The 56,702-nt window shown below is 56.5% G+C and carries 54 protein-coding genes and 1 pseudogene (2 of these 55 cut by a window edge); 32 read left to right on the forward strand and 23 right to left on the reverse strand.

The genetic code is table 11. The features are described from left to right. From ACTG19_RS01750 to ccoN, 8 genes are all read right to left on the reverse strand, one after another. Positions 1 to 558, reverse strand: partial view of a sulfite exporter TauE/SafE family protein gene (locus ACTG19_RS01750; RefSeq protein WP_019446375.1) — the 5' portion only. The gene continues 129 nt to the left of window position 1, outside the view; only the first 558 of its 687 coding nucleotides appear in the window; it begins with the start codon at positions 556 to 558; its stop codon lies beyond the left edge, outside the window. Then, positions 542 to 730 (reverse strand): cbb3-type cytochrome oxidase assembly protein CcoS, encoded by a 189-nt coding sequence (ccoS, locus tag ACTG19_RS01755; RefSeq protein WP_005336630.1) that lies wholly within the window; start codon positions 728 to 730, stop codon positions 542 to 544. Before ccoS ends, ACTG19_RS01750 begins: the two co-directional genes overlap by 17 nt. A gap of 138 nt (positions 731 to 868) precedes the next feature. Next, positions 869 to 3,253, reverse strand: a complete 2,385-nt coding sequence (locus ACTG19_RS01760) for a heavy metal translocating P-type ATPase (RefSeq protein WP_439988644.1) — start codon at positions 3,251 to 3,253, stop codon at positions 869 to 871. A gap of 86 nt (positions 3,254 to 3,339) precedes the next feature. Then, complete coding sequence (locus ACTG19_RS01765; RefSeq protein ID WP_005345427.1) at positions 3,340 to 3,840, reverse strand: FixH family protein; 501 nt, start codon at positions 3,838 to 3,840, stop codon at positions 3,340 to 3,342. 140 nt (positions 3,841 to 3,980) lie between these two features. Further along, complete coding sequence (gene ccoP, locus ACTG19_RS01770) at positions 3,981 to 4,964, reverse strand: cytochrome-c oxidase, cbb3-type subunit III (RefSeq protein ID WP_111901090.1); 984 nt, start codon at positions 4,962 to 4,964, stop codon at positions 3,981 to 3,983. Then, positions 4,964 to 5,143, reverse strand: coding sequence for a CcoQ/FixQ family Cbb3-type cytochrome c oxidase assembly chaperone (locus tag ACTG19_RS01775; protein ID WP_005336620.1), 180 nt, complete (start codon positions 5,141 to 5,143; stop codon positions 4,964 to 4,966). Before ACTG19_RS01775 ends, ccoP begins: the two co-directional genes overlap by 1 nt. A 10-nt stretch (positions 5,144 to 5,153) precedes the next feature. Beyond that, positions 5,154 to 5,768: a cytochrome-c oxidase, cbb3-type subunit II gene (gene ccoO, locus ACTG19_RS01780; RefSeq protein WP_021230095.1), complete on the reverse strand. Its 615-nt coding sequence runs from the start codon at positions 5,766 to 5,768 to the stop codon at positions 5,154 to 5,156. A gap of 16 nt (positions 5,769 to 5,784) precedes the next feature. Beyond that, positions 5,785 to 7,209 (reverse strand): cytochrome-c oxidase, cbb3-type subunit I, encoded by a 1,425-nt coding sequence (gene ccoN / locus ACTG19_RS01785; protein ID WP_005336616.1) that lies wholly within the window; start codon positions 7,207 to 7,209, stop codon positions 5,785 to 5,787. 281 nt (positions 7,210 to 7,490) lie between these two features. On the opposite strand from ccoN, the gene ACTG19_RS01790 reads away from it, so the two are divergent. The 15 genes from ACTG19_RS01790 (at position 7,491) to rmf (ending at position 26,842) form a co-directional block, all read left to right on the forward strand. Continuing rightward, entirely contained in the window at positions 7,491 to 7,952 is a 462-nt protein-coding gene (locus ACTG19_RS01790) for a hypothetical protein (protein ID WP_076491766.1), read from the forward strand. Positions 7,953 to 8,045: 93 nt separating this feature from the next. After that, a complete protein-coding gene (locus ACTG19_RS01795) occupies positions 8,046 to 8,504 on the forward strand; it encodes a GAF domain-containing protein (protein WP_005360536.1) in 459 nt (152 codons plus the stop codon). A 102-nt stretch (positions 8,505 to 8,606) separates the two neighbouring features. Then, positions 8,607 to 9,245, forward strand: a complete 639-nt coding sequence (gene proQ, locus ACTG19_RS01800; RefSeq protein ID WP_005351923.1) for an RNA chaperone ProQ — start codon at positions 8,607 to 8,609, stop codon at positions 9,243 to 9,245. An 8-nt stretch (positions 9,246 to 9,253) separates the two neighbouring features. After that, on the forward strand, positions 9,254 to 11,269 hold the full coding sequence (gene prc, locus ACTG19_RS01805) for a carboxy terminal-processing peptidase (RefSeq protein ID WP_201989425.1): 2,016 nt from the start codon (positions 9,254 to 9,256) through the stop codon (positions 11,267 to 11,269). Between the two features lie 143 nt (positions 11,270 to 11,412). Further along, positions 11,413 to 14,037 (forward strand): aminopeptidase N, encoded by a 2,625-nt coding sequence (gene pepN, locus ACTG19_RS01810; protein WP_439988645.1) that lies wholly within the window; start codon positions 11,413 to 11,415, stop codon positions 14,035 to 14,037. A gap of 70 nt (positions 14,038 to 14,107) precedes the next feature. Further along, positions 14,108 to 14,329, forward strand: a complete 222-nt coding sequence (locus ACTG19_RS01815) for a DUF2835 family protein (RefSeq protein ID WP_005351919.1) — start codon at positions 14,108 to 14,110, stop codon at positions 14,327 to 14,329. A gap of 278 nt (positions 14,330 to 14,607) precedes the next feature. Next, positions 14,608 to 19,467 carry an NAD-glutamate dehydrogenase gene (locus ACTG19_RS01820; protein WP_439988646.1) on the forward strand — a complete coding sequence of 1,620 codons (4,860 nt, stop codon included), beginning with the start codon at positions 14,608 to 14,610 and terminating at the stop codon, positions 19,465 to 19,467. A gap of 77 nt (positions 19,468 to 19,544) precedes the next feature. Next, positions 19,545 to 20,555 (forward strand): quinone-dependent dihydroorotate dehydrogenase, encoded by a 1,011-nt coding sequence (gene pyrD / locus ACTG19_RS01825; protein ID WP_005336601.1) that lies wholly within the window; start codon positions 19,545 to 19,547, stop codon positions 20,553 to 20,555. Positions 20,556 to 20,645: 90 nt separating this feature from the next. After that, positions 20,646 to 21,182 (forward strand): cell division protein ZapC, encoded by a 537-nt coding sequence (locus ACTG19_RS01830; protein ID WP_113739532.1) that lies wholly within the window; start codon positions 20,646 to 20,648, stop codon positions 21,180 to 21,182. A 380-nt stretch (positions 21,183 to 21,562) separates the two neighbouring features. Next, on the forward strand, positions 21,563 to 21,826 hold the full coding sequence (locus ACTG19_RS01835; RefSeq protein ID WP_005345445.1) for a type B 50S ribosomal protein L31: 264 nt from the start codon (positions 21,563 to 21,565) through the stop codon (positions 21,824 to 21,826). Beyond that, complete coding sequence (gene ykgO, locus ACTG19_RS01840) at positions 21,827 to 21,952, forward strand: type B 50S ribosomal protein L36 (protein WP_374995174.1); 126 nt, start codon at positions 21,827 to 21,829, stop codon at positions 21,950 to 21,952. It begins immediately after the preceding gene. A gap of 139 nt (positions 21,953 to 22,091) precedes the next feature. Next, positions 22,092 to 24,287 (forward strand): bifunctional 23S rRNA (guanine(2069)-N(7))-methyltransferase RlmK/23S rRNA (guanine(2445)-N(2))-methyltransferase RlmL, encoded by a 2,196-nt coding sequence (gene rlmKL, locus ACTG19_RS01845; RefSeq protein ID WP_439988647.1) that lies wholly within the window; start codon positions 22,092 to 22,094, stop codon positions 24,285 to 24,287. After that, on the forward strand, positions 24,287 to 24,517 hold the full coding sequence (locus tag ACTG19_RS01850) for a glutaredoxin family protein (protein WP_127005603.1): 231 nt from the start codon (positions 24,287 to 24,289) through the stop codon (positions 24,515 to 24,517). Before rlmKL ends, ACTG19_RS01850 begins: the two co-directional genes overlap by 1 nt. Before the next feature lie 73 nt (positions 24,518 to 24,590). Further along, a complete protein-coding gene (gene uup, locus ACTG19_RS01855) occupies positions 24,591 to 26,504 on the forward strand; it encodes an ATP-binding cassette ATPase Uup (protein WP_179903896.1) in 1,914 nt (637 codons plus the stop codon). Between the two features lie 158 nt (positions 26,505 to 26,662). Continuing rightward, a complete protein-coding gene (gene rmf, locus ACTG19_RS01860) occupies positions 26,663 to 26,842 on the forward strand; it encodes a ribosome modulation factor (protein WP_005315693.1) in 180 nt (59 codons plus the stop codon). An 84-nt stretch (positions 26,843 to 26,926) separates the two neighbouring features. Here the strand turns inward: rmf and fabA are convergent, their stop codons facing one another. The 3 genes and pseudogenes from fabA to ACTG19_RS01875 form a co-directional block, all read right to left on the reverse strand. Then, positions 26,927 to 27,487 carry a 3-hydroxyacyl-[acyl-carrier-protein] dehydratase FabA gene (gene fabA, locus ACTG19_RS01865; RefSeq protein ID WP_005336586.1) on the reverse strand — a complete coding sequence of 187 codons (561 nt, stop codon included), beginning with the start codon at positions 27,485 to 27,487 and terminating at the stop codon, positions 26,927 to 26,929. A 77-nt stretch (positions 27,488 to 27,564) separates the two neighbouring features. Then, positions 27,565 to 29,540: pseudogene (locus ACTG19_RS01870) on the reverse strand (Lon protease family protein). A 49-nt stretch (positions 29,541 to 29,589) separates the two neighbouring features. After that, positions 29,590 to 29,982 carry a helix-turn-helix domain-containing protein gene (locus ACTG19_RS01875; protein ID WP_201905374.1) on the reverse strand — a complete coding sequence of 131 codons (393 nt, stop codon included), beginning with the start codon at positions 29,980 to 29,982 and terminating at the stop codon, positions 29,590 to 29,592. 124 nt (positions 29,983 to 30,106) lie between these two features. Here ACTG19_RS01875 and ACTG19_RS01880 point away from each other — a divergent pair, with 124 nt between their 5' ends. The 7 genes from ACTG19_RS01880 (at position 30,107) to ACTG19_RS01910 (ending at position 35,693) form a co-directional block, all read left to right on the forward strand. Further along, positions 30,107 to 30,358, forward strand: coding sequence for a hypothetical protein (locus tag ACTG19_RS01880; RefSeq protein ID WP_113739537.1), 252 nt, complete (start codon positions 30,107 to 30,109; stop codon positions 30,356 to 30,358). Then, on the forward strand, positions 30,345 to 31,880 hold the full coding sequence (locus tag ACTG19_RS01885) for a replication initiation factor domain-containing protein (protein WP_439988648.1): 1,536 nt from the start codon (positions 30,345 to 30,347) through the stop codon (positions 31,878 to 31,880). Before ACTG19_RS01880 ends, ACTG19_RS01885 begins: the two co-directional genes overlap by 14 nt. A gap of 34 nt (positions 31,881 to 31,914) precedes the next feature. After that, positions 31,915 to 32,235, forward strand: coding sequence for a hypothetical protein (locus ACTG19_RS01890; protein ID WP_023583768.1), 321 nt, complete (start codon positions 31,915 to 31,917; stop codon positions 32,233 to 32,235). Positions 32,236 to 32,541: 306 nt separating this feature from the next. Continuing rightward, positions 32,542 to 32,766, forward strand: coding sequence for a hypothetical protein (locus tag ACTG19_RS01895; RefSeq protein ID WP_042062383.1), 225 nt, complete (start codon positions 32,542 to 32,544; stop codon positions 32,764 to 32,766). A gap of 112 nt (positions 32,767 to 32,878) precedes the next feature. Then, entirely contained in the window at positions 32,879 to 34,171 is a 1,293-nt protein-coding gene (locus ACTG19_RS01900) for a hypothetical protein (protein WP_439988649.1), read from the forward strand. Between the two features lie 4 nt (positions 34,172 to 34,175). After that, a complete protein-coding gene (locus tag ACTG19_RS01905; protein WP_113739540.1) occupies positions 34,176 to 34,490 on the forward strand; it encodes a DUF2523 domain-containing protein in 315 nt (104 codons plus the stop codon). Next, positions 34,491 to 35,693 carry a zonular occludens toxin family protein gene (locus ACTG19_RS01910; RefSeq protein WP_439988650.1) on the forward strand — a complete coding sequence of 401 codons (1,203 nt, stop codon included), beginning with the start codon at positions 34,491 to 34,493 and terminating at the stop codon, positions 35,691 to 35,693. Between the two features lie 664 nt (positions 35,694 to 36,357). Here ACTG19_RS01910 and ACTG19_RS01915 read toward each other — a convergent pair. After that, entirely contained in the window at positions 36,358 to 36,708 is a 351-nt protein-coding gene (locus ACTG19_RS01915) for a DUF3653 domain-containing protein (protein ID WP_439988651.1), read from the reverse strand. A 115-nt stretch (positions 36,709 to 36,823) separates the two neighbouring features. Between ACTG19_RS01915 and ACTG19_RS01920 the strand changes: the two genes are divergently transcribed. Further along, positions 36,824 to 37,099, forward strand: a complete 276-nt coding sequence (locus ACTG19_RS01920) for a hypothetical protein (RefSeq protein ID WP_113739544.1) — start codon at positions 36,824 to 36,826, stop codon at positions 37,097 to 37,099. Here ACTG19_RS01920 and ACTG19_RS01925 read toward each other — a convergent pair. From ACTG19_RS01925 to ACTG19_RS01945, 5 genes are all read right to left on the reverse strand, one after another. Beyond that, on the reverse strand, positions 37,096 to 37,767 hold the full coding sequence (locus ACTG19_RS01925; protein WP_162628388.1) for a hypothetical protein: 672 nt from the start codon (positions 37,765 to 37,767) through the stop codon (positions 37,096 to 37,098). The two genes, ACTG19_RS01920 and ACTG19_RS01925, sit on opposite strands and share 4 nt — an antisense overlap. After that, a complete protein-coding gene (locus ACTG19_RS01930; RefSeq protein ID WP_111901098.1) occupies positions 37,725 to 37,991 on the reverse strand; it encodes a hypothetical protein in 267 nt (88 codons plus the stop codon). The genes ACTG19_RS01925 and ACTG19_RS01930 overlap by 43 nt, the downstream gene beginning before the upstream one ends. Before the next feature lie 324 nt (positions 37,992 to 38,315). Continuing rightward, positions 38,316 to 38,654 (reverse strand): hypothetical protein, encoded by a 339-nt coding sequence (locus ACTG19_RS01935; RefSeq protein WP_201989439.1) that lies wholly within the window; start codon positions 38,652 to 38,654, stop codon positions 38,316 to 38,318. A 373-nt stretch (positions 38,655 to 39,027) separates the two neighbouring features. Then, positions 39,028 to 40,305 carry a tyrosine-type recombinase/integrase gene (locus tag ACTG19_RS01940; RefSeq protein WP_162628392.1) on the reverse strand — a complete coding sequence of 426 codons (1,278 nt, stop codon included), beginning with the start codon at positions 40,303 to 40,305 and terminating at the stop codon, positions 39,028 to 39,030. 380 nt (positions 40,306 to 40,685) lie between these two features. Beyond that, positions 40,686 to 40,988, reverse strand: a complete 303-nt coding sequence (locus ACTG19_RS01945) for a YebG family protein (protein WP_005333111.1) — start codon at positions 40,986 to 40,988, stop codon at positions 40,686 to 40,688. Between the two features lie 170 nt (positions 40,989 to 41,158). Between ACTG19_RS01945 and ACTG19_RS01950 the strand changes: the two genes are divergently transcribed. After that, the gene (locus ACTG19_RS01950; RefSeq protein WP_113739548.1) at positions 41,159 to 42,034 is read left to right on the forward strand and encodes an esterase/lipase family protein; all 876 of its coding nucleotides are present in this window, start codon (positions 41,159 to 41,161) and stop codon (positions 42,032 to 42,034) included. A 90-nt stretch (positions 42,035 to 42,124) separates the two neighbouring features. Here the strand turns inward: ACTG19_RS01950 and ACTG19_RS01955 are convergent, their stop codons facing one another. After that, complete coding sequence (locus ACTG19_RS01955; RefSeq protein WP_113739549.1) at positions 42,125 to 44,098, reverse strand: SDR family oxidoreductase; 1,974 nt, start codon at positions 44,096 to 44,098, stop codon at positions 42,125 to 42,127. Positions 44,099 to 44,346: 248 nt separating this feature from the next. On the opposite strand from ACTG19_RS01955, the gene ACTG19_RS01960 reads away from it, so the two are divergent. From ACTG19_RS01960 to ACTG19_RS01975, 4 genes are all read left to right on the forward strand, one after another. After that, positions 44,347 to 44,919, forward strand: a complete 573-nt coding sequence (locus ACTG19_RS01960; protein ID WP_005333118.1) for a phasin family protein — start codon at positions 44,347 to 44,349, stop codon at positions 44,917 to 44,919. A 94-nt stretch (positions 44,920 to 45,013) separates the two neighbouring features. Beyond that, a complete protein-coding gene (locus tag ACTG19_RS01965; RefSeq protein ID WP_113739550.1) occupies positions 45,014 to 46,201 on the forward strand; it encodes a patatin-like phospholipase family protein in 1,188 nt (395 codons plus the stop codon). A 1-nt stretch (position 46,202) separates the two neighbouring features. Further along, the gene (locus ACTG19_RS01970; protein ID WP_021230121.1) at positions 46,203 to 46,844 is read left to right on the forward strand and encodes a TetR/AcrR family transcriptional regulator; all 642 of its coding nucleotides are present in this window, start codon (positions 46,203 to 46,205) and stop codon (positions 46,842 to 46,844) included. 25 nt (positions 46,845 to 46,869) lie between these two features. Beyond that, complete coding sequence (locus ACTG19_RS01975; RefSeq protein ID WP_439988652.1) at positions 46,870 to 47,658, forward strand: hypothetical protein; 789 nt, start codon at positions 46,870 to 46,872, stop codon at positions 47,656 to 47,658. 114 nt (positions 47,659 to 47,772) lie between these two features. Here ACTG19_RS01975 and ACTG19_RS01980 read toward each other — a convergent pair whose 3' ends face one another. After that, complete coding sequence (locus tag ACTG19_RS01980) at positions 47,773 to 49,203, reverse strand: wax ester/triacylglycerol synthase family O-acyltransferase (RefSeq protein WP_439988653.1); 1,431 nt, start codon at positions 49,201 to 49,203, stop codon at positions 47,773 to 47,775. Positions 49,204 to 49,458: 255 nt separating this feature from the next. Further along, positions 49,459 to 49,791, reverse strand: a complete 333-nt coding sequence (locus tag ACTG19_RS01985; protein WP_120414265.1) for a polyhydroxyalkanoic acid system family protein — start codon at positions 49,789 to 49,791, stop codon at positions 49,459 to 49,461. Positions 49,792 to 50,050: 259 nt separating this feature from the next. Here ACTG19_RS01985 and ACTG19_RS01990 point away from each other — a divergent pair, with 259 nt between their 5' ends. After that, positions 50,051 to 50,779, forward strand: coding sequence for an FFLEELY motif protein (locus ACTG19_RS01990; RefSeq protein WP_021230124.1), 729 nt, complete (start codon positions 50,051 to 50,053; stop codon positions 50,777 to 50,779). A 99-nt stretch (positions 50,780 to 50,878) separates the two neighbouring features. Here ACTG19_RS01990 and ACTG19_RS01995 read toward each other — a convergent pair whose 3' ends face one another. From ACTG19_RS01995 to prpB, 3 genes are read right to left on the reverse strand one after another with little or no spacing between them, the layout of a single operon-like run. After that, positions 50,879 to 52,324, reverse strand: a complete 1,446-nt coding sequence (locus ACTG19_RS01995) for a bifunctional 2-methylcitrate dehydratase/aconitate hydratase (RefSeq protein WP_439988654.1) — start codon at positions 52,322 to 52,324, stop codon at positions 50,879 to 50,881. 10 nt (positions 52,325 to 52,334) lie between these two features. Continuing rightward, positions 52,335 to 53,462 carry a bifunctional 2-methylcitrate synthase/citrate synthase gene (gene prpC, locus ACTG19_RS02000; RefSeq protein ID WP_113739555.1) on the reverse strand — a complete coding sequence of 376 codons (1,128 nt, stop codon included), beginning with the start codon at positions 53,460 to 53,462 and terminating at the stop codon, positions 52,335 to 52,337. Between the two features lie 10 nt (positions 53,463 to 53,472). Further along, positions 53,473 to 54,360 carry a methylisocitrate lyase gene (prpB, locus tag ACTG19_RS02005; protein ID WP_113739556.1) on the reverse strand — a complete coding sequence of 296 codons (888 nt, stop codon included), beginning with the start codon at positions 54,358 to 54,360 and terminating at the stop codon, positions 53,473 to 53,475. Between the two features lie 147 nt (positions 54,361 to 54,507). Between prpB and ACTG19_RS02010 the strand changes: the two genes are divergently transcribed. The 3 genes in view from ACTG19_RS02010 to ACTG19_RS02020 are tightly spaced (at most 55 nt apart) and all read left to right on the forward strand, a layout consistent with a single transcriptional unit that may run on beyond the window. Next, on the forward strand, positions 54,508 to 55,134 hold the full coding sequence (locus ACTG19_RS02010; protein WP_439988655.1) for a paraquat-inducible protein A: 627 nt from the start codon (positions 54,508 to 54,510) through the stop codon (positions 55,132 to 55,134). Then, on the forward strand, positions 55,118 to 55,720 hold the full coding sequence (locus tag ACTG19_RS02015; protein WP_439988656.1) for a paraquat-inducible protein A: 603 nt from the start codon (positions 55,118 to 55,120) through the stop codon (positions 55,718 to 55,720). Before ACTG19_RS02010 ends, ACTG19_RS02015 begins: the two co-directional genes overlap by 17 nt. A gap of 55 nt (positions 55,721 to 55,775) precedes the next feature. Continuing rightward, positions 55,776 to 56,702: the 5' portion of an MlaD family protein gene (locus ACTG19_RS02020; RefSeq protein WP_439988657.1), read on the forward strand. It continues 1,626 nt past the right edge of the window; only the first 927 of its 2,553 coding nucleotides appear in the window; its start codon is at positions 55,776 to 55,778; its stop codon lies off the right edge, out of view.

Below are 56,702 nucleotides of genomic sequence, written 5' to 3' on the forward strand. Positions count from 1 at the left end.
CAGGGTGGGCAGGGTGCCGAGACCAAAAAAGAGCATGATGAGCGCCCCACCGCTGGCCGAACCGGCCGCTGCGCTCCAGGTCAGCATGGAGTAGACCAGCCCGCAGGGGAGCCAACCCCACACCATGCCAAAGGGCAGTGCCTGCACAGGCGAGGTGAAGGGGAGAAATTTGCCCGCCAGCGGTTTGATACGGGGCCAAAGTCTGGCGCCGAGCCGCTCCAGCAGCAAGATCCCTTGCCACCAGCCCGCCAGATAAAGACCAAGCGCAATCATCAATAACGCTGCCACGAGACGCAATCCGGCGATGGCGTGTTTGCCAGCGCCCAGCTCGCTGGTGGTGGCGAGCAGGCCGCCCACCAGTGCACCTGCAATGACATAGCTCAGGATCCGGCCGAGGTTGTAGTTGAGCAGATAGGCGAGTCGCCCCCAAAAATGCTGCTTGTTGGCGGGGATCGCCATGGAGAGCGCGGCGGAGACACCCCCGCACATGCCGATACAGTGAGCAGAGCCTGCCAGTCCGACCAGCAGGGCGCCGGCCAGATCAAGGTTGTGGGTCATGGTCAGCAGGCTTTACGGGTTTGTGGGCAGGTTGCTCTTCGTCAAACAGGATGTTGGAACCCTGGCGGTCGAGATCTTCAAACTGCTCGGAGCGAATGGCCCAGAAGAAGACGACCCCGGCGATGATCACAAACAGGATGGCGATGGGGATCAGGACAAAAATTATATTCATGAGAGGTACCTTGGCGTTCATCCTTGGCAAGCGTCCCCTATGGTAACCCTGTTCGGGCAGGGGGCCAGCCGCTATCAATTAGAAATGTGGCCTGCATCGGAGGTAGGCCACATTTTCAGCTATTTTCCGCCACCGGTCTCATCGGTTGAGGCGCATGGAGTTGGTTACCACGATGAGTGAACTGAGCGACATGCCCGCCGCCGCCAGATAGGGGGGCAGCCAGCCGCAGGCTGCCAGCGGCAGCACCAGCAGGTTGTAACCGATGGACCAGGCGAAGTTCTCGATGATGATCTTGCGGGTACGCATTGCCAGCACTCTGGCCTCGAGCAGTCGACTCAGGTCATCAGCCAGCAGGATGGCATCGGCGCTGTTTTTCGCCAGATCGGTGCCACCAGCCATGGCAAACGAGGCGTGAGCTCCGGCTAGTACCGGGGCGTCGTTGATGCCATCGCCCACCATGATGCTGATATCCCCTTGGGCTTCCCGGGCCTTGAGGTAGGCCAGCTTGCCATCGGGTGAGACCCCCTTGACCAGCTCATCAACGCCCAGCTCGCGGGCAATCTCGTCTGCCTGCAAAGAGCTGTCGCCAGTCAGCACGGTAGTTTGCAGACCAGCTGCCTTGAATGCCGCGATCAGCGCCCTGGCATCGGGGCGCAGGGTATCTTCCAGATTGAAGCGGGCCAAGACCTGCTGCTCGTCGGCCAGATAGATAGCCAGACCGCGGTCGCGCTCTTGCGCCGGATCCAGCCCAAGCCAGCGGGCACTGCCGATGCGGTAGCGTACGCCATTCACCAGAGCTGTGATGCCGTGACCGATGACCGGGGTGATCTCGCGGGCGGATGGCAGTACGGCGATGCTGCCGGCGGGCAGCCGGAAGGCGCGAGCTATGGGGTGCTCGGATTGCGCCTCCATGGCCCGGGCGATGGCGAGGCAGTGAGCCTCGTCCACCTCTGCCAAGGTAGTTATGCCGGTCAGGCTGATCTCACCTGTGGTCAGGGTACCGGTCTTGTCCATCACGATCCGGTTGGCCTTGGTCAGCACGTCCAGCACATGACCACGGCGCAGCAGAATGCCGTTGCGGGTCAGATTGGCGGTGGCTGAGGTCAGGGCCGTCGGGGTGGCCAGCGAAAGGGCACAGGGGCAAGTGGCAACCAGCACGGCGAGGGTGACCCAGAACGCCTGATCCGGTTGATGGAAGTGCCAGAAGGTCCAGACCGCAGCGGCCATGATCAGCAGCACCAGAATAAAGTGGCGCGACAGCTGATCCGCCATCTGGGCGATGGCCGGTTTATCATCGAGGGCGTGATCCTGAAGCCGCATGATCTGGGCGATCCGCGACTCTTCAATACGGTGGCTGACCCGGATCTGCAGCGGCGCATCCGTGTTGATGGTGCCGGCATAGACCTGGTCACCGCGCTGTTTAAGCAGGGGCAGCTGTTCACCGGTCAGCATGGATTCGTTGAGGCTGGCTTGCCCTTCGACAATGATGCCATCCGCCGGCAAGGTGGCGCCAGCCAGCACCCGTACCCGATCGCCGACCTGCAAGGTCTTGGCCGCTACCTCATGTTCCCCTTCATCATCGAGGCGGGTCGCCATGATGGGCACCAGTCTGGCCAGGTTGGAACTCGACTCCGACGCCTTGCGCCGGGCCCGCAACTCGAGAAAGCGCCCCAGCAGCAGGAAGAAGACGAACATGGTGATGGAGTCGTAATAGACCTCACCGGTATTGAACACAGTGGCCCACATGGAGGCAACAAAGGCACCAATCAGCGCCAGCGACACCGACACATCCATCGACAAGTGACCCTGTTTCAGGCTGCGCCAGGCACCCACGTAAAAGGGTTGGGCTGAATAGATCATGATGGGGGTGGAGAGCAACAGGCTTATCCACTTGAAGTAGACCATGAACTCATCTTCAACACTGATGAAGAGGTCCATATAGAGGGCCACAGCGCACATCATCACCTGCATGGAGCCCAGCCCCGCCAGTGCCAGCCGGAACATATAGCTGCGCACCTCTTTGGCGTAGAGCGCCTCCTGTTGATGGGTCTGGAACGGGTAGGCACGATAACCGATCTGGGCGAACCCCTTGAGGATGTCACTCAGGGAGAGCTGGTCCGGATCCCACTTGATACGGGCCCGGTGGGTGGTGGTGTTGACGTTGATGTAGCGCAGGCCGCCAAGGGTCATCAGGTGGCGTTCGATCAGCCAGGCACAGGCGGCGCAGGTGAGCCCTTCTACTGTCAGCTGGATTTCGCGAAGGGTACCGTTGTCGGTGACAAACTCCTGTTGTACTTCTGCCAGATCGTAGTGGGTGAGGGCGGCCAGCTCCTCGGGTACCAGATCCCCCTTGGTACCGGGGGCGGTACGGTGATCGTAGTAACTGGCGAGGCCGCACTCCATGATGGTCTCTGCCACCGCCTGACAACCGGGGCAACACATGGGGCGAACAATCCCCTTTATCTCGAGGGAATAGCCACTATTGGCGGGTACCGGCTCGCCACAGTGAAAACAGGGAGTCATGCGTTATGCCCCCCTGAATGCAGAATGCAAGCAGCAGGGGCGGTGGCGATAACCGGCTCGCCACAGTGAGAACAGCCGGTCATGGCTTAGCGTCCTTTCGGGTCGAGTTCGACAGGGGCCAGGGTGGGCAGCTGGACGGTCTCTTGCAATCGCCACTGGTGATCGAAGGCATCGACCCGAATGTGCCACTTGCCGACCAGCGGCTTGTCGAAATGGAGGCGATAGGTGCCGCTCGCATCGGCGGTGATCATGTGTTCGCTGTCCTGACCGGCCAAGGTCGGGTGGAACAATGAGAGATAGAGAGCTTGCCCGGCAGGAATATCGCCGCTGATGGGTTTGAGGGTCAGCTCGTTGCCGTCAACTTCCAGCCCAAAGCGGATATTGAGGGCTTCGGAGCGGTCAAACTTGCTCAAGTCCTGATTGATCTCTTTCCCTTGTTTGTAATAGTCCTCGGCCACCAGATTGACCCCATCCTTGCTGGCGATGATGGCGGTGGCGATACTGCCGACCACGGCGGCAGTGGGGAGGGCGATGATAAACCAGGGCCAGAATTGGCGATACCACGGTTTGGATAGAGGTTGGGTCATGATTGCTACTGCCATGAAACGAATGATTAACGTGGAAGATGGTTTTTACGCAACACAAGATAACAAAAAGCCTCGAGGAGTCGAGGCTTTTTGCTGTGTAATCACGTGTTTATCACATGTTACAACGTTACGGGCGAACCTTATTTGGCAGACTGTTGATGAGACAGGCTGTAAACGTAGGAGGCCAGCAGGTGAACCTTGTCCTCACCCAGAATATCTTTCCAGGCTGGCATCACGCCGTGACGACCGTGGGTGATGGTTTGCACCACCACTTCGCGGGAGCCACCGTAGAGCCAGGTGTTGTTGGTCAGATCTGGCGCACCGACGGCAACACCGCCCTTGGCATCGGCCCCGTGGCAGGCAGCGCAGATGGCAAAGCGTGCTTCACCTTTCTTCGCTTCCACCAGGTCGACCTTGCGACCGGAGAGGCTAAGCACATAGGAGGCCACTTCCTGAACGCCATCTTTGCCGAGGATTTCACCCCAGGCAGCCATGATCCCCTGGCGACCGCCCATGATGGTGGTCTTGATTTGATCAGGCTGGCCGCCCCATTGCCATTCGCTGTCGGTCAGGTTCGGGAAGCCGCGGCCACCACGGGCATCGGAGCCGTGGCACTGGGAGCAGTTCTGCAGGAACAGACGCTGACCCACTTTCAGGGCTTCCGGATCCTTGGCGATCTCGGTGATGGCACGATAGGTTTTGCCATCCGCTTCGTAGGTGAGTTCACGGAACTTGGCGCCGTAGATCTCGTCAGCCTTGGCGACCTCGCGGTCATACTCCACCGCGCGACCTTCAGCCTTTGCCGATGCGGTTGCAGCCTTGGACTCGGCCAGCGAGCGCACGTCCTGGTTGGAACTTTGCCAGCCCAGCAGGCCTTTGAAGTTGCCAAGCCCCGGGAAGGCGACCAGATAGACCAGACCGGTGACGATGAAGAAGAGGAACATATAAGTCCACCACTTCGGCAGCGGGTTGTTGATCTCCTCGATGCCATCGAAGGAGTGACCCATCGATTTGCCTTCTTCAACACCCATCTTGTCCTTGCGGCACCACATCAGTAGCAAGAAGCAGCCGAGGATGGTTCCCAGACTGATGACAGTCACAAAAATGCTAAACAGAGTGCTCATTATTGTTTCGCTCCTGCGTTCTTTTTATCAGCACCGGGTTGCTCATCATCGGCAAAAACCAGATTGGCAGCCTCGTCGAAAGAGGTCTTGCGGCGTTTGCTGTAGGCCCAGACGATGATGCCAATCATGATGGCCATCAACAGCAGGGTATACAGACCGCGAAATGTGCCGTAGTCCATTTTCGCCTCCTTATTTCAGGGCATGACCCAGTGATTGCAGATAGGCCACCAGCGCATCCAGCTCGGTTTTGCCCTTGACGGCTTCGCCAGCACCCTGAATATCGGCGTCGGTATAGGGCACACCGAAGTGATCGCGGAATAGCGCCAGTTTTTTGCCGGTCATCTCACCGGTCAGCACATTGGTATCAAGCCAGGGGTAGGCGGGCATGTTGGATTCCGGTACCACATCGCGCGGGTTGATCAGGTGAACCTTGTGCCACTCGTCGGAGTAGCGGCCACCAACACGGGCCAGATCCGGACCAGTACGCTTGGAGCCCCACAGGAAGGGGTGCTCCCAGACGCTCTCGCCAGCGACCGAGTAGTGACCGTAACGCTCGGTTTCGGCACGGAACGGACGGATCATCTGGCTGTGGCAGTTGGTGCAGCCTTCGCGAATGAAGATGTCGCGTCCTTCCATCTGCAGAGCGGTGTAGGGCTTGAGGCCCTCCACCGGCTCGGTGGTTTGCTTTTGGAAGAACAGCGGAGTGATTTCAACCAGGCCCCCCAGACTGATGGCGAAGATGATGCCGACCACCAGCATGGGAACGCTTTTTTCAAATATTTCGTGACGGTTATTGTTGCTCATGGGTTGACCTCTTCAATCATGCTGGCTGGGCGACAGGTTCCAGAGAACCTTTGGGCGCAGTGATGGTGCGATAGGCGTTGTAAGCCATCAGCAACATGCCGGTGACGAAGAAGCAGCCACCCAGGAAGCGCACGAAATAGAAGGGATAGGATGCCTGCAGCGCTTCAACGAAGCTGTAGGTTAGGGTGCCGTCTTCGTTGACTGCACGCCACATCAGGCCCTGCATCACGCCGGAAATCCACATGGCAACGATGTAGAGCACGGTGCCCACGGTCGCCAGCCAGAAGTGAACGTTGATCAGCTTGACGCTGTACATCCGGCCCTGGCCGAACAAGTTCGGGATCAGGTGATAGACCGCACCGATGGAGACCATGGCAACCCAGCCCAGCGCACCGGAGTGAACGTGACCAACGGTCCAGTCGGTGTAGTGGGAGAGGGCGTTGACGGTTTTGATCGCCATCATCGGGCCTTCGAAGGTCGACATGCCGTAGAAAGAGAGGGAGACGATCAGGAAGCGCAGGATGGGGTCATAACGCAGTTTGTGCCAGGCACCGGAGAGGGTCATGATGCCGTTGATCATGCCGCCCCAGGAGGGGACGAACAGGATCAGGGACATTACCATCCCGAGGGACTGAGCCCAGTCAGGCAGTGCGGTGTAGTGCAGGTGGTGCGGACCGGCCCAGATATAGAGGGAGATCAGCGCCCAGAAGTGCACGATGGAGAGGCGATAGGAGTAAACCGGACGACCGGCCTGCTTGGGCACGAAGTAGTACATCATCCCCAGGAAGCCGGCGGTCAGCAGGAAGCCTACCGCGTTGTGGCCATACCACCACTGCACCATGGCGTCCATGGCGCCGGAGTACATGGAGTAGGACTTCATGCCGGAGAGCGGCACTTCCATGTTGTTGACAATGTGCAGCACCGCAACGGTGATGATGAAGGCGCCGAAGAACCAGTTCGCCACATAGATGTGGGAGGTGGTGCGCTTCATCAGGGTGCCGAAGAAGACGATGGCATAGGCGACCCATACCACAGTGATGGCGATATCAATCGGCCACTCCAGCTCGGCATACTCTTTGGCGGAGGTGTAACCCAGCGGCAGAGAGATGGCGGCAGAGAGGATGATTGCTTGCCAGCCCCAGAAGACGAAGGTTGCCAGCGGGCCACCAAACAGTCTGGTTTGGCAGGTGCGCTGCACCACGTAAAACGAGGTGGCCATCAGTGCACTGACGCCGAAGGCGAAGATCACTGCGTTGGTATGGAGGGGCCGCAGACGACTGTAAGTCAGCCACGGGGTCTCGAAGTTGAGGGCAGGCCAGATCAACTGGGCTGCGATCAGTACGCCAACCGACATGCCGACAATTCCCCAGACAATCGTCATGACGGTAAACTGGCGAACAACGGTGTAGTTGTACTCAGGATGGTTAGTTGTATGGCTCATCGTTATATTCCGCTTCCGATGCTGCTGTTGTTTGGTTTTGTATCCGGAGGACCGGACTGGCTTCATCAGCCACCGCCGACCAGTTGTTAACGTCTGTTAACGAAAGGAAAAGCAAAAGATGGCTAAATGAAAACTGCATGGGAATGATACTGAAGTGACAGGTAAAATAACAGTATAAACAGTGATATATTTGGCTCCGTCCGGTCTCGATATAGCAGTTTTTTACCTTGTTCGAGATCACAAAAAACTATTTTAATTGCATCTTAATCGGGCTGTTTTTGATGAAAGAGAGACTTACCGCACGTAAAGTTTTGCACCTCGTACTGGTATTGGCGCTGTTATTGGCGCTGATGGCCTATCGCACCTGGTTTTCGGCCGATCAAAGCGTCTCTGCTGACCAGAAAAAAGATCAGATTTGTGATCTTTCCCACACCCCTTGCAGCGCGCTGATTGGTGACAAGCCGCTGACGGTCGCCATCAAGGAATTACCGCTGCGCGCTGAACATGACTTTGCCATCGCTATTACCGGCGGCGATCCGGCCATCAAACCGGTGAAAGCGACACTCGAAGGCAAAGATATGTTTATGGGCACCATTCCGGTGAGCTTTGAAGAAATAGACGGACAGTGGCAGGGGGTGACCCAGGTGGGGAGTTGTACATCACCCGTCATGATCTGGTTGTTAAATATCGAGTGGAGTAATGGTCAACGCCAGCAATTGGCGCTTTCCGTTGCCCGGGAATAACCGCGCAAGGGGCGGGGAGTGGAAAAAATATTTGAAATTTCCCGGCCAGGCGTTACCTTCCCCAAACCATCAGGGAGTGAAGTTCATTTAATCATGATTGAAAAACAACCGTTTTATCGCACCCTCAACCAGCAGGCCAAGGCGCTGCTGGAGGGGGAAACCGATCTTATTGCCAATCTGGCCAACCTCTCCGCGCTGCTGAATCAGGAGCTGGCGGAGATCAATTGGGTCGGTTTTTATCTGTTGCAGGGCGAGACCCTGGTATTGGGGCCATTTCAGGGCAAACCGGCTTGCGTACGGATCCCGGTCGGCCGCGGGGTGTGTGGTACGGCAGTGGCAGAGGGGAGAACCCAGCTCATTGACGATGTCCACCAGTTCGACGGTCACATCGCTTGCGATGGCGCGAGCAACTCGGAAATCGTGATCCCGGTGCGCCGTGGTGGCGAGATCATCGGGGTGCTCGATATCGACAGTCCGATTTTTAACCGTTTCGACCAGCAAGACCGGATTGGCCTCGAAGAAACGGTGCAAATTTTGGAAAGCATGCTCTAAGTCATTGCTAGATGGTTCGCAAAAGGCCCCAAGCTCTCTATAATGGGGCCTTTGTTGTGCTCGGGACGTGCCCGTGCGTTTATATGAAAGCCAAGGTTATACATGGAAAACACTGAGAAGCTGAAGAACAGTAAAGAGATCGTTGCCTACCTGGTCGAGAAATTCCCGGCCTGCTTCGTTGCTGAAGGAGAGGCCAAGCCGCTCAAGATTGGCATCTTCCAGGATTTGGCCGAGCGTCTTGCTGACGATGCCAGAGTCTCCAAGACCATGCTGCGTTCCGCACTGCGTCAATACACCTCCAGCTGGCGCTACCTGCACGGTCTCAAAGCTGGCCAGGCTCGCGTTGATCTGGATGGCAACCCGGGCGAGCTGCTGACCGAAGAGCACATCGAGCACGCCAAGCAAGCTCTGAAAGAGAGCAAAGAGCGCGTATTCGCCAGCCGTCGTACCAATACCAAAGAGAAGGATGAGAAGGCCAAGAAGCCCCGTCGTCCTGCTGTGCGCAAAACCGAGAAAGCTGATGTAGCTGCCAAGCCGAAAGCTGCCGCCAAGGCACCGGTCGCTGACGCTCCGCTGGTTAAAGTGGATGCCGCTACGCTGAAAGTGGGCCAGGATGTGCGCGTCGTTATGGGTAAATTCCCGGTTCCGGCAACCATCAAGGAAGTAACCAAGGACGATGTACAGGTCCAACTGCAGACCGGCATGATGGTGCGGGTCAAATCAGAGCACTTGGTTCTCTAAGGAGACAAATGTTGAAGCATGGCGTAATTCGTTTTTCCCTCGTTGCCTGTAGCCTGGCGCTTGCCGGGCTTGCACAGGCCATCGAGCCGGTGCTCAAGGAGAGTGATTTGCCTGTGTTGGCTCAAGAGAGCCAACATGCTACGGCCAGCAAGCGAATTACCAATCTGTTTACCCGCTCGCATTACAAACAGTTCAAGCTGGACGATGCCTTTTCCTCCGTGATTTTCGATAAATATCTGGAGAATCTGGACTACAGCCGCAACCTGTTTTTGGCCTCTGATATCAGCCGTTTTGAAAAGTACCGTAACGGTTTTGACACCGACCTCGAAAGAGGCCGTCTGGCTCCCGCCTACGAGATGTTCAACCTGAGTCAGCAGCGGCGTTATGAGCGGTTCGAATACGCCCTCAAACTGCTTGATACTCCTTTCGATTTTACCCAGACCGACAACTATGTGTTTGATCGGGAAGGGGCGGCTTGGCCCAAAGATGAAGAAGAGCTCAACGAGCTGTGGCGTCAGCGGGTCAAGTTCGATGCCCTGAGCCTCAAGCTCAGTGGCAAGGAGTGGCCCGAGATCAAGGAGCTGCTTGGCAAGCGTTACAACAACGCCATCAAGCGGATGTCCCAGACCGAGAGCGAAGATGTCTTCCAGCTCTTCATGAACTCCTTCGCTCGCGCCATCGAACCGCACACCAGTTACCTCTCACCGCGCAGTGCCGATCGTTTCAACACCGAGATGAACCTCTCGCTGGAGGGGATTGGAGCCGTGTTGCAGGCGGAAGATGACTTTACCGTCATCCGTTCTCTGGTGCCTGGTGGCCCGGCAGCCAAATCCAACCACCTCAAACCCGATGACAAGATCACCGGGGTAGGGCAGGAAGATGGCAAGATTGTCGATGTGATCGGCTGGCGTCTTGATGACGTAGTCGAGCTCATCAAGGGGCCCAAGGGGAGCAAGGTCAAGCTGGAGATCCAGCGCGGCAAGGGTGCAACTGCCAAGACCGAGCAGATCGAGCTGACCCGCGACAAGGTGCGCCTTGAAGATCGGGCTGCCAAGTCCAAGGTGATTAACGCCGAAGGCAAGAAGATTGGCGTCATCGAGATCCCGAGTTTCTACGTCAATCTGCATGACGACGTGATCAAGGAGCTCTCCAGCCTCAACAAGAAGAAGATCGATGGTCTGATCATCGATCTGCGCGGTAACGGCGGCGGCGCCCTGACCGAAGCTTCCGCCCTGAGCGGTCTCTTCTTTGCCAGTGGTCCCGTGGTGCAAATTCGTGATCACATGGGCCGTATCACGGTCAATGGCGATGACGATGGTAACGTCTACTACGGCGGCCCGATGTCGGTGATGATCGACCGCTACAGTGCCTCGGCTTCCGAGATCTTCGCTGCCGCCATGCAGGATTATGGCCGCGCGTTGATTCTGGGTGAAAACTCGTTCGGCAAGGGGACGGTGCAGCAGCATCGCAGTCTCGCCAAGGTCTATGACTTCTACGAGCAGCCGCTCGGTCACGTGCAGTACACCATCGCCAAGTTCTACCGGATCGACGGTGGCAGCACCCAGAACAAGGGCGTTGCGCCGGATATCAGCTTCCCGACACCGGTTGCTCCGGAAGAGACGGGCGAAAGCCGTGAGTTCAATGCGTTGCCGTGGGACAAGATTGCCTCCGCCAACTACGAGAAACTCGGCAACTTCGCCAGCGTACTGCCCAAGTTGCAGGCGGCGCACGATGCCCGGATCGCCAAGGATCCCGAGTTTGCCTATGTGATGCAGGACATTGCCGACTACAAGGAGGAGAAAGACAAGAAGTCGGTCTCCCTCAACGAGGCGGAGCGTGTTGCAGAGCAGGCGAAACAGGATGAGAAAGCGCTCAAACGTACCAACGAGCGTCTGGCACGTCTTGGCAAGCCGGCGGTGAAGAGTCTGGATGAACTGCCCGCTGATTTTGAAGCGCCCGATGAGTATCTCATCGAAGCGGCCAATATCACGGCAGATCTGGCCAAGGTCAGCAAACGCAGCTGACAAGGCGACCTCCAATGCACAAGGGCGACTCGGTCGCCCTTTCTTTTTGTCTGGTGTATCTGACGTAATGCAAATTGTTTGACCCCGCCAGTTGGTTGTGACAGCCTCTTTCTCGCCTTTAACAAGCGTGGAAGCAGACAATAATGACCGATCACTCCCAGGCCATGACGGCCAAATATCGCCAGGATTATCAGGCGCCGCTCTACTGGATCGACACCATCGACCTCGATTTCCAACTGCAGGAGCCGCTGACCCAGGTCACCGCCATCACCCGCATTCGTCGCAACGGCGAGCACAATGCGCCGCTCGTCCTCGATGGTGAGCAGCTGACCCTCAAGAGCGTTGCCATCGATGGCATTCCCTGTGACCACTACGAGCAAGGCGAGAGCAGTCTGACCCTGTTCAACCTGCCTGTCGAATGTGTGCTGACCATCGTCACCCTGCTGGATCCGGCCGCCAACACCGCGCTGGAGGGGCTTTACAAGTCTGGCGATGCCTACTGCACCCAGTGTGAAGCGGAGGGCTTTCGTCGCATTACCTATTATCTGGACCGCCCCGACATTCTGGCGCGCTACAGCACCCGCATTACCGCCGACAAAGGCCAGTTCCCCTTCCTGCTCTCCAATGGCAACAAGGTCGATAGCGGTGATCTGGATGGCGGCCGTCACTTCGTGCAGTGGCAGGATCCTTTCCCCAAACCCAGCTACCTGTTTGCGCTGGTGGCCGGTGATTTCGATGTGGAGCGCAGCCACTACACCACCAAGAGCGGCCGCAAGGTGGCCCTCGAGATCTTCGTCGACAAGGGCAACCTCGATCGCGCCGGTTTTGCCATGGAGAGCCTCATCAACTCCATGCGTTGGGACGAGCAGCGTTTCGGCCTTGAGTATGATCTCGACATCTACATGATCGTCGCGGTGGACTTCTTCAACATGGGCGCCATGGAGAACAAGGGGCTTAACATCTTCAACTCCAAGTTCGTGCTGGCCAATCCGGCCACCGCTACCGATGGCGACTACCACGGTATCGAACGGGTGATCGGTCACGAATATTTCCACAACTGGACCGGCAACCGCGTCACCTGTCGTGACTGGTTCCAGCTCAGCCTGAAAGAGGGGCTGACAGTGTTCCGTGATCAGGAGTTCTCCTCCGATCTGGGCTCCCGTGGCGTCAATCGCATCAACAACGTGCGTACCGTCCGCGGCCCGCAGTTTGCGGAAGATGCCGGCCCCATGGCGCACCCGATCCGCCCGGATGTGGTGATCGAGATGAACAACTTCTACACCCTCACCGTCTATGAGAAGGGGTCGGAAGTGATCCGCATGATGCACACCCTGCTGGGGGAGGATGCCTTCCAGGCTGGTATGCGTCTCTACTTCGCGCGTCACGACGGCTCGGCCGCCACCTGCGATGATTTCGTGCAGGCGATGGAGGATGCGTCCGGTGTCGATCTCGGTCGTTTCCGCCGCTGGTACAGCCAGTCCGGCACCCCCGAGCTGACCGTGACCGACGAGTACGATGCCGCCAGCGGTATCTATCGCCTCCATGTGAGCCAGCACACCCCGCCGACTCAGGATCAACCGCAAAAGCTGCCGCTGCACATCCCCCTCGATATCGAGCTTTATGACGACCAGGGGGCCGTCATCCCGTTGCAGTATCAGGGCAAGGCCATCGGCAACGTGCTCGACGTGCTGGAAGCGGAGCAGACTTTCGAATTCGATCAAGTGCCGGTCAAGCCGGTTCCCTCCCTGCTGCGGGACTTCTCCGCGCCGGTCAAGCTGCACTATGACTACAGCGACGAAGCGCTCGCCTTCCTGATGCGCTTTGCCCGCAACGAGTTTGCCCGCTGGGATGCGGCCCAGATGCTGATCAACAAAGCGGTCATCGACGGGGTGGCGCGGGTCCAGCACGGGCAGGGGGTTGAGCTCTCCCAAACCCTGCAAGCCGCCTTCGTCGCCATTCTGGACGACAGCGATCTCGATTTGGCCCTCAAGGCGGAGATCCTGGCGCTGCCCGGTGAAGCGACCCTGGCCGAGCTGTTCGAGGTGGCCGATATCGATGCCATCCATCAGGTACGCGACGCGATCCACACCCGTCTTGCCGAGGCTTTCGGCACGCGGCTGGCGGCAACCTATCAGAGTCTGCGTCTGAATGGTTATCAGGTGATGCATGCCGACATGGCCAAACGGGCCCTCAAAGGAGTAGTGCTCGGCTATCTGGCGGTGCTGGATGCAGAGCATGCCGATGCGCTGGTGCGCGAGCAGTATGCAACTGCCGACAACATGACCGACACCCTGGCGGCGTTGCAGGTGGCCAACGGCTATCTGTTGCCATGTCGTGCCGCGCTGTTGGCCGATTTTGAAGGCAAGTGGGCCAAGGATGGACTGGTGCTGGACAACTGGCTGCGGCTGATTGGCAGCAAACCGGCTGCCGATGTGCTGAGTGAAGTGAAACAGGCGATGAATCACCCCACTTTCAGTATTCGCAATCCGAACCGGCTGCGGGCGCTGATCGGCAGCTTCGCCATGAGCAATCAGGTGCAGTTCCATGCGGTGGATGGCAGTGGTTACCGCTTCCTGACCGATCTGCTGATCGAGCTCAACGAGGTCAATCCACAGGTGGCCTCCCGCCTCATCACGCCGCTTATCCAGTTCAAGCGACTGGATGAGGCGCGCAAGGCCCTGATCCGCGCCGAGCTGACTCGTCTTGCCAACCTTGAGGGGCTGGCGCGGGATCTGTTCGAGAAGGTCAGCAAGGCGCTGCAGCAGTAACTGTCGACGGGGCAGGGGCGTGAATGCGCCTGCCTCTATTGTGTGATTTATCGTGTGATCAGGAGCAAGCGTGAAGCAGTTTACTTTTCGGCTCTCATTGAATAGCGATGAGGTGATGCTGATGTATCAGGGCCATGCCAGACGGCTGGTGGTGCGCAGCGAACAGGGATTGACCCTGGAACTTGGCATAGAAAAAATACGCCCCTTTGTCGCCATCAATGGTGTGCATGGCTATTTTCGGCTCAAAACCCAGGACGATTACCGCTTTATCAGTCTCGAACGCATAAATTAACAAAAATCGAACAGATTACCGACTGTTTATCTGCTTTGCGTCACTATCTATCCGGTAAACTGGTACAAAGGTAGTGGGAATTTCTGTATTTTTGGTTATTTGCAAAATTTCTCACAGTTTAAGCCGTGATCTGCACCTTGTTTTTAACATCTCGTTAGCACCTTTCCTCGCCTTCCCTTATCCAAGCCATTACACTTCGCAACAACTCTGCACCAGCGGGTAACCAGGGTGGTTGCCTCTGCGTCGGTGGTTAATGTCGTCCGATAAGGAATATAAAAATGGCATTGAAAGACGCCCCTACCTCAGTTCTGCTCGAAAACGTTCTCAGCCTGATCCATCAAAAGTTGCCCAAAAACAGCGCCTCTCTGGTCGAGCGCTTCGTTGCCAAGTTCTACGGCAACATGGCGAGCTCCGATCTGCACGATCGCAATGACAGCGATCTCTACGGTGCGGCCCTGAGCCTGTGGAATGCCCTCAATCAGCGCAGCGGTACCGATCCCTACATCCGGGTCTACAACCCCGAGCTGACCCGCCATGGCTGGCAGTCCCCCCACACTATCGTCGAGGTGATCCTGCAGGATTCCCCCTTCCTGGTGGACTCCATCCGGATGGCGCTCAAGCGTCTCAATATCACCGCCCACATGATGCTGCACCAACCGCTGCACCTCATTCGTGGTGCGGCTGGCAAGATTGACGCCATTCTGGAACTCGACAACACCGACGGGCAGACCTCGGTTGAAACAGCATTCCTTATCGAGATCGATCACCTCACCAGCGAGGAGCAGATGGCCGCGCTGGCTGCCGAGCTCAACTCGGTGGCCGGTGAAGTGGCGCTGGCAGTCGGCGACTGGCAGCCAATGCTGGCCAAGCTCAATGAGATCATCGACGAATTGCCCAAGCGCAAGCACCCGGTCAGCAAGGAGGAGGTGGCCTCCTGCGTTGCTTTCCTCAAATGGGTGGCTGCCCACAACTTTACCCTGATGGGGTATCGCCGTTACGACGTCAAGGCGGTGGAGGGGGATCACGAGATCCTGCCGCAGGCGAGCTCCAGTCTGGGGCTGATGAAGAACTCCATCAAGGAGGTGGGTCAGCGCCTTGGCAACATGCCGGCCAGCGCCCGTCACGCCGCTCTGAGTTCTGACCTGCTGATCCTCACCAAATCCAACAGCAAGTCCCGGGTGCACCGTCCGGCTTATGTGGATTACATCGGCATCAAGCGCTTTGACGAGCATGGCAAGGTGATCGGGGAAGATCGCTTCATCGGCCTCTACGCCTCTTCCATCTACAACACCAGCGCGACCCAGATCCCGCTCATCAGCCATCGTCTCGAACGCATCATGGCTGCCTCCGGTCACGAGAAGGGCTCCCACGCCTACAAGGCGCTGCTGAACGTATTGGAAACCTACCCGCGCGATGAGCTGATCCAGGCCCGTGAAGAGGAGCTGTTGGCCACCGGTCTTGGGGTGCTGGAGATGCAGGAGCGGGACATGCTACGGCTGTTCGTGCGCCGCGATGTCTATGGTCGCTTCTTCTCCTGCATGGTCTATGTCACCAAGGAGCGCTACAACACGGCGCTGCGGATCAAGACCCAGCAAATTTTGCAGAAGTATTTTGGCAGCAATGAAGAGGTGGAGTTCAACGTCTACTTCACCGAAGGCGTGCTGGCGCGGACCCACTACATAGTGCGGGTCAACAACAACAACGTGGATGTGGATGTGAACGAAGTACAGAACAACCTGATTGAAGCGGCCCGCAGTTGGGACGACAGACTCGACTCCGTGCTGCTTTCCCATCATGGCGAGGCCCGTGGTAATGAGCTGCGCCGCCGTTTCAGTACCGCCTTCCCCCGTGCTTACAAGGAAGATGTGCTGCCTGGCTCTGCCGTGGCCGACATCATGGCGCTCGATAACCTGAGCGAAGCCGAGCCGCTGGGCATGCTGTTCTACCGCGCGCAGGAGGAGGAGAATGACCGTCGGGTACGGCTCAAGCTGTTCCATCGCACCGAGCCCATTCACCTTTCCGATGTGCTGCCGATGCTGGAGAACATGGGACTGCGGGTGATCGGCGAAACCCCTTATCAGGTACGCACTCCGGCTGGCGATCTGTTCTGGATCCTCGACTTCTCCATGCTGCTGCATGGCGAGCAGCCCTTTGATCTGGCCCAGAGTCAGCAGCGCTTCCAGCAGGCGTTTGCCGCCATCTGGAACAAGCAGCTGGAAGATGATGGCTTCAACCGGCTGGTATTGGGGGCGGGCCTCACCGGCCGCCAGGTGTCGGTACTGCGCGCCTATGCCAAATACATGCGCCAGACTGGCGTCTCCTTCAGCCAGTCCTATATCGAAGAGACTCTGACCCGCTACCCAGATATTGCCCAACTGCTGTTCACCCTGTTCGAACAGCGCCTGGATCCTGTCGGCAAGCAAGACGCCAAGGTGCCATCGCAAGATGCCAAGGCATCCGCCAAGCTGCACGAGGAGCTTGCCGCCAAGCTGGATCAGGTGGCCAACCTGGACGACGATCGCATCATTCGCCGCTATGTGGAGATGATCGACGCTACCCTGCGCACCAACTACTACCAGCTGGACAAGGCGGGTAACATCAAGCCCTACATCTCCTTCAAACTGGCGCCGTCCAGCATCACCGACATGCCGCTGCCGCTGCCGAAATTCGAGATCTTCGTTTACTCGCCGCGGGTGGAAGGGGTGCATCTGCGCTGGGGCAAGGTTGCCCGTGGCGGCCTGCGCTGGTCTGATCGAAAAGAGGACTTCCGCACCGAAGTACTGGGTCTGGTGAAAGCCCAGCAGGTGAAGAACACCGTCATTGTGCCGGTGGGGGCCAAGGGCGGTTTCTACTGCAAACAGATGCCGGTGGGGGCTGCCCGCGCCGTCATTCAGGAGGAGGGCAAGGCCTGTTATCGCCTGTTTATTCGTGGCCTGCTCGATGTGACTGACAACATCATCGGCGGCGAGGTGATCCCGCCCAAATCCGTGGTGCGCCACGATGAGGATGACTACTACCTGGTGGTCGCCGCCGACAAGGGCACGGCGACCTTCTCCGACATCGCCAACGAAATAAGCCTCGAATACGGTCACTGGCTCGGCGATGCATTCGCCTCCGGCGGCTCGGTCGGTTACGACCACAAGAAGATGGGTATCACCGCCCGCGGTGCCTGGGAGTCGGTCAAACGGCATTTTCGTGAAATTGGCGTCAACTGCCAGACCACCGACTTCACTTGCGTGGGGATTGGGGACATGGCCGGCGACGTGTTCGGCAACGGCATGCTGCTCTCCGAGCACACCCGGCTGGTGGGCGCGTTCAACCACATGCACATCTTCGTTGACCCGACCCCGGATGCGGCCAAGAGCTTTGTCGAACGCCAGCGCCTGTTCGATCTGCCGGGTTCCAGCTGGGATGACTACAACCGCGAGCTGATATCACAAGGGGGCGGCATCTTCTTGCGTTCCGCCAAGTCCATCAAGCTGAGCCCCGAGATGCAGACCCTGCTCGGTACCGACAAGGCCAGCATGGCGCCGAACGAGCTGATCAAGGCGCTGCTTTGCCTCAATGTCGACCTGCTGTGGAACGGCGGTATTGGCACCTATGTGAAGAGTGCCCGTGAGAGCGACGCCGAGGTGGGTGATCGCAGCAACGATGCTCTGCGGGTCAATGGCCGAGATCTGCGTGCCCGTATCGTGGGTGAGGGGGGGAACCTGGGCTTTACCCAGCTCGGCCGAGTGGAGTACGCCAGTCAGGGCGGTCGCATCAACACCGATTTTACCGACAACGTGGGTGGGGTGGATTGCTCCGATAACGAGGTGAACATCAAGATCCTGCTCAACCAATTGGTGGCGGCAGGGGATCTGACCCTCAAGCAACGTAACCAGATGCTCTACGAGATGACCGACGACGTGGCGCAGATCGTGATCACTAACGCCTATCGCCAGTCCCAGTCCATCTCGGTCACCAGCTTCCGCGGCTCTGAACAACTGAAAGAGCAACAGCGCTTTATTCAGGGGCTGGAGCGGGAAGGCAAGCTCGACCGTGCGCTGGAGTTCCTGCCATCCGATGAGGAGCTTTCCGAGCGGATGGCGGCAGGGCAGGGGCTGACCCGCCCCGAACTGGCGGTGCTGGTGGCCTACGGCAAGATGGTGCTGAAAGAGCAGCTCAATTGCCCGGAAGTGACCGACGAGCCCTTCCTCGCCAACATGCTGGTCACCAGCTTCCCGGCCAAAGTACAGCAGCAGTTTGGTGCCCAGCTGGCCGATCACCCGCTACGCGGCGAGATCATCGCTACCCGGGTGGCCAACATGCTGGTTAACGACATGGGGCTCAACTTCGCCAGCCGGATGAAGGACGAGACCGGTGCCTCGGTCGCCGAAGTGGCTTGCTGCTTCGCCATGGCCCGCGAAGTGTTTGGCATGAACCAGCTGTGGCGCGATATCGAAGGGTGCGACAACCTGGTGGATGCCCAGACTCAGCTCGAGCTGATGTTCTACAGCCGCCGCATCGTGCGCCGTGCCACCCGCTGGTTCCTGCGTGCCCGCAATCGCAGCTGGAGTATCAGCGAGAACATCGCCTTCTTCCGTCCGGCGTTCGAGACCTTAGGGAAGCACCTTTACGAGGTGATGGATGAGAGCGAAGTGGCCGAGCATCGTCAGGCTGTTGCCAAGTGGATGGAGAAACAGGTGCCTGAGGCCATTGCCCGTCAGGTCGCCCATATGAGCAGCCTCTTCTCCAGCCTGGATCTGGCGCAGATTGCCGCGGAGCACAAGACCGATATCCTGCGTGCCGCCAACGTTTACTATCGCCTCGGAGCCAAACTGGATCTGCACTGGTTCCTCGACCAGATCAACCATCAGCCGGTCGGCAACCACTGGCAGGCGATGGCGCGAGCCTCCTTCCGCGAAGATCTTGACTGGCAGCAACGCAGTCTCACTTCTGTGGTACTGGAAGGGTGCAAAGATCAGGGAGAATGCGCTACCATACTGGCCGACTGGATTTCGGAGCATGAGCAACTCTTGTCCCGTTGGACCCACATGTTGGCCGACTTCAAGACCACCAGTACCCACGAGTTCGCCAAGTTCTCGGTGGCCTTGCGAGAGTTGAACCTGCTCCAGTTGAATTGTCGGGCACTTTAATTGCCAGATTAAGGCATGACGCCGACATTACACCCAAAGCCCCGGCCAGTTGCCGGGGCTTTCTTTAAGGAGCAAAGATGTTGTACCCCATCGCCAGGCATTTCCTGTTCAAACTCAATCCGGAACAGGCTCACGATCTCTCCATGAAATATTTGCCCCGCCTTCTCGGTACGCCACTCGATTGTTTCTTCCGCCAGAATTTGCCGAAACGCCCCGTCACTGTCATGGGGCTTTCTTTTGCCAATCCGGTGGGATTGGCGGCCGGTCTGGATAAAGATGGTGAGTGCATTGACGCGCTGGGCGCCATGGGATTTGGCTTTATCGAGGTCGGTACCGTCACCCCCAGACCCCAGAGCGGCAATGACAAGCCCCGCCTGTTCCGGGTTATTCCGGCAGAGGGGATCATCAACCGGATGGGATTCAACAACAAGGGGGTGGATCATCTGGTGGCCAAGGTAAAAGAGGCCAAATATCAGGGGGTCATCGGCATTAATATCGGCAAGAACAAAGATACTCCCATCGAACAGGGCAAGGATGATTACCTGATCTGCATGGACAAGGTTTATGATCATGCCGGTTATATTGCCGTCAATATCTCTTCCCCCAACACCCCGGGGTTGCGTTCGCTGCAATATGGCGAGGCGCTGGATGAATTGCTGGCCGCCCTCAAGGTACGTCAGCAAGAGCTGGCCGCTCAATATAAAAAGTATGTGCCGCTGGCGGTTAAAATTGCCCCGGATTTAAGCCTTGAAGAAATAGATCAGGTGGCCGCTTCGCTGGTGCGTAATGGCATTGATGGGGTTATCGCCACCAATACCACCCTCGAGCGCGAGATGATTTATGACATGCCCCATGCCGGTGAAGCGGGTGGCTTGAGCGGTCGTCCGCTGCAACACAAGAGTACCGAGGTGATCCGCCATCTGGCCAAGGCGCTCAATGGTGCTCTGCCAATTATCGGTGTGGGTGGTATTGATAGTGCCATGGCCGCCCGTGAAAAATTGGCTGCCGGTGCCAGTCTGGTACAAATTTATAGCGGCTTTATTTATAAAGGGCCGGGGCTGGTCAAAGAGATTGTGACCAATATTTAAGAAATTGATGGAGGAGCCCTTTATTTGACGTTGCTGATTTCCTGCATATGGAATAAAGTCAATTGGTAATTATCAAGTAAGGGCTCCAACATGTTTATCCAACCGACCGATAGCTGGCAATGGCACTATGATGCCCAGAATGACCGTCTGATGTTGGACCTGTCTGATAACATGTTATTTGCGACCGAGTATAAAGGGCGACAATTGGTGCCCAGCTCATTTGCAACCCAGCCTTTTTGCGTCGATGATGCAGCCCTCTATTATCAGTTGATGGATAAAGCAGCCGAACTTGAGTGGAGTATTCCCCATCAGGTGCAACTGGTGCTTAATGCCATCGCGGTCAGTCGTTTTTATAAACCCCTGATGCCGCAAAGCTGGTTTTTTAGTGAGCAGCATCCGCAAGTGATTCCGCAAAACGGTGATCTGGTCCTGATGAATACACCCCATGGCAACGGCGAATTTATGGTCATTGAGGCAGGGGATCAGGCTAGCGTCTGTTTGAACCTCACAGCCGATCTGGTATTGACCACCAGCAAAACCTTGCCGCGTTTCGGGGTGATCAAGGTGATGAATAACCGGATGAAACCGCGTATTACCGTGACCGAGCAATATCGTCAGGTCAGTTGATATATTTTCATCAATCGTTTTATCTCTGTGATTACACCGCTGCCTGTTTTTACTGTGGTCACCTCAATCGCGCCTCGTTTCTGATACTTCATTGATCCGCGAACATCTTGCCCATTCTCATTGATCTTCATGGTTGTAATTCAGCCTATCTTGAGGCTTGTTACATCCACTTGCACCTTGTGTTCTGACCCACGCAGTATCTTGGTCTTCCGTGCTGTAAGCATGGTGTCTCATTCTTGTTTCGTTCTGCTTGCGTAGTGCCTCCACCTCGCTATCAACACATCACTCACTGCTGCGATTTTCTTCATACGACATTTTATGCTTGAAACGAGAGCTATTCTCACTTACGGTTTGTTATAACATAACAAAATGGAGTTGCCATGAAGCCTCATATTCATCCGGATTATCGTTTGGTGCTGTTCCATGACACGGCGGCAGATGCCTTTTTCCTGGTCGGTTCAACCATCAAGAGTGAGCGCCGCTACACGTGGCAAGACGGGAAGGAGTATCCCTATGTGTCGCTCGATGTTTCCAGCCAGTCGCACTCGTTCTATACCGGCAAGCAGAAGCAGGTATCGAGCGAGGGGAGTGTGGCCCGTTTCAACAAGCGCTTTGGCGCATTTTCAAGCAAGAAGGAGTCCTGAATGCAGGTCGTCTGTTCACTCAAATCCGCACGGGCACGTCATCCCGATTGTAAGTTGGTGCGCCGTCGGGGCAAATTGTTCGTGATTTGCAAAAGCAATCCCCGTTTCAAGGCTCGCATGAAGTGATCCGCTAAATGATGTCTGGCCCCATGATCTCGCTATCGGGTAGTCATGGGGCCTTTTACCTTTTCACCATCTATCAATCTGTTTCCATCCTGCTGTTTGCGCCGACTTTTGCATGCTCCAGCCCGCCTGATGAGGTATAATGCGGCACTATTTTTATGGGTTCCCCGTGAGCGTGATGAAAGAATTTTTTGCAACCTGCCCCAAGGGGCTGGAAAACCTGTTGGCCGACGAGCTGACCAATCTGGGTGCAGAGCAGGTCCGTGAGACCGTGGCTGGCGTCCACTTCAAAGGCGAACTGGCGGTAGGCTACAAGGCCTGTCTCTGGAGCCGTCTGGCTTCCCGCATCGTACTGGTGCTCTCCGAATTCCAGATGAACGACGATCTGGATCTCTATCTGGGCGCCCACACCATCCCCTGGGAAGAGCACTTCTCCGGCACCGCCACCATTGCGGTGGACTTTACCGGTACCAACGCCTCCATTCGCAATACCCAATATGGCGCGTTGAAAATCAAGGATGCCATCGTCGACCGCTTCACCAAGCGCGGTCACGTGCGTCCGGACGTGGACAAAAAGTCGCCGGATATTCGCATCATGGCGCACCTGGGCAAGGGCAAGGCCAATATCACGCTGGACTTGTCAGGCCCGGCACTGCACCAGCGTTTCTATCGTCAGGGAACAGGTGAAGCACCGCTCAAAGAGAACCTGGCCTGCGCCATGATTGCCCGTAGCGGCTGGGCCGGTGAGCCCATGATGGACCCGATGTGCGGTTCCGGTACCTTGCTGATTGAAGCGGCCTTTATTGCCGCCGACATGGCACCGGCGCTGCGCCGCGAGCGCTTCGGTTTCGATCGCTGGCTGCAGCACGATAGCGAGCTGTGGCAAAGCCTGATGATGGAAGCGCAAGTACGTGCCAAACGCGGCATGCAGCGTTGCGAAGTAAAACTGTTTGGTTGTGATGCCGACCAGCGTGTGCTGCTCAAAGCCCGTGATAACGCCAAAGCGGCCGGTGTGGCTCACCTGATTACCTTCAAGCAGGCCGATGTCTCCAAGCTGGAAAACCCGCTGCCGATGCCTGCCCCTGTTGAAGGGGAAGCAGGTCAAGGAGAGGCCCGCCAGGTCGGTATGCTCATTTCCAACCCGCCTTACGGCGAGCGTCTTGGCGAATTCCCGGCGCTGCTGGAAGTGCATCAGGCCCTCGGCGATGCCCTGCGTCGCAGCTTCCAGGGTTGGAAAGTCTCCATTCTGTCCGCATCCCCCGAGCTGCTCAGCTGTCTGCGCCTGCGCGCCGACAAGCAATATCGCCTGTTCAACGGCGCCCTCGAGTGTCAGCTGCGCAATTATCAAATCGCACTGGACTCCGTGGCTTCCCAGAAAGAGGTGGCGCAGGACTTTGCCAACCGTCTGCGCAAGAATCTGAAAACCCTCGAGAAGTGGGCCAACAAAGAGGGCATCGATTGCTATCGCATCTATGATGCCGACTTGCCGGAATACAACGCCGCCATCGACCGCTATCAGGACTATCTGGTGGTGCAAGAGTATGCCGCGCCCAAGGACATTCCCGCCCAGAAGACCCGTCAGCGTCTGCTCGACATGGTTCAGGCCGCCATCAAGGTGACCGGGATGGACGGCGAGAAGGTGATCCTGAAGGTGCGCGAGCGTCAGGAAGGTAAACAGCAATATCAGAAGCTCTCCGAAGAGCAGCACCGGATGGAAGTGCAGGAGTACGGTGCCCGTCTGTGGGTCAACCTCTACGACTATCTGGATACCGGCCTGTTCCTCGACCATCGTCAGACTCGCCGCATGCTGGGTCAGATGGCCAAGGGCAAGCGGTTCCTGAACCTGTTTGCCTACACCGGCAGTGCCACCGTGCACGCAGGTCTTGGCGGTGCCAGCGAGACCACCACGGTGGACATGTCCCACACCTACCTGAACTGGGCGCAGGACAACATGCGTCTCAACTCGCTGGTGGGCCGTCAGCACAAGTTTGTCCAGGCCGATTGCCTGAAGTGGTTGTCTGAAGCCGATGATAAGTACGACCTTATCTTCATCGATCCGCCCACCTTCTCCAACTCCAAGCGGATGGACGAGAGCTTCGACGTACAGCGCGATCACCTGCTGCTGATGCAGCACCTGAAGCGCCTGCTGGCGGCGGACGGCACTCTGGTCTTCTCCAACAACAAGCGTCACTTCAAGATGGATCTGGCCGGTCTCGAGGCCACTGGTCTCAAGGCCCAGAATATCACCCAGAAGACGCGGCCGAAGGATTTCGAGCGCAACCAGCACATCCACAACTGCTGGATCATCACCCATGCGCCGGAGCAAGGCGAGGCGTGATGCTGACCCTGTTTCATACCGACGGTTGCCACCTGTGCGAGCAGGCTTGGGCGCTGGTGGAGGAGGCAGGCCTTGCCGCTACCACCCGTCAGTGCGACATCATGGATGATGAGCTGTGGCTTGCCGCCTATCGGGTGCGCATTCCGGTGCTGCGTGACGAAGCAGGCCGCGAGCTCGGTTGGCCCTTCACACTGGCCGAGCTAAAAAGCTGGGCCGCCCGTCAGGGGTGAGAGTGATTTGACGATAAAACGGGGGCAGACCCAGTCTGCTGCCCGTTTTTTTCATATGAAATAAGGAACACACATGGCTCTTTTAACATTGCACGGCGCATGTCTGTCGTTCAGTGATTTCCCGCTGCTCGACAATGCCGAATTGACCATCGAGCGGGGCGAGCGCCTCTGTCTGGTTGGCCGCAACGGGGCGGGCAAGTCCACCCTGATGAAGGTCATTGCCAGCGAATTGCCGCTGGACGACGGGCGTCTGGTGCTGCAACAAGATTTGAAAGTGACCCGCCTTGAGCAGGATCCGCCTGCTTCCAGCGAGCTGACGGTGTTTGACTATGCCGCCGAAGGGCTGGCGGGGGTAGGGGAGCTGCTCAAGCAGTACCATCACATCTCCATGGAGCTGGCGAGCGATCCGTCAGATGCCAATATTCGCAAGATGAGCGAGTTGCAAGAGCAGCTCGACTATCAGAACGGCTGGCAGTTCGAGACCCGTATCAGCCAGGTGTTGACCCTGCTGGGGCTGGATCCTGACGTGACCCTCGATAGCCTCTCCGGTGGCTGGCTGCGCAAAGTGGCGCTGGCCCGTGCGCTGGCTTGCGATCCCGACTTGTTGCTGCTCGATGAGCCGACCAACCACCTGGATATCGAGGCCATCAACTGGCTGGAAGATTTCCTCAAGGATTTTCGCGGCGCCATCGTCTTTATCTCTCACGATCGGGAGTTTATCCACAAGCTGGCAACCCGGATCATCGATCTCGATCGCGGCGCCATCACCTCTTGGCCGGGTAACTACGACGAGTACCTGCAGGGGAAAGAGGAGTGGCTGCGGGTCGAAGAGCTGAAAAATGCCGAGTTCGACCGCAAGTTGGCGCAGGAAGAGGTGTGGGTGCGTCAGGGTATCAAGGCTCGCCGTACCCGTAACGAAGGCCGGGTGCGCGCCCTTGAGGCAATGCGCATGGAGCGCAGCCAGCGCCGCGAGCTGCAGGGCAAGGCCAAGTTGCAACTGGATGAAGTCAATCGCTCCGGCAAACTGGTGTTCGAGACTGAGGGGCTGGGGCTGGACTTTGGCGATCGCACCCTGTTCAAGGGGCTCGATCTGCAAGTGCTGCGCGGCGACAAGATTGCGCTGGTCGGCCCCAATGGCTGCGGTAAATCGACCCTGATCAAGCTGTTGCTGGGTCAGCTTGAGCCAACCCGTGGCACCGTCAAGGGGGGCACCAATCTGGAGGTGGCCTACTTCGATCAGTACCGCGAGCAGCTTGATCCCGAGCAGACGGTGGTGGACAACGTCGGGGAAGGCAAGCAGGAGGTGATGGTGCGTGGCCGCTCCCGTCATATCCTCGGTTACCTGCAGGACTTCCTGTTCGAGCCCAAGCGGGCCCGTACGCCGGTCAAGGCGCTCTCCGGTGGCGAGAAGAACCGGCTGCTGCTGGCCAAGCTGTTCCTCAAGCCGAGCAACCTGCTGATCCTCGATGAACCGACCAACGATCTGGATGTGGAAACCCTGGAGCTGCTGGAAGAGCTGCTTTCCGACTACCCCGGCACCCTGCTGCTGGTCAGTCACGATCGTCGCTTCATCGACAACACAGTGACCGGCTGCTGGCTGTTTGAAGGGGATGGCCGCATCAGCGATTACGTGGGTGGTTACGCCGACATGATGGCGACCCGCGAACAGCAGAACGCTCAACAACAGGCCAAGAGTGCAACGGTCAAGGCGCCCGAGCCGGTCGTTGCCGCCGCGCCAGAAGCGCCGAAGAAAAGCAAGAAGCTCTCCTACAAGCTGCAGCTTGAACTGGAAGGGTTGCCTGCTCGTCTTGAGCAGCTGGAAGCCGAGCTGGATGCGCTGCAAAGCGAGATCAACCAGCCCGGGTTCTTCTCGCTGCCGGCAGATAAAACCCAGCCGAAACTGGATGCGCTCAATGCCGCTGAAGCCGCGCTGGAGCAGGCATTTGCTCGCTGGGAAGAGCTGGAAGGACTCAAAAATCAGGAGTAAGTTCCCTGTAATTAAAACTTAATCCAGTTCAGTGCCTTGTGTCACATAGCCCAGTTAGGGTGGAAGTTTTTGTTTGACCCAGTGCGCTCGCAGGAGTAAAGATGAAAGCGACCGATGCAGAATTGGTCGCTTTTTTTGTTCCACGAAGAGGGTCGTAGATGATGAAGAGACAGAAGCGGGACCGTCTGGAAAGAGCTCGTGCTCGTGGTTATCAGGCTGGCGTGGTCGGCAAACAGAAAGAAGCGTGTCCGTATCAATGCCTGGATGCCCGAGGGCATTGGCTTGGTGGTTGGCGTGACGCCATGGAAGGGCGGGGCTCAGGCCTCTTCATGAAGTAGCAGCTACTTCATCACTCATTACAAAAGGAAAGGGGCCGTTGTGGCCCCTTTGCGTTAATGCTGTTTCACCACCAATCAGAGAGATCAGAATGCGGTGGTATCTTTGAACAGGCCCACTTTCAGGTCGGTGGCGCTGTAGATCGGACGGCCGTCGACTTCGACCACACCATCAGCAATCCCCATCACCAGCTTGCGGTTGATGACGCGCTTGAAGGTGATCTTGTAGGTTACTTTCTTGGCAGTCGGCAGGATCTGGCCGGTGAATTTCACTTCGCCCACGCCCAGAGCACGACCCTTGCCGGGGCCACCTTTCCAGCCAAGGAAGAAGCCAACCAGCTGCCACATGGCGTCCAGACCGAGACAGCCAGGCATCACAGGATCACCCGGGAAGTGGCAATCGAAGAACCAGAGATCCGGAGTAATGTCGAGCTCAGCCAGGATCTCGCCCTTGCCGTGTTCGCCGCCGTTGTCATTGATCTTGACGATGCGGTCCATCATCAACATGTTGGGGGCAGGCAGCTGACTGTTACCCTCACCAAACAGTTCGCCACGGCTGCAAGCCAGCAGCTCTTCACGGGTAAAAGAGTTCTTGCCCTGTTCGCACAGGGAAAGGCGGGCTTCCATGGTGGTATTGTCTACGGTCACGCGGTATTTCCTTCAAATGGGTCAAAGCCGGGCCAATTTAGCTTACAGTTGTTCGCTAAACAACTCCGATCACTTCATCAGCGGCCAAACAGGCGCCCCAGCAGGGATCGCAGCAGTCCGACTTTGGCAGTGGAGCCGTTCAACTCGTCCAACCGCTCCTGAATACGGCCAAACAGGGTATCGGGCATATCAGGCTCACCGGCGACACAGCCAGTCAGCAACTCGATAGCCTCTTCCACATGATCCACCGGGTGGATGTGGAACTGGCCTGCTTCAACCGCTGTAATCACCTCGTCAGAGAGGTTCAGCTGCTGGATGTTGGTGCCCGGCAAAATGATCCCTTGCTTGCCGGTGATGCCGTGGATTTTGCACACCCGGAAGAAGCCTTCAATCTTCTCGTTAACGCCACCAACGGCCTGCACATTGCCAAACTGATCGACCGCACCGGTCACGGCGAAGTGCTGATAGATAGGCTGGCGGGCGAGGGCAGAGAGCAGGGCACACAAGCCGGTCAGTGAGGCACTGTCGCCATCAATTTCGTGGTAAGACTGCTCGAACACCAGATTCGCCGACAGGGGGAGGGGTTCTCTGCACCAAATTTGTTGGAGAGATAGCCGTGGATAATCATCATCGCCTTGGCGTGGATATGACCGGCCAGCTCCGCTTTGCGCTCGATATCCGCCACATCGCCATCACCAAGGTGTACGGTAGCGGTGAGGCGCACCGGCTCGCCGAAGTCATAAGGGTGACCGGAGACCTGAATGACAGACAGGCCGTTGATCTGCCCAATCTCTTCGCCATCGGTTTGCAGCAGGATCTGGCCGTCGATAACCCCCTGATCGGACTGCTCAACCAGATAGTTGAGGCGGTAATCCTGCTCCTCCAAGGCGCCACGGATATGCTCGTCGGTGACCACATCGGATCCCAGCTCCCGGGCCAGACTGTCAGCCATCCGCATGATGGCAGAGAGTTGCACTTCGGAGAGCGACAACCACTCCTGATGGTCACAGAGGCGGCTGGCATGACGACAAAGGGCGGCGAGGGCGGCTGGCGTGAAGTCCAGCAGGCTCCAGCGCTGGCGCAGCCAGGCCAGGTACTGCAGAAATTCCTGCAGATCCTCTTCAATATTCACCTCTGACACCAGATCCGCGCGCAGGAAGATGCGTTCGGACATATCCCGATCCAGCATCTGGAACTCGGCCACGTCCAGTCGGTCACCGACCAGGATCAGCTTGAGCTTGATAGGGGTTGCTTCAGGCGCGAAGAAGGGGGTCAGGGTTTTCCCTTCCTGATAGGCGTTCCAGTCCAGCTCGCCTTTTTGCATGGCATTTTTCAGTTTGAACCAGAGATGCGGCTGATCCAGCAGCTCATCCAGTTGCAAAATGAGGTAACCGCCGTTGGCTTCGCGCAGCAAGCCAGGCTCCAAAAGATGCTGGTTGGCATAGACAGAGCCTTGCTCTGTCTGGTAATTGATGGAGCCAAACAGGGTATCCCAGTTGAGATCACGGCCATAAATCACCGGCGCTTCCTGCGCTTCGTGGTGGATCAGCAGGTTGATCAGAATGGGGTGCTGGAACTCCAGACCCAATGCCACGTGAGCCGCCAGATCGGAGAGGAAATCATCGATTTTCGGATCATTGTTCTGCTTGCGCATGATGCGGGTCACGATGCGTTCGGCATCGAGATGGTGGCTCAACAGCTTGAGCAGCTCGCCAACCATTTCGCAAAACTCGACGCCGGTGCCCGGTTGCAGGCGCAGCCAGATAGGTTTGTAGGGGTTGTTCAGATTCTCGGTGTAGCAGAGATCAAACAGGTCACCGTCCTTGCCATTGGAGTCGGCAATCAGCGTCTGGCAAACGCCTTCGTAATCTGCGCCGGGGAACCCGTTGAGCAGCATGACCGGACAGTCACCATCAAAACTGGCAAGACGTTTGATGCCGGAAATGGCTCTGGGTTGCAGCGCAGCAAAGGGGATAGGTTCAAGCTCGCTAAGCTTGGGGAACTGTTCAATCGCAAAAGCGGGTTTTAATTGTTCTGATGTTAATTCAGCCACTTAAGACATCCGGTCGAAGATAGGATCAATTGTTGCCATTATACACAGTTCAATAAGTGGTGACAGGAAACAAGATACTTGATTTAACATAATATACATTATGCGCAGTGTTGTCTGGCCCGTGGCTGGGGGTCAGGAACATAGCAACCGCAAGGGCTACAGCCGTGCCTGTGCTTTTTGAGTACCTCGCTAAGATTTCATACCAAGCCTGTTTTAGCTCGGGATCTGTCTCTCTGACGGCGGCAAGGCTTAACATGATTTCTTTAGGGTCTAGACCGATTTCTTCGGCAATCTTTTTTGCAGTCGCATCAGTGAGTTGCGACTTTCCTTTGTTTACTGCTGATATGTATGAGGTGGTAAATCCCAATTCTGCGGCGACTTCCTGAAACTGGCTGTACTTTTTGGCCCTCATGTAGGCTTGAATCAGTGTTTTAGAGTCCATGTTTCTGTCTCCTGAGTAGTTAGACAATCTGCTCATCATACCGATTTTGTCCAAAAACGGCTTGTTTCCTTTCAACTGACCGCATGGTTGAATGCACTCAACCAACTATTTGATTGGACGATCCATGACCTACTTTAGCCAACAAAACCTTGATTCGCCTGCTCTCATAGAGCGCAAGGTCTATTGGCAGGCAGAGCCAACCGGCGATTATTCCGCTTGTGTGGCTGGTCAGGTCGAGATGTTCCGTGATCTGCATGAGCTGCGGGTCTATCTGTCCATGACGTACCCCGATACCGTGTTCGAGCTGGTCGAAGTGACCGAGGACACTTGGCAGGGTTTTTATGATCAGGGAGTCTTTTTTGATGACTGGTCATAACCCCGTTAACGCCATGATGCCGATAAATAGCGTTATCGGCACCAAAACCCTGATCGACTATCTGTCTTTCACTTGGGCACCTGTCGAGTTGATCCAGATGAAAGAGCTTGCCAAGCAAGGTGCGCTCTTGAAGGCTATCCCGCGCTTTGACACCAAGGTAAAGGCCCTGCAAGCGGCCATTTCTGAGCCTCCTGTCGAGGGTCTGCGTTACCTGTGGAAGCGTCCGGTTGGTTTCGCTCCCCTCGCCCACTTTGACAAGGTGACTGACCGTCTGTTTGACAAGGCCGAACGGCTGGGGGTCTCCCCTGCCCCGACTGTCGGTTATGACAAGACCACCGAGCGGTTGAGCCTTCAGGGTGTGCCAAAGTCCCCTGCCCCTGTCGTTACCCTGTCCATGACCGAAATGATGGAGCGGGCGTTGCATTCCAATTACAAGGCCCGCGCTGACATTCGCAAAGAGCTGAAAGCGGTCTGCGCATCCCTGCTCAAGTTCTCCCAGTTCGAAGTGGTCGAGGGTGCCAAGTATTGGGAAGCCTACAACGATTTGATTGACTGCTACGGGGTGCAATTTCTCGATGCCCTGTGCTGCTCTGAGCTTGAGCTGTGGCTTGAAGAGCTTAACACCAAGATCGGGGTGCCTATCCCTGAGCCTCGTTTCACTATGCGCCATCGCCGCTCCGGTCTGCATGGTTACGCCAACTCGGCCGACCTGCTGTGTGATGGCCTCCCCTGTGGCCTGATTGGTTGGGGTGCTGCCAACCACGGTTGCATGGTGAGTTTTTCCGGTGTGGGCTGTGCCGCCCTCGATATGCAGGCGCTTCACTCTGTTATCTCTAACATGCCCTCTGTCCGTATTACTCGGGTGGATTTGGCGCTCGATGACTACACAGGTGAAGTGATCAGTTATCAGGGTGCTATTGATGGCGCTCAGGCGGGTGAGTTTCATCCCGAGCGGGGCCGTGCTCCGGCGTGGATGAAAATTGAATCCGGTGAGTTCGTTATATCCGAGATTGCCAAGGGCATCGTAAAGCGGTTTGGCATGGCACCAACCAAGGGTTGCTCTTTTTATGTGGGCAGCCGGATTAATGGTAAATGCGCTCGGATATATGAGAAGGGCAAACAAATGCAATCGGAAGAGAACCCAAATTGGGTACGCGCCGAAGGCGAGTTACACAATAAAGACCGTATAATCCCGCTCGATGTATTGATCAATCCTGATCCCTATTTTGCTGGGATGTATCCCCAGTTTGCTAAATGGCTGGATGAAGTGAAGCAGTCGGAGTCTGTTCCGGTACGTGTGACCACTTTTAAAAACAAGTTCAAGACCAGTCGGGACAATGCTGTTTTCCATATGTCTCGGATGGCGGGCCGCCTTGTTAATTGGTTAGCAAGTGTTGAAGGGCTTTCCCCTGCAACGATTGTTCACCAATTAACAGCGCATCTTAAAGAAGATGATATTCCGGCGCGGTTAAGAATGCCGCTACCTCCCGAGTTTATATCGGGTGAGCATTGTTTAGTTTGACCTATAAATCAGGTTCTTCAACGAGGTAAATATTATGTCCCTGCTTACTGGTGTTTTGGTAACTCGTGTTACTCATGGTTATGGTGTGTCCCGTAAATCTGGCGCTCCTGTCCCTTATGACTTCGCGCAAGTGGAATATCTGGCTCCTGCAAATAACGTCAACAAGCCCGAGTGCAATATCCACTCATGGGGTTATGAAGTTCGCCAGCTCGCCCTTCGTAATGATGCGGCAACTATCAAAGAAATGGCCGACTGCCCCAAGCTGGTTGCCATTGATCTTGTGCTTGAAGCCGATCCCCAGAATCCGACCCGAAATGTGGTTGTTGGCTTCCAGCCTAACAAAAAGCCGGTATAACCGCCGCGCACCGAGGAGGAGGAGCGAGAGCGCGCAGCGAGCGACGACGAGGGCGCGATAATGCTTTGTCTAGATATTACCTCCGAGGGATATGCTCGATTATCCGAGGGGGATTCCTGCGAATATGTGCTCCTGACTGTTCAGGAGCATAACAAGTTAACGGATATATCGAGCTGGTTTGAGTTCGATAAATCCACCGTAACCGTAACCGTAGCCTTTGGTTTTGGATTAGCCATCTGGGTTGTCGGTTTAAAATTGGGCGCTGTTGCCCGTGTTATTGTTGGTGCAAAACGAGGATAAATAAAAATGGAAAAACTGTCAGGCTTGTTCCGTAACGGTTGTATCGCTGCTGTGGCTTCTGTCTCTGCTATGGGTGTCGCCAATGCTGCTGAGGGTGGTTCTGCTGCCGCTGCTGGCTCTGCACTTGATACCGCGTTGGCAGACGTTAACGCCACTTCTCCCAAGGTGATGCTGGTTGTTGCTGCCGTTGTCGGGGTCGGTATCCTGATCGGCCTTATTCGCAAAGCCTAAGCCATGTCCCTGCTTATCGGGACGCTCTGGTTTTTGTTCTTTGTCGAGGGATGGCGAACATCCTTTTCAATCTAAGGCGGCTTCGGTCGCCTTTTTTTATATTGGGGGCTGTGTGCGCATAGGTTGGCTTTTATTATTCTTTCCATCGTTGGCATTTGCTATTGCGGGCTGTCCTGTTGGTGTGCAATTGGGTAACGTCACGATGGCAACTCCATTGCCAGTTTGTCTTAAATTTGAAGGCTCTCAGCTTGGTGGCTGTTTGGTTGCTTGTAATGGTGTATGTGTAGAGTTGCCGCTGGCAAATACCAAGGGGCCAGTGGAAACTACCGGAACGGCTTGCAGTATTACCGATAATGGTAGTGGTAACGGCGATTCGGATGGCAGTGGTAATACGCCAGGTGAAGGCCCTTCCGGCACTAAACCGATAGATGGCTGGCTTAATTTTGAGCCTGTTATTGGTGATGCCACCGGAACATCTGTTTCGGGTGCTGTTGCCAAGCTGAATAAAAACTTGGGTGTTGCTCTGCGTCAAGTTGTAGAAAGCACTAAGTCAGATACAGCCAATCTTAATTCTATCGCTCATAATGCCGAGTCTTTTTCTCGGGATATGAAAGATGCGCTTTATCATATAAAGCAATCATCTAGCGAATTATCTCATGTTAATGGCAATCTTGGCGGTGTGGCTGCTGCTCTTAGTACCACTAGGGATTATTTACAATCTATAGATGCGAAGTTGAATAATCTTGGCTCTGGTTCTTCTGGTGGTGGTTCAACTGGCGGGGGTGGTTCTTCTTCTGCTGATGTTGCTCAAATGAAAGATATGATGTTCGCTGCTATGGGGATGTGGGAGCAAAACAAGAATAATACCGAGCAAATTTCTAGTGATGTTTCTGCAATGCGTGGGCCTTTGAATTCTGCTGTGTATACCCTTGAGCAGATTAACTCCAATCAGATTTCAGGGCTTGGCAAGATTGCTTCTGAGCTTTCCGAAATAAAAGACTCTATTAAGGGTGGTTCTGTTGGTGGTTCCGGTGATGGTGTTGATTACACTAAAATGCCGGGTTCGTCCTCTAATCCTCTTAATGTTCGTTCTGCTTTCTATCAGTCTCAAAAGTGTCAAGGCGGTGCTAATTGTTTCTTTGATTTGCCCTCCATTAATAAGAAGTTGGAAGAGGCAAATGATTCATTGGCTAATAAATATCAGTCCATATCTGAAGATGTTAAGCAGGTCTTTGCATTTAATCTTACGGGCTCTGCTGATCCAATGGAGTGTTTGGAGCTATTTACACATCAGGGTAAAGAGTACACCGTTTGCCCTCCATCTGGTGATTACTGGAAAACCTTGGCGGCGTTGATGATGTTTATTTTTTACTTCGTGGCTTTGATGATTATCTTTAAGAGGTGATGGCATGGAATGGCTTTCTGATTTCTTTGGTGGTTTTTATAACGACTTATATAACTTGGCCGTTGATTTTGCTGCATGGATTGCTGTCAAAATGGCGGTGCAATGGGTTGAGTTTAAGTTATTTCTCTTGATGTTTACTTGGGATGTGGCAAAGGAGGTTTTGTTGAATGTCCATTTCAGCGAGTTGCTTTCATCTTCTTTTAATTCATTGCCTCCCAGTGTTCGGGGGATATTGCTTTACCTGCATTTCGATAAGGGTCTGGCGATATTGTCTCAGGCATTTGTCACCCGCTTCATGCTCAATATGATGGGGTGGTAAATGTCGATTAAGATCCATCACGGGGCGCCAGGTTCTTACAAATCATCAGGGGCGATCTATACCGATGTGCTGCCCGCTATCAAAGCCGGTCGTCACATTATCACCAACGTGCGGGGCTTCACTGCCGAGCGTTGCAGGGAGGTGCTGGGCAAGGCGGTGCCGGAAGGCTTTGAAGTGACTTACATCGAGACCGAATCACAGGAGGGGCGCGATAAGTTCGCTCGGTTCTATCACTGGGCCCCAAAGGGAGTGTTCTTTCTGGTCGATGAAGTGCAGCGGATCTTTCCGCCCTCATGGCGTCAGAGTGATTTAGACCGTCTGGATTATCCCAACGGGCCAGATGCAGCCAAGGCAGATGGCCGACCGGAAACTATAGACGTTGCATTTGATATGCACCGACATCACAACTGGGATTTTGTATTTACGACTCCGAACATCAAAAAGGTTCACGCTGTTATTCGGGCTGCTGCTGAAACTGCAATTCGCCATACCAATATGGGTTTGTTGGGTATTGGGGGACGTTATAAGACGGTTTTACATCTGGCTGATAATAGCGGGTCGTCCATGTCCGATGTATTGCAAGCCAAGCCATTCAACAAGGTGCCGAAATATGTTTTCAAGCTCTATGACTCAACTACAACAGGTAAAGTCTCGGATACAATCGCGGGCAGCTCGATGTTTCGAGATCCTAAAATACTTTTTTTTCTGGCGCTTATGGGGTTCTGTATCTTCTTTGGTTTCATTAAGCCTGAGTTTCTTGATAAGCCTGTTGAAGCCCCTGCGCCCTCTCCTGCCGCTGTTCCGGCTGCTGGGGAGGTGGGTGATACGTCCGGTTCTGGGGTACGTGCTAGCGGCGCTCCTGCTGCGTCTAGTGGCGGGGTTCTTTCTGTAGGGCCTTTCGCGGGACACAAGCTGATCATCAGTTGTCACCAGCTGATAAAGGATGAACGGGGATCATATCGGGTCGAGTATTGCTTTGCCCTTCGCAAGGGTGACGATGTGCAACCTGTTTACAGTGATGACTGGCCGGATCAACTGGCCAGTGTGGACGCTATGAGCGCCTGCCATGCGGTTGTGAAGTATCAGGGCAAGCCTGTTGACGTTTATTGTGATCCAGATGGTGACGCTCTTCGCCGTAAATACAATGCTGCCCTCTTTGCGGGTGGTGATACCAAAAACAAACCAAGTGATGACCGGACATAAATACCAATGACTGCGCAACGCGGTTATTTATGTTAAATACAGATGCTGGGGCGGTGTAACGGGTGTGGTTTGCCTATGTTGAGCTGTGCGAAACATGATGAACATCAGTTCCGCAGGGCGCTTGCGTCCCGAGGACCTATGCCCCGATGCGTCTGCCTCCCCTTCTGCTGACCAGCGGCGGGCCTTTCCGCTGAAACGCCCCCTTTCCCTGCCAAACCGATCTTTAGTGCCCCAGTCAGAGCGACCAGTCGTAAGGGTTGAGGAAGGAGCGCAGCGAGGACGAAACCCTGTAGGCTATAGGGCGCGGGTGGTGCCTGCATCGTCCTCCTGTCGTAGACAAGCTGCTCTCAAGGTCTTTCGCCGTCTTTGTCTTTGGGATTGCGGGTTTTCCGGTTCGGCTCCCCCCGTGTAGTAATACGGGGGGAATACTACCCCTTCCCTCTACCCCTACCGTCTACCCCCGCCCCTTCCCGTTCTGCCCTTGGTCACTCGATGGTGGGGCCATACGGGCAACCTCTCGGCTTAGGCCCACTCGGGCGAGTGTTTAGAGCAGGGGCGTTCTTACTAAAGCGCGGGGGGCGCAGCCTCCAGCTTTTGCGGCGCTACGCGCCGACATATGTTTTTTCTATCAACCCAACAAAATGGGGGCCTTCGCCCCCAAGAATCACATCACGCCAATTTTTTTCCTCCAATAGAATGCGGCCATCTGTCGTTCCGATCTCTCCACCTGGATGATAGCTAGCGCCTCAATCCTTCGCCTGTCGAACCTCACTCCAGTTGGCGAGATTAGGCAGTCATTCGCCATTCTCCAGCCTTCCCAGTGCTTCCAGATGGTGGGCAACTCCCTACCAGAAGCCATACGCATTAGCCGTTTATAGACAGGCGGGATCTCTTTGCCTTTATCCCAATATGTGACCTGTCTCACAGAAACAAAACAAAGATTGGCCGTCTCTTCAATTGATAAACCGCACTCAAACCAACGAAAAATGAAGTTTTTGGTCAACTCTCGTTTCATCCAACTAAATACCTGATAAACCAGCACAATTGCGTGGATTGGCTTATCGGCGGGTTTCGGATGGGCATTTAACAAAACATGGCATTATGCGCAATGACGAATGCAGGAGGACGAAATGAAGAGAACCGAACAATGGAGCCGCTTTGATGCGGTTGACTGCTTGGCCACTGAGGCCGATATGGTTGCCTATCTGAAGGCAGCCCTTGAAGATGGTGATCCGGCGCTGCTGACTGCGGCATTTGATGATGTGGAGCGTGCTCGTGCCAAACTGCGTGGCCAGCCGAGCTACACACTGAAAGAACTGTTGGCACAGTGTGACCCCAATGCCGCGTCACCAGGTGAAATGGATTGGGGCCCAGATATGGGTTCAGAGAAATTGGAGTCGGATTAGTTGATAGCCGGTGAATTGAGTTTCTTCAGAAAGTCTTCAGAAACTTCACCCTGTTCGTTGGCGTTCTCGAAGACTTGGCTCATCACACTGAGGTCTTCAAGGAAGATTGGCGGCAAAGAACCCATCAATGCGTGCATGAACTGAGGATTATCAGCAAGCTCATCGGATATTGTGGCAATCAGACTTTGCTGGAATGACCTCAGGTTGTTCTCTGACCAGATGATATAAGAAGCAGCGGCGAGAGTTACGATCTCAATGAACTCAAAGGCCAACACATCATCTTCTTGGCCCTCAGCACAGAGCCCTGCGTACATTTCATCTATCAGTGGTTTTACATAGGAAAATGAAGGGTCTGGTTGCGGCAATAACTGAAACACACGAATCTGGTCATCGTTTAATGTGTAATGAGTTGATTGTCGAGATATGGACGCCTGCTTCGCTTTTCTAGCCTGCTTGGCTTTGAGTTTCGAGCGCTGAGCCCGTTTGTCCCTGCTTGCCATATAGTCCTTCATTAAGTAGAAAATGAGATTCGTATGATGCAACAAGCCAAGATAGCAGACAAGGCTAAGGCTAATGCCGATAACCCCATTTATCGGCATCATCGTGAGAGATAACAAGGCTTTATTCAGCCGGTTCTGCGGCACAATTCCTTCACCAATCCAGCGCATGACGATGAACCGTCACGAATGCCAGTCTCAGCCAGCTTAAGAAGATCCTCACCCAAGTCAGCAAGACCTGCCATCCGGTTCCCCTGCTGTTTGGCAATGTAGAGGTCGGCCAACTTGGCCAACTGATCCGCCAAAGCCCCCTCGCCCACAACATCTACTCGCTCAACCAGGAAGTCAGGCGGTGCCTTTTCCTGGTTGAAGTAGTCATCCCAATGATCAGACATACCCCCTCCCCTTAGTCGATATCCTGAAACCACAAATGTCCCATTTTGAGACAAGAGTCCACTATTAAATCAATACGTTGTGCGGAATCCCCCTCACTTATTGAACATTATGTTTGATTTTCACAGTTATAACCCTCGTTATTACAATGAAGATTCTTAGAAATATCTGTCCCCTACTTGAGAGGTCTCTCTCTGGAAATATTGATACTCCTTCTTGTAAAACAGCCATAAAAATGCCGACTATCGCGATAGACTCCCCTCCCCTTAAATCGTCACGGCTTATTCGGCTTGAAGAGTATTCGCCATTTCATTTTGGAAGTTGGGTCAATTCATATTCAAGGCACGTTTGGCGATGGCCAATGTGGGTGGCTGGCAGGTCAAGTAGAGGTTGCTGTTAAACTGCTGCAATATACGTTTGAGCTCGTTCATATCATCGGGATGGAGGGTTAAGGACCAGAGTGCTCTGGGCTGGCCATGATGGAGACCATTGGTATAGATAATGGTGCAATCTTCGATACGCAACTCTTTGCAGTGGGCCTCCATCTGCAGGCCCACATCCGGAAACCAGATATGCAGTGTGCCTGAAGAGATAAAGGTGAACTGGGCCGTGAGCGACCCTTTGCCAACGATCCTGAAGGTCTTTTCCACCACTGCCACTTGCATAACCGCTCCTCGGTATCTCGTTAATATTGATATCAATATCATCAATAATGACTGGATATGCAAGTGTGATAATAAGGCGCTGTTCAATCCGAATATGATTGCTTCCGGTATGTTACTTAGCTTTCGGCATCGGGTGTTCTCGTTGTTTCAGCAAGCAATTTCGTTTTTTGCTTCTCTGCTACGGGGTAAATATGTATGCCGCAGATGGCAAGGTGCCTGTTCTGAATCATCCATGTGAGCCAAAAATATTTCCTGAACCGATTGCCATCCAGAGAAGTACAACATTGCCGCGCCAACTTCTATGACACCCCAAACAAGCCATTCTGTGCTCTAAGAGCAGTCAATACAAATCAGGGGGATGTCACGTTGTTCGTTAGCTTTTGTGAACGTTATCTCTCACTTGTTGGTTCAGTCGGTCCAGCGGCTTTTGCTGGGCGCTCTCATGTCGTTCACTGTTGCTGGTGTGCAGGTATTTCGAAGTGGTGTCGATGCTGTCATGTCCGGCATCGGCCTGTACGTGGGAGAGCGGCCGCCCGTGCAGATTGATGTCATGGGTGATCCCGGTATGGCGGATCGCATGGGGAGAGAGTTCCCGCATTTCGGCTGCATCCTGGGCAAATCCATCCTGCTCTGCCAATTCTGCGCCTTTACCGATGATCACCATGATCAAATCCCGTAGCTGGCGAATGCCAAGGTTGGCGTTGAGTTCTCCCTGATCGCGACCATGTGCTGCCGCTTTATGGCGAACGAACAGTGGTGTCTGTTCATCCGGTGTCGGCAAGGGAGAGAGACCGAGGAAACGGCGGTAGCGTTCGAGTGCCGCCAGCAGCGCTTGGGATACCGCTACGGTACGCCGTTTGCCCCCTTTGCTTTGCGGAATAAAGTAGCCCCAGACGCCGGTTTTGCGATCCCGCCTGAACTGCCCCATCACAGGGGTAAAGCCCGGTCGGGCTGCAACCTCAGAGATCCGCAGATAGCAGGCGTACATCAGAATGGTGAGAAAACGGCTGCGCTCGTGTTGCTCCGGATGGTCGTTGGCAAGGGTGTCGGCGGCCTGCATCACGTATGACCACTGCAACTCGCTGAAGGCCTGCACCTGATCATCGGCTTCCAGCTGTTGCGGCCGTTTGACCCGCTGCAGCAGCAGAGCGGGATTCCTGTCCATGTACTCCTCCTGGATCAGAAACTGGAAGAAGGCCGACAAGATGGCGAGTTTGGTCTTCATCGCCTGCTCGCTCAGGCGATAGGGCAAGGTGCGGCCCAGCTCCCGTTTGCCCAAAAACGGACGCCATTGCGGATTGGGCAACCGCTCTCCCCACTCCTTGTCGAGGACAAATTGCGCTACGTTGCGGTAGGCGATCAACTCGTCAGGGGGGGACTGACAGTAGTCGAGATAGCGGATCATGATGCGGCGAGTGAGATCTTTCGGGCTGATGGCTGCCTCGCGAAAGCACCAGTGTAAAAAAGTGGTCAGTTCGCTGCGATAGGTTTTGTAGTTGTTTTCGCTGTTGCGCTGCTCCAGCAGCCAATCGACCGCCAGTTCGTAAACCAGCCCGGCATCGGGCACATCATTGAGGCTGAGGTTGGCAAGGTACTGATTGACCTGCGGATTGCCAGCTTCCAGATAGATAAGGCTGTCAAACAGCGGCATGGCTGGCGGCAAGGATAATGGTTGTTGAGTCATGGTGTTGCTTGTTGATGCTGAGATGAGTCGATATGAGCCTGTGAGCCGAGTTGATAGAAAAGTGCTCGTGATAGATGAATGCGGCTTCTATTGGGATTGGTACTGCCTATTGTTGTTGCTGATTAAGGTCACCGGGAGCGATCTGGATAACGTTCTCTCCACTGTTTGCTCATTATTTCCTCATAGATCTGGCTGGTGTCGCTCAGTGGTGCACGCTATTCAGTTATGCATTAGATATGCACCGTTGTTAAAAAATTCTCGGGGTAAATAGCCGTAAAAATGGTTTTAAATGCAAATAAAGTGAATGCAGTGAGCTGTTTATCCCGAAAAATAGCAGGTCTGTGCAATCAGGCCACCTGCTTTAGTGGCTTCTCCTTGCGCTTGGCTGCTGGGGCCTCTTCCTCTTTCGTGCCTGCCTGAACCTTGCCGCCGCGCAGCAGGGTTTGTAGCACATCGCGCTGCTCTGCCAGGTAGAATGCCAGACTCTCTTGCTGCTCTGGTGCCAGCTCGATCGGGGCGCCAGCCAACAGGGTCATCAACTCATCGGCCGTATCCAGCAGCTTGTCATAGGCATCGGCCTCTTTTTTGCTGGCAAAGGTCATTTTTTCCACTCCCCCACGAACAACCACATATTTGATCTCGACAGCCATGATGGCCTCCTCTTGGTGATGATGGATAGAGTATATGTATGGATATACAGTATTGCAAATAACCTCACCGGAAAAGAGTTCGCCGGGGTTTAGCGACAAAAGCCGCGCTGGATCAAGCTGTCTCAAAGTGCCATTTGACTTCCACGCCTGACTGGTCGGATCATGGCCTTATGACGATCGTACGACACCTGTTTATCCTACTGATGGTAGAGGTGCTGCTCCTCGGGAGTATCGCCCACCTGGTCGTGGGACTTCCTTGGTTGCTGACCTTGCTGTTTGTCGTGTTTGCCCTGCTTGGGTTGCGCTGTCTGGTGGTGCTCGGCAGCTGGCTGTTTACCCGCTTCTACCCCTCCCCGGCTATCGGCCCCGGGCGCCGGGTAAAGATGATGGCGCAGGAGATGCTGGCCTACCTCTACACCTTCACCTTGTTGCTACCATTCGAGCCTTTGTTGATGGCACCCGATCGGCTGCGTCCATGCCAGCGTCCCGTATTGCTGGTGCATGGTTACGGTTGCAGTCGCGGGATCTGGCGCACCCAGCGCGCCAGATTGGAAGCCGCAGGCCATGTGGTTGCCACCATTACCCTGATGCCACCATTTGGTCATATCGATGAGATGGTGCCGCTGCTGGCCACCCGGATTGACGATGTGCTGGCGCAGACCGGGGCTGACAAGCTGGTGCTGGTCGGTCACAGCATGGGGGGGCTGGTCTGCCGCGACTATCTGGCTCTCCATGGGGGTGACAAGGTCGTGCGCCTGATCACCCTGGCTACGCCTCATCAGGGGAGTCAGCTTGCCGCCCTAGGGCTTGGGGCCAATGCCCGCGAGATGGAGCCCGGTTCCGGCTGGTTGCAGCGTTTTGCCTCTGTGCCGCTTTGCGTGCCCGGCATCTCGGTGCGCACCAGTCACGACAATGTGGTGATGCCGCAGGAGCGGCAACGATTGGTGGGAATGGAAGATATCGAGTTGCCCGCCATTGGCCATCTCTCTTTGCTCTACTCCCGTCGCACGACTGATCTGCTGCTTGATCTGCTGTCCCGAGTCTGATTCTCCTTATTCGACCTTCAACTGTTATTCCAAATAAAACAGGGGCCTGATTGCTCAGGCCCCTGTTGATTTCTTTATCGTATCACCCGGTTAGAAGTGTATCCCCTTAATCAGGGTCGAGACGGCAACCTGATCGGCGGTGGCCTTGGATTTGTCGCCATCCTTGGGATCGGCAAAGGTGCGGAAGCTGGTATTCATGATCACCTGCGCAACACGAGGTGCCAGGGCATGCACCACCTGACCAAACACCCCGAGGCGTGTGGCCAGTCGCACATGCTTGTTGATGATGGTATCGCACACCAGATCGGCGGCCTCTTCCGGCGTCATCATAGGTACCTGCTCATAGACCTTGGTCGGCGCGACCATCGGCGTTTTCACCAGCGGCATATTGATGATGGAGAAGCTCACCCCTTTATCGGCAAACTCGGAGGCGGCGGTACGCACCCAGGCATCGAGGGCCGACTTGGAGGCAACATAGGCGGAGAAGCGCGGCGCATTGGTCAACACCCCGATGGAGGAGATGTTGATGATGTGCCCTTTTTTCTTCTCAATCATGGTGGGCAGTACCCCCATGATCACCTTGAGCGCACCGAAGTAGTTGAGCTGCATGGTGCGCTCCAGATCGTGGAAGCGATCGAAGGAGTCCTCGATGGAGCGGCGGATGGAGCGGCCGGCATTGTTGACCAGAATATCGACGCCGCCGTGATCGGCCACGATGCGAGCGGTGATCTCCTCGGCCTGCGCCAGATTGGAGAGATCCCCCTGATAGATCTCGATGGTCAGCCCCAGCTCTGCAAACTCGGCTTTAGTCTCGGCAATTTTCTGCTCGTCGCGAGCGATGGTAACGACGTTTGCCCCCGCCCCCGCCAGCTTGCGCGCGGTTGCACGGCCAATGCCGGAGGTGGCCCCGGTCACCAGCACCACCTTGCCCTCTACCCGACCACGCAGGGAGCGATCGATGAAGAGCTCCGGGTCGAGGTGACGCTCCCAGTAATCCCACAGCCGCCAGGCGTAGCTGTGCAGCGGCGGCACTTCGATGCCGGTCCCTTTCAGTACCCGCTGAGTTTCGCGACTGTCGAAACGGGTGGGGTAACTGATAAGGCGGAACACATCCTTGGGCAGACCCAGATCGGCGATGGCGGCATCGCGGATACGGCGCACCGGCGCCATGGTCATCAGCATGGCGGTCAGGTGGCGGGGAATGAAATTAAAGAGAGAGGCGTTGATGCGGATCGCAGGCTCTGGCGCATGGGCGGCGCGGGAGAAGGTGCTCAGCATATCGCCAACCCGCATCGGGTTGGGGTCGGTCAGGTGGAAGGTTTTGTTCTCCTCGCCCTCTTGATGGGCGATATGCACCATGGCATCGACCACAAAGTTGACCGGCACTATGTTGATGCGCCCGCCCTCAACACCGATGGCCGGCATCCAGGGCGGCAGCAGACGGCGCAGCTTCTGGATGGTCTTGAAGAAGTAGTAAGGGCCGTCGATCTTGTCCATCTCGCCGGTATTGGAGTCACCGACAACGATCCCCGGTCGGTAGACCCGCCACGGAATAGTGCACTCGTTTCGCACAATCCCTTCCGCTTCGTGCTTGGTCTGGAAGTAAGGCATGTCGAGGTGTTCGGCCTCATCGAACATGTCCTCGCGAAACAGACCGTCAAACAGGCCCGCTGCAGCGATGGAGCTGCAGTGGTGGAACTGCCCCGCCCCCAGCCGCTCGGCAAGTTGAACAGCCTGACGGGTCCCTTCGGTGTTGACCTGCTGCTGGATCCCGGCCTTGGCGTTCAGATCATAGATAGCAGCCAGATGGAAGAAGTGGTCTATCTTGCCGATCAACTGCTCCTGTATCTCGACCGATACCCCCAGCAGCGGTTGCGTCATGTCGCCAAAAACCGGGACTGCACGCGATTGATCCACATTCCAGAATGCAAATAACTCCGGCAATTTATCCTGATGAGAGGCGCGCATCAGAAAATAGACGATACAGTCGGGATGCTGTTGGAATAACTTTTTGATCAATCGACGCCCGATAAAACCACTACCGCCAGTAATGAAATAGTTCATAAAGAGAATCCTGCTACTGATTAGGGTGTTACTAGGTTGTTAGATATATCACGATTCATATGGGAATCCGCAATTTGATTGTCGGTTCGTGAGCAAACCCTAATTTCGGTGGTGTGCCTGTTCCGTTATTAGGTAGAACCCTCTATTTTTTGTCCCTAGACTGAAGTTGAAAAATCAGTAATGCCACAACCCGATTGCAGTTTCGTTGTCGCCATTACATTTATCTGTCGTTATTCAAGGAGAAGATCATGGCTAAGAAATTGAAAGCGCTGGCAGGGTCAGTGACCGACAACCAACTCACCTCCACCATAAAGGAGTCCACCCAGCAGATCTGGTTGGCGGGTCTGGGGGCTTATGCCAAAGCACAGGAAGAGGGTGGCAAGATCTTTGAAGCCCTGGTGCAGGAAGGGGAAGCATTGCAGGCCAAAACCCGTCAGAGCGCAGATGAGAAGATTGCCGCTGTGACCGACAAGACCGCCAATACCTGGGGCCGTCTGGAGCAGGTGTTTGAAGATCGCGTGGCCCGCGCTGTGGCCAGCCTCGGCATCCCGACCCGCAAGGATATCGATAAGCTCTCCAAGCGCATGGCCGAGCTGACCGACGTGGTCCAGCAACTGCTGGATGCGCAGGAAGAGGAAGCCCCTGCCGCTGAAGCCAAACCGGCTGCCGCCAAAAAGCCCGCTGCCCGCAAGCCTCCGGTAAAGAAGGCGCCGGTAGCCAAGGCTAAAGAGGCCGTGGTTGAGCAGGCCGCCGATCTCCTCTCCGCCGCCGAAGATGCGGTGAAAGAGGTGAAAGCCAAAGCAGAGAGCGTCCTGCCCTGATCCCTCGCGGTGACGGAAGGTGATTGATACCGGCCCATGCCCTGCGCTGGGCCGGTCTTGTCATGATGAATGTCATGGATAGGGAGGCGACGCTATGAGTACCATCGCAATTGCCCTTGCTGGCGGCGGGCCGCTCGGCGGCATCTACGAGATCGGTGCCTGCGCAGCCCTCTCTGACAGCATCAACGGCCTGCGCCTTGACCATGCCGATATCTATGTTGGCGTCAGTTCGGGGGCCGTGGTGGCGTCGGCGCTGGCCAACGGCATCTCGCCGGCTAAGCTGGTGCGGATCCTGCTCAGCGATGATTCGGGGGAGATGTTTGACCCGGCCACCTTGCTGCGACCCGCCTTTCGTGAATATGCCGACCGCCTGACCTCGATCCCGCCGCTGGCGTGGCAGAGTCTGACTTACTATCTGGCGGCGCCCTGGAAGCGCAGCCTGTTTGAATCGCTGCAGGGGCTCTCCAAGGCCATTCCGACCGGACTGTTCGACAACCGCGGGGTAGATCGCACCCTGACCCAGTTTTTTTCTCGTCCCGGCCGCAGCAACGATTTCCGCCAGCTGCGCAGCAGACTGTTTGTGGTCGCTACCGAACTCGACACCGGCCACCCGGTCGCCTTCGGCAGCCCGGGGCTCGATGACGTGCCCATCTCGGCGGCAGTGCAGGCGTCGGCAGCTCTGCCCGGCCTCTTTCCCCCTTCATTGATTAACGGTCGTTACTATGTGGACGGGGCGCTGATCAAGACTCTGCACGCTTCGGTAGCGCTGGAAGAGGGGGCGGATCTGGTGTTCTGCATCAATCCGCTGGTGCCCTATGATGCGGACATGGCCGACGGCACCCCGACCAATCTGGTGGACAGCGGTCTGCCGGTGGTGCTGGCCCAGACTTTTCGCGCCATCATCCACTCCCGCATGCATGTGGGGATGGATCGCTACAAGCACCAATATCCCGACGCCGACGCCCTGCTGTTTGAGCCCTCTTCTGCCGATGGCGAGATGTTCTTCACCAATGTGTTCAGTTACCGGGATCGTCGCCGCCTCTGCGAGCACGCTTACCAGCATACCCGCCGCGATCTCTGGCTGCGTCGTGACGAGCTGGCGCCGGTGCTTGCCAAGCATGGCCTCGAGCTCAATCTGGCCGCGCTGGCCGATGAAGATCGCACCCTGCTGGCCCCCGGCATTGGCTCGGTCGCCGCCCTCGACAAGTCGCTGGAGCAGTTGCAGCACTGGCTTGCCAAACGCTATCGCCACGGCGTGCGCCGTTCATCACCAAAGGAGTAGCATGGATCGCAAACCCAAGCGCCGTACCCGGGAGCGGATCCTGACCACTGCCCTCGCCTGCTTCAATCGACAAGGGGAACCCAGCGTCACCACCTCGGCCATTGCGGCCGAGATGGAGATCAGCCAGGGCAATCTCTACTACCACTTCCACAACAAGGAGGAGATCGTCAACGCCCTGTTCTGCGAATTTGAACAGCAGATGGATCGCCTGCTGGAGGCGGTCAGCACCCCGTCCGATGAGCCCGAAGATATCTGGCTCTTTCTCCACCTGATGTTTGAAGCCATCTGGCAGTACCGTTTCCTTTACTACGATATCGCGACCCTGATGAGTGGTTATCATCAGGTGGAACAGCGCTTTTCCGCCCTGCTGCGCCGCAAGGAGCAGACCGCCATCGCCATTTGCAACCATCTGCAAACGGTCGGGCTGATGGAGGGCACGACGCAACAGATGCGCACGCTGGCGGCCAATGTGGCGCTGGTTGGCACATTCTGGATCTCTTACCAGCGGGCACTGCACCCCAAGGCGGACGCCGATATCGCCCTCGGCGTCTTTCAGGTGATGCAACTGGTCGCACCCTATTTGCGGGCCGATGCCCGCGCTCATCTGGGCGCCCTCGCCCACCACTACACCGACAAGGTTTGATTCACATGCTACAGGGAGAACAAGCATGACCACTTCACAACTCGAATTTGTCCCCTTCCCCTACGCGGATGCGGCCTATGAGTATGCCGGCCAGAAGCTGGCGGACAACTGGGATCGTCTCCATCAGGGGGATGCCGAACCCTGGCCCGAGGATGAACAGGTACAGGATGCCTGGCGGGCCTATCATGCCGGGGATTTTGCCCAGGCAGTTGCCCTTGGCGAAGCGGCCGGTGAGGCAGGCCTCAATGTGGCGAACAAAGCGCTGGTGATCCATGCCAGCTATCTGCTGGAGGACAAGTATGCCAAGCGAGCCGCCTTCGAGCGGGCGGCCAGCCATGCCGAGAAGCTGCAAAAGCGTCAGCCCAAGAACGCCAATGCCTGGTATTTCCACGCTCTGGCCCTCGGGCGCTACAGCCAGGTGATCTCCATCTCCAAAGCTCTCTCTCAGGGCATTGGTGACAAGATCAAGGCAAGCCTGGAGAAGGCACTGGAGATCGAACCCGACCACGCGGAAGCCCATATCGCCTTTGGCGCCTGGCACGCAGAGATCGTCGACAAGTTGGGGGCCATGATCGGCGGTCTCACCTATGGCGCCAAGAAGGAGGAGTCCGAGCGTCACTTCAAGGAGGCGCTGGCACTGATCCCCGACTCGGCTATCGCCCGCATGGAGTACGCCAACGCTCAGGTAATGCTGCACGGCAAGAGCCGCCTGAAAGCGGCCGAAGCCCTCTATGCTGAAGCGGCCGAGTGCGAACCCATGGATGCGATGGAGCGCCTCGATGTGGAGGCGGCGCGGGAAGAGCTGGAGGATTAACCGCCACTCTTGCCACGGATAGACAGCAAAACAAGAGGCCAACCCGCGGGTTGGCCTCTTTATGATGGGGGCAGACCGGCTGGCTACGCTGTCACTGGTCGCTCAAATGCTCGCTCAACCGAGCAGCGCATCCAGCCCGTTGGGGTCAAACAGCAGTTCCGGCTCCATCAGCACCAGCAACAGCAGTTGTTCGAACTCCACCGCAAACCGCTCGACCACCCGATCCGGATCCGGTACCAGCTTCTTGTCGGTGATAAGGCCCAGCTGCACCTTGTGATCGTAAGAGAGGATGGATACGCCGACGCCGATATCCCCCGATTGCGGCACCCAGAACAGCGGCTGACGCAGTCTTGCGCCGGCCAGATAGAGGGTCTGCTGCGGGCCGGGCACGTTGGTGATCACTGCACTGGCCTTGGCCGTGAGCAGCTCGACGGCCTGCTGCTGCACCGCATTGGGGGCCATGCCAAGGGCATGTAACAGGTTGAGCACCACCACGGGTTGCAGCGAGGTGCGCAACGCCTGCATCCGGTCGCGCACGGTATAGAGCCGCTGCAACGGGTGTTCAACATCCAGTGGCAAGTCCAGGGCCACCAGCCCGAAGCGGTTGCCAAGTGCCCCCTCATCATCTGGTGCACGCATATTGACTGGCACCAGGGCGCGGATCTTGACCTTGTTGGCATCATCCCCCTTCCCCTGCAGGTAGTGGCGAAACGCCCCTGCGGTGGCGGCGATCAGCAGATCGTTGACCGAGCAGCCCAGTACCTTGCCCACGGCCTTGATATCCGGCAGATCAATTTGTTCCGACCAGGCCACCCGCTTGGTGCTGGTGGTCTTGCCCCGCAGGCGGCAGGGGGAGTCATCACCGAGGGTAGCGATATTGCACAGCTCGCTCGCCACATCCCGCCCGGTCTTGAGGTAATCCACCGCCTTGGTGGGATGGGTGACCACTTCGACATATTTGGACCAGAGGCTACCGGTCAGTTTGAGACCGGCCCGCACCAGACGGCTGCCCTGGTGGCAATCCTCCTCATCCTCGTCATCGCTGTCATCCAGTGGCTCCGGTGACGGTGGTCGCGGCTCCCCTTCCGGGGTGTTATCCATCATGGTCAGCATGGCCCGCACCAGCGAGAAGCCATCGCCCATAGCGTGGTGAATGCGCACCACCAGCGCTTGCCCACCCAGCGACGTGTCGGTCAGGTGCATATCCCACAGGGGGCGCTGGTGGTTGAGCGGCGTCGAGGCGAGATCGGCCACCAGCTTCTCCAGCTCCAGCTTGCCTGCTTCACCCGGCAGGATCACTCGCTTGAGGTGCTGATCGAGATCGAAATCGGGATCATGGCGCCAGTAGTAGGAGCCCCCCTCCAGCACGGCCCGCTGGTGGAAGCGGGGTTGCACCGAAATGGTATGGCGCAATCCGGCCCGCAGACGCGTTTCATCAAGCTCTCCTTCAAACATCAGGACACCGATGATCTGCATCAGGTTGTTGGGTCTGTCCATGCGTAACCAGGCGGTATCGACGCAGGAGATAAATTCACTCAGTGGCATGGTTGTTTCCCTACAAAATGAACTTACCGAGGCGGCAAATTGCTTCTGCCCTCATATCCGGATGAAGGCTTGATGCAATCAGAATGACATTAATGAGTGCCGACTCGAAATATGAAATAAAGATGAAAGATTACTTACAAAATAGAATCGAGACCTCGCTGGATAATAAATATGACAAACCATATGGCTTGCAAACTTATTTCAAACAGCCATCGTTTACAGCTGATTTATTTAAAAGCAGTGCAACGAAGAGTTTCAAACACGTTTGGGGCAAGGTAAGCGATTGTCGACATAATCGAGGATCTCTTGCTCCAGTACGCTGCGTACCGGCAACAGCATCAAACCAAGATGCACTTCCAGTTCCAGGTTCTCATCGTCCAGGGTGAGAGTGCCATGTACCCCTGAGCCGCGAAAGTGTAGCTCGGTCTCTTCTTCATCTGCCCATTCGCAATCGAGTTGATAGCTCTCGCTCATGTCCGCAGCGATGGCTTCGGCCGCGAGCCGTGCGGCGGCCAATCCCAGCGGATGCTGACGGCTGATCTGGATGGTAGAGAGTGCGCTGCTGCCAGCGAGCGAGTTGAAGAACATGGTCGTTACTCTGGGTCATAAGTTAGTTATTGATATTAAACACATGTTCACAACAAATGAAAGGATGGTTCACATAAATGGGACTCACTTAACAGAGTCGAGAGGGATGCAGGCCATCAGCGGGGCATGGCATTTATTCCCTCCCCCGTGCGCGCTACACTTGTCACGGAACGGTCAGCAAAAGCTGCTTTTTTTTCATTCACTTGTATCTTCGTATCACCGAATCCCCATCAATGGGCCCAAGGCCAGAGAGCTGTAGATGACGCATCAAGAACATGCCCACGACGACGATAGCACCCTGGGTCGGCTCTACCGCCAGCTCAAGCGGGTTGCAGCCTTGCGCGAGCAGATGCGTGCCCACCCGGAAGATCAGCAGGATCGGGATCGGCTACGCCAGTGGCAGGCCGACCGGTTGGGGCGAACCCATCGTGATCTGCTGGAGAGTGACCGCTATGGCCCTGCCGCCGAGTTTTTCCTGACCGATCTCTATGGCCCCGGGGATTGCGCCCGCCGCGATGCGGACGTGATGCGGGTGATGCCGACCGCCGAGCGACTGTTGCCGGAGTCCGGCCTCAAGGTGCTGGCGCAGGCGATCGAGCTTGATGCCCTCTCCGAAGAGCTGGATTACCTGATGGTGGTGGCGCTGCGGCGCATTGATGGCATTGATCCCATCACGCCGGACCACTACACCATCGCCTATCGTGCCGTGGGTGAACAGGCGCGCCGGGAACATCAGATTGCGCTGGTGAGCGAGCTTGGCATGACGCTGGATAGGCTAGCGAGAAAACCGCTGCTGGGGGCAACCCTCAAGCTGGTGTCAGGGCCCGCCCATCTGGCGGGGCTTGGCGAGCTCTTCTCCTTTGTCGAGCGCGGCTATCAGGTGTGTCATCAGATGGGGCGTGCCAACGAGTTTCTCGAGACCATCGCCAGTCGTGAGACGGCCATCATGACGGCGCTCTTTAACGGCGACAGCAGTGCGCTGGGGTAAGGCTTATCGAGGGATAAGCCGCCAGAATAACAAAGCGGGCCGATGAGCCCGCTTTTCGTTTATCACTGTTTGCCGATATGTTGGCCAATGCAAGAGCGATCAGATCACCAGCAGATCCATAAAGGCGTGCACCGGGGTGGCGGCAAGGCGCGGCCCATCCTGACAGAGGGCCAGAATGTCGCTGACCCGTTTGGCCGGGAAGCGGGTGGCCAGATTGTGCTGGAATTTATCCACCAGCAGCGGGATCCCCTCCTCCCGACGGCGACGATGGCCGACCGGATACTCCACTTCCACCTTGGCGGTGTGAGTGCCGTCCTTGAAGAAGATCTGGATGGCGTTTGCGATGGAACGCTTGTCTGCCTCCAGATACTCGCGGCTGTAACGCTTGTCCTCCTGCACCGCCATCTTGCTACGCAGCGCGTCGATGCGGGGATCGGCGGCAACATCGTCCTCATAATCCTCGGCGATCAGGCGACCGAAGATGAGAGGCACCGCCACCATGTACTGCAGGCAGTGATCCCGATCGGCCGGGTTGTTGAGGGCACCGACCTTGCTGATGATACGAATGGCCGACTCATGGGTGGTGAGCTCGATACGGTCGATCTCCTCCAGCCGTCCCTTCACCTGCCCATGCAGCTTCATGGCGCACTCCACAGCAGTCTGGGCGTGGAACTCGGCGGGATAGGAGATCTTGAACAGCACGTTCTCCATCACATAGCTGCCGTATCCCTGATGCAGGGCGAACTGATTGCCCTTGAACAGCACATCGTAGAAACCCCACTTGGGCGCGCTCAGTACGCCTGGATAGCCCATCTCGCCGCTCATGGTGATAAGGGCGAGGCGCACCGCGCGCGAGGTTGCATCCCCCGCCGCCCAGCTCTTGCGCGACCCTGCATTGGGGGCATGACGGTAGGTCCGCAGGCTCTGGCCATCGACCCAGGCTTGGGAGACCGCATCGATCACCTGATCGCGGGTTCCGCCAAGCATATGAGTCACCACTGCGGTGCTGGCGACCTTGACCAGTACCACGTGATCGAGACCGACCCGATTGAAGGAGTTCTCCAGCGCCAGCACCCCCTGAATTTCGTGGGCTTTGACCATGGCCACCAGCACATCGGCCATGGTGAGCGGCGCCTTGCCTTCGGCCACGCGAGTACGGGAGAGCCAGTCGGCAGTGGCCAGAATACCGCCCAGATTGTCGGAGGGGTGACCCCACTCGGCGGCCAGCCAGGTGTCGTTGTAATCGAGCCAGCGGATGATGGCACCGATGTCCCAGGCTGCCTTGACCGGGTCGAGGCAGAGCTGGGTGCCGGGCACCCGGGCACCGTGGGGCACGAGGGTGCCGGGGACGATGGGGCCAAGGTGCTTGGTGCACTCGGGGAAGCGCAGGGCCATGAGGCCACAGCCGAGCGTATCCATCAGGCAGTAACGGGCGGTGTCGATAGCCGCCTTGCTGGTAATGGGGTGGTTGCAGACATAATCGGCAATATCGACCAGCACCTGATCGGGGTCTGGTCTGTGGTTGACGTCGACGTTGGCGGACATCGTGACTTCCTTATCGTTGTTGTAGAGAGACAAAGTGACGGGGGGCCGGGCCGACATAATCGGCGCTCGGACGGATGATCCGGTTGTGCTCGCGCTGCTCCATCACGTGGGCGCACCAGCCGGTGACCCGCGAGCAGACGAAGATGGGGGTGAACAGCTTGGTCGGGATCCCCATGTAGTGATAGGCGCTGGCGTGGAAAAAATCGGCGTTGGGAAAGAGCTCTTTCTCCTCCCACATCACCTTCTCAGCCTCGCAGGAGACGCGATAGAGGCGATCATCACCCACCGCCTCGGCGAGCTTGGCCGACCACTCCTTGATGATGACGTTGCGCGGATCCGAGGTGCGGTAGATGGCGTGGCCAAAGCCCATGATCTTCTCCTTGGCCGCCAGCTTGGCCAGCAATTCGCGCCTTGCCTGCTCTTCATCCTGCCAGTGTTCGATCATCGCCATGGCCGCCTCGTTGGCACCGCCATGGAGCGGGCCGCGCAGGGTGCCGATGGCCGCGGTGATGCAGGAGAACATGTCAGAGAGCGTCGAGGCGCAAACCCGCGCCGCAAAGGTGGAGGCGTTGAACTCATGCTCGGCGTAGAGGATAAGGGAGACATGCATCACCCGCCGCTCCAGCTCGCTCGGTGCCTTCTGGTGCAGCAGCGCCAGAAAGTGGCCACCGATACACTCCTCGTCGCTGTCGAGGGCGATACGAATACCTTCATGGCTGAACTTGTACCAGTAGATCAGAATGCCCGGGAAGGCAGCTAGCAGCCGATCCGCCACTTCATGCTCATGCTCGAAACCATCTTCCGGCTCCAGATCGCCGAGCATGGAGCAGCCAGTGCGCAGCACATCCATGGGATGGGCATCGGCGGGAATGCGTTCCAGCACTTCCAGCAGCGGCTGGGGCAAGGTGCGCAGGCGGCGCAGCTCGCGCTTGTAGGCGTCAAGCTGCTGCTCACCGGGCAACTCCCCCTTGAGCAGCAGATAGGCGACCTCCTCGAACTGGGCGCTGTCGGCCAGCTCCTTGATGTCATAGCCGCGATAGGTAAGACCGGTGCCACTCTTGCCTACTGTGCAGATACTGGTCTCCCCTGCGCTTTGACCGCGCAGACCGGCCCCGCCCAACGGTTTTTGCTGTCCCATAAGCTGCCTCCTATTCCTTGGCTGTAAACAGACGATCCAGTGTCTGCTCGTAGTGGTGATATCCGAGGAAGTCGTAGAGTGACTCCCGGGTCTGCATGGTCTCCACGACAGCGCGCTGATGGCCATCCTGGCGAATATGTTGATAGACGTTGAGGGCGGCCTGATTGGCTGCGCGGTTGGCGCTTAACGGGTAGAGCACCATGTCGACCCCGTGGGCGGCGAGCAACTCTTTGTCAAACAGCTCGGTTTTACCGAACTCGGTCATGTTGGCGAGGATCGGCACTTCGGCCGCCTGCTTGAACTGGTCGTACTGGGCAAGCTCGGTCACCGCCTCGGCGAAGATCATATCGGCACCGGCGGCCACATAGGCAGCGGTGCGCTCAAGAGCCGACTCCATCCCCTCCACCGCCAGTGCATCGGTGCGGGCCATGATGACGAACTCGCTATTCTCGCGAGCATCTACTGCCGCCTTGATCCGATCGCACATCTCTTCAAGCGTGACCACCGCCTTGTTGGGGCGATGACCACAGCGCTTCTGGGCCACCTGATCTTCCATATGGACGGCGGCAACACCGGCCCGCTCAAACGCGCGAATGGTGCGGGCGATATTGAATGCCCCGCCCCAGCCGGTGTCGATATCAACCAGAAGCGGCACACGGGTCGCCGCTGTGATCCGCTCGGCATCGATCAGCACATCGTTGAGGGAGGTCATGCCGAGATCCGGCAAGCCGTAGGAGGCATTGGCTACCCCGGCGCCGGAGAGATAGAGGGCTTGAAAACCGCTGCGCTCGGCCATCAGCGCCATATAAGCATTGATGGTGCCGACGATCTGCAAGGGATGTTCATTGGCAAGGGCGGTGCGAAAGCGCAAGCCTGCCGAGGGGGACAAACTGGACATCATGACTCCTTTCACCTGTCTAGTCTGGCTATCTAATATCACGTTTACGTTAACGTCAATTATACTTTCGTAACATTCCGGCCGCAGGCAAGACAGGAAACCGGTTTTAGGGTAAATTTCACCAATTCCTTCAACAGGTTGAATTGTATGATGGAGCCCGGTTCCGTGATTGTCTGTCCGGCGTGCGACTTGCTGATCCAGCGAAAAGCACTGCCGCTGCGTCGCCATGCCCACTGCCCACGTTGTCACCAACATCTCTATGGCCGTTATGCCTTTCGTCCCTCCCAGTTGATGGCCCTGACCATCACCGGATTTCTGCTGCTGCCCTCCGCCTTTTTTGAACCGCTGATCTATCTGCGGCTGGCTGGGGTCAACACCGATGCCGACCTGCTGCGCGGTATTCTGGTGCTGTTTGGCGAGGGCGAATGGTGGGTAGCCAGCCTGGTGCTCTGGTGCGCCGTGTTGGCGCCGGTGGGGTTATTGGCGGGGATCTTTGCGTTGGCTTCGGGTCTGGCCAAACGTTGGCACATTCTTCCTGTCACCTTGAAGCTGGTCGAGGTGTTTCGCCACTGGGCCATGCTGGAGGTCTATATCGTCAGCTTGCTGGTTGCCCTGTTCAAACTGATCGACATCGCCGATGTGCGCCTCGGTGGCGGCTTGCTCAGCCTCGGTATTCTGATGCTGCTCAACATGACTCTGCTGATCCTGTTTGACCCCGCCCCCTACTGGGCGCAGATCCCGTTAAAGGAGCCGGAACATGACCAGCGCCCGTGAGATGGGACTCTGCCGCTGCCATACCTGCGGTTTGCTGGTGCGCTATCAAGCCGGGGCAGTCTGCCCCCGTTGCAGTAGCAAATTGCAGGTGCGCATTCCCCGCTCCCTCGCCTGGTCGTGGGGCTTGCTGGCGCTCGCCACCTTCATGTTGCTCCCTGCCAATCTGTTGCCTATTACTCATTTCTACAACAAGGGGTTACTGCAGTCAGATACCATCTTCAGCGGTATCATGATGCTCTATCGCAGCAAAATGAGCGGGATTGCCACCATAGTCCTCACCGCCAGCATACTGGTGCCAGTGGGAAAAATATTGGGGCTGGGCTGGATCTGCTGGCAGTTGCAGCGAGCCAAGCCGGTGCGGCACAAGCGCCAACTGGTGATGTATCGGGTGATCGATTTTATCGGTCGCTGGTCGATGCTGGACTTGTTCGTGATTTCGCTGATGGTGGCACTGGTCGATCGGGGTGTACTGCTGAGTGTTCGCGCAGGCCCGGGGGCCACCGCCTTTGCCGGTGTGGTGGTGCTGACCATGATGTCGGCCCGCATGCTCGATACCCGTTTACTGTGGGACAAGGCGGCCCGTTAATGATTTCTCTGTTTTTGTCTGATGTGCTGTTTAATCCAGCCAATAAGGAGTCACTATGATCGGGGCTGAACCCGTCATCGAAAAGCGCCGCTGGTTATCGCCGGTCTGGCTGTTACCCCTGATAGCCCTGCTGCTGGCAGGTGGCTTTCTCTATCAGCAGGTATTGAGCCGTGGCCAGCTTATCCAGATCAACTTCGCCCAGGGCAACGGCATCTTGCCGGGTAAAACCCAGGTTCGTTATCAGGGGGTGGCCATCGGCGTGGTGCAGGAGCTGGAGCTGGCTGAAGATGGCCGCAAGATTGCGGTGATGGCCAAGATTGACAGCCGTGCCAGACCGCTGATCCGCAAGGGATCCGACTTCTGGCTGGTGAGCCCCAAGGCGTCGCTCACCGAGATCTCCGGCCTCGATACCCTGGTCTCCGGCAACTACATCAACCTGCAACCGGGGCGTGAAAGCAATCCGCTGGAGGAGACCTTCGATGCACTGGAGGGCCCTCCTCCCGGCTATCAGGCTCAGGGTCGCATGCTGCACCTGACCGCCGATTCGCTGGGTTCGGTGGGGATTGGCGCCAAGCTCTATTTCCGCGGTATCGAGGTGGGCAGCGTCATCAATACCCGCCTGGGTCAGGACAACCAGAACGTCATTCTGGATCTGGTGATCGAGCCGCGTTTCGAGCATCTGGTCAAAGCCGATACCCGCTTCTGGAACATCAGTGGCATCAAGGGCTCCTTCAGTCTGGCCGGGGTGAGCGTGGAGGCAGGCAGCCTCACCTCCATTCTGAGCGGCGGCATTGCCTTTGATTCACCCAAAGATTCACCAGAGCCGGAGAAGGGACAGACCTTCGTCCTCTATAAAGGGCTGGCGGAAGCGGCGCGCGGTGCGCGTATCGACATTGCGGCTGGCGATCTTCCGGTCAAGGAGGGGATGCCCATCCTTTATGAGGGGATCGAGATTGGTCGTGTCGACCCCATTCGCCTTACC

Source organism: Aeromonas sp. 3P (genome assembly GCF_051919745.1).
Classification (GTDB): Bacteria; Pseudomonadota; Gammaproteobacteria; order Enterobacterales; family Aeromonadaceae; genus Aeromonas; species Aeromonas veronii.

Excerpts from the sequence above, each read along its gene's own strand:
- ccoS (WP_005336630.1), bottom strand. The coding sequence starts at position 730 with ATGAATATAATTTTTGTCCTGATCCCCATCGCCATCCTGTTTGTGATC.
- ACTG19_RS01760 (WP_439988644.1), bottom strand. The coding sequence starts at position 3,253 with ATGACTCCCTGTTTTCACTGTGGCGAGCCGGTACCCGCCAATAGTGGC.
- ACTG19_RS01765 (WP_005345427.1), bottom strand. The coding sequence starts at position 3,840 with ATGACCCAACCTCTATCCAAACCGTGGTATCGCCAATTCTGGCCCTGG.
- ccoP (WP_111901090.1), bottom strand. The coding sequence starts at position 4,964 with ATGAGCACTCTGTTTAGCATTTTTGTGACTGTCATCAGTCTGGGAACC.
- ACTG19_RS01775 (WP_005336620.1), bottom strand. The coding sequence starts at position 5,143 with ATGGACTACGGCACATTTCGCGGTCTGTATACCCTGCTGTTGATGGCC.
- ccoO (WP_021230095.1), bottom strand. The coding sequence starts at position 5,768 with ATGAGCAACAATAACCGTCACGAAATATTTGAAAAAAGCGTTCCCATG.
- ccoN (WP_005336616.1), bottom strand. The coding sequence starts at position 7,209 with ATGAGCCATACAACTAACCATCCTGAGTACAACTACACCGTTGTTCGC.
- ACTG19_RS01790 (WP_076491766.1), top strand. The coding sequence starts at position 7,491 with ATGAAAGAGAGACTTACCGCACGTAAAGTTTTGCACCTCGTACTGGTA.
- ACTG19_RS01795 (WP_005360536.1), top strand. The coding sequence starts at position 8,046 with ATGATTGAAAAACAACCGTTTTATCGCACCCTCAACCAGCAGGCCAAG.
- proQ (WP_005351923.1), top strand. The coding sequence starts at position 8,607 with ATGGAAAACACTGAGAAGCTGAAGAACAGTAAAGAGATCGTTGCCTAC.
- prc (WP_201989425.1), top strand. The coding sequence starts at position 9,254 with ATGTTGAAGCATGGCGTAATTCGTTTTTCCCTCGTTGCCTGTAGCCTG.
- pepN (WP_439988645.1), top strand. The coding sequence starts at position 11,413 with ATGACCGATCACTCCCAGGCCATGACGGCCAAATATCGCCAGGATTAT.
- ACTG19_RS01820 (WP_439988646.1), top strand. The coding sequence starts at position 14,608 with ATGGCATTGAAAGACGCCCCTACCTCAGTTCTGCTCGAAAACGTTCTC.
- pyrD (WP_005336601.1), top strand. The coding sequence starts at position 19,545 with ATGTTGTACCCCATCGCCAGGCATTTCCTGTTCAAACTCAATCCGGAA.
- ACTG19_RS01830 (WP_113739532.1), top strand. The coding sequence starts at position 20,646 with ATGTTTATCCAACCGACCGATAGCTGGCAATGGCACTATGATGCCCAG.
- ACTG19_RS01835 (WP_005345445.1), top strand. The coding sequence starts at position 21,563 with ATGAAGCCTCATATTCATCCGGATTATCGTTTGGTGCTGTTCCATGAC.
- ykgO (WP_374995174.1), top strand. The coding sequence starts at position 21,827 with ATGCAGGTCGTCTGTTCACTCAAATCCGCACGGGCACGTCATCCCGAT.
- rlmKL (WP_439988647.1), top strand. The coding sequence starts at position 22,092 with ATGCGGCACTATTTTTATGGGTTCCCCGTGAGCGTGATGAAAGAATTT.
- ACTG19_RS01850 (WP_127005603.1), top strand. The coding sequence starts at position 24,287 with ATGCTGACCCTGTTTCATACCGACGGTTGCCACCTGTGCGAGCAGGCT.
- uup (WP_179903896.1), top strand. The coding sequence starts at position 24,591 with ATGGCTCTTTTAACATTGCACGGCGCATGTCTGTCGTTCAGTGATTTC.
- rmf (WP_005315693.1), top strand. The coding sequence starts at position 26,663 with ATGATGAAGAGACAGAAGCGGGACCGTCTGGAAAGAGCTCGTGCTCGT.
- ACTG19_RS01875 (WP_201905374.1), bottom strand. The coding sequence starts at position 29,982 with ATGGACTCTAAAACACTGATTCAAGCCTACATGAGGGCCAAAAAGTAC.
- ACTG19_RS01880 (WP_113739537.1), top strand. The coding sequence starts at position 30,107 with ATGACCTACTTTAGCCAACAAAACCTTGATTCGCCTGCTCTCATAGAG.
- ACTG19_RS01885 (WP_439988648.1), top strand. The coding sequence starts at position 30,345 with ATGACTGGTCATAACCCCGTTAACGCCATGATGCCGATAAATAGCGTT.
- ACTG19_RS01890 (WP_023583768.1), top strand. The coding sequence starts at position 31,915 with ATGTCCCTGCTTACTGGTGTTTTGGTAACTCGTGTTACTCATGGTTAT.
- ACTG19_RS01895 (WP_042062383.1), top strand. The coding sequence starts at position 32,542 with ATGGAAAAACTGTCAGGCTTGTTCCGTAACGGTTGTATCGCTGCTGTG.
- ACTG19_RS01905 (WP_113739540.1), top strand. The coding sequence starts at position 34,176 with ATGGAATGGCTTTCTGATTTCTTTGGTGGTTTTTATAACGACTTATAT.
- ACTG19_RS01910 (WP_439988650.1), top strand. The coding sequence starts at position 34,491 with ATGTCGATTAAGATCCATCACGGGGCGCCAGGTTCTTACAAATCATCA.
- ACTG19_RS01915 (WP_439988651.1), bottom strand. The coding sequence starts at position 36,708 with ATGAAACGAGAGTTGACCAAAAACTTCATTTTTCGTTGGTTTGAGTGC.
- ACTG19_RS01920 (WP_113739544.1), top strand. The coding sequence starts at position 36,824 with ATGAAGAGAACCGAACAATGGAGCCGCTTTGATGCGGTTGACTGCTTG.
- ACTG19_RS01925 (WP_162628388.1), bottom strand. The coding sequence starts at position 37,767 with ATGCGCTGGATTGGTGAAGGAATTGTGCCGCAGAACCGGCTGAATAAA.
- ACTG19_RS01930 (WP_111901098.1), bottom strand. The coding sequence starts at position 37,991 with ATGTCTGATCATTGGGATGACTACTTCAACCAGGAAAAGGCACCGCCT.
- ACTG19_RS01935 (WP_201989439.1), bottom strand. The coding sequence starts at position 38,654 with ATGCAAGTGGCAGTGGTGGAAAAGACCTTCAGGATCGTTGGCAAAGGG.
- ACTG19_RS01940 (WP_162628392.1), bottom strand. The coding sequence starts at position 40,305 with ATGCCGCTGTTTGACAGCCTTATCTATCTGGAAGCTGGCAATCCGCAG.
- ACTG19_RS01945 (WP_005333111.1), bottom strand. The coding sequence starts at position 40,988 with ATGGCTGTCGAGATCAAATATGTGGTTGTTCGTGGGGGAGTGGAAAAA.
- ACTG19_RS01950 (WP_113739548.1), top strand. The coding sequence starts at position 41,159 with ATGACGATCGTACGACACCTGTTTATCCTACTGATGGTAGAGGTGCTG.
- ACTG19_RS01955 (WP_113739549.1), bottom strand. The coding sequence starts at position 44,098 with ATGAACTATTTCATTACTGGCGGTAGTGGTTTTATCGGGCGTCGATTG.
- ACTG19_RS01960 (WP_005333118.1), top strand. The coding sequence starts at position 44,347 with ATGGCTAAGAAATTGAAAGCGCTGGCAGGGTCAGTGACCGACAACCAA.
- ACTG19_RS01965 (WP_113739550.1), top strand. The coding sequence starts at position 45,014 with ATGAGTACCATCGCAATTGCCCTTGCTGGCGGCGGGCCGCTCGGCGGC.
- ACTG19_RS01970 (WP_021230121.1), top strand. The coding sequence starts at position 46,203 with ATGGATCGCAAACCCAAGCGCCGTACCCGGGAGCGGATCCTGACCACT.
- ACTG19_RS01975 (WP_439988652.1), top strand. The coding sequence starts at position 46,870 with ATGACCACTTCACAACTCGAATTTGTCCCCTTCCCCTACGCGGATGCG.
- ACTG19_RS01980 (WP_439988653.1), bottom strand. The coding sequence starts at position 49,203 with ATGCCACTGAGTGAATTTATCTCCTGCGTCGATACCGCCTGGTTACGC.
- ACTG19_RS01985 (WP_120414265.1), bottom strand. The coding sequence starts at position 49,791 with ATGTTCTTCAACTCGCTCGCTGGCAGCAGCGCACTCTCTACCATCCAG.
- ACTG19_RS01990 (WP_021230124.1), top strand. The coding sequence starts at position 50,051 with ATGACGCATCAAGAACATGCCCACGACGACGATAGCACCCTGGGTCGG.
- ACTG19_RS01995 (WP_439988654.1), bottom strand. The coding sequence starts at position 52,324 with ATGTCCGCCAACGTCGACGTCAACCACAGACCAGACCCCGATCAGGTG.
- prpC (WP_113739555.1), bottom strand. The coding sequence starts at position 53,462 with ATGGGACAGCAAAAACCGTTGGGCGGGGCCGGTCTGCGCGGTCAAAGC.
- prpB (WP_113739556.1), bottom strand. The coding sequence starts at position 54,360 with ATGTCCAGTTTGTCCCCCTCGGCAGGCTTGCGCTTTCGCACCGCCCTT.
- ACTG19_RS02010 (WP_439988655.1), top strand. The coding sequence starts at position 54,508 with ATGATGGAGCCCGGTTCCGTGATTGTCTGTCCGGCGTGCGACTTGCTG.
- ACTG19_RS02015 (WP_439988656.1), top strand. The coding sequence starts at position 55,118 with ATGACCAGCGCCCGTGAGATGGGACTCTGCCGCTGCCATACCTGCGGT.